General features: G+C 74.3%; 55 protein-coding genes and 1 pseudogene (2 of these 56 running past the window's edge). 49 read left to right on the forward strand and 7 right to left on the reverse strand.

The features are described from left to right. The 4 genes from KZX45_RS08785 to KZX45_RS08800 all read right to left on the reverse strand — a co-directional run. Positions 1-467, reverse strand: the 5' portion of a protein-coding gene (locus KZX45_RS08785) for a hypothetical protein (RefSeq protein WP_248257343.1). It extends 13 nt beyond the left edge of the window; 467 of the gene's 480 nt are visible here — the first part of the coding sequence; the start codon lies at positions 465-467; its stop codon lies beyond the left edge, outside the window. 152 nt (positions 468-619) lie between these two features. Continuing rightward, entirely contained in the window at positions 620-1441 is an 822-nt protein-coding gene (locus KZX45_RS08790) for an ABC transporter ATP-binding protein (RefSeq protein WP_248257344.1), read from the reverse strand. Continuing rightward, positions 1438-2505 carry a putative F420-0 ABC transporter permease subunit gene (locus KZX45_RS08795; RefSeq protein WP_248257345.1) on the reverse strand — a complete coding sequence of 356 codons (1068 nt, stop codon included), beginning with the start codon at positions 2503-2505 and terminating at the stop codon, positions 1438-1440. The genes KZX45_RS08790 and KZX45_RS08795 overlap by 4 nt, the downstream gene beginning before the upstream one ends. 95 nt (positions 2506-2600) lie before the next feature. Next, complete coding sequence (locus KZX45_RS08800; RefSeq protein WP_248257346.1) at positions 2601-3623, reverse strand: putative F420-0 ABC transporter substrate-binding protein; 1023 nt, start codon at positions 3621-3623, stop codon at positions 2601-2603. A 306-nt stretch (positions 3624-3929) separates the two neighbouring features. On the opposite strand from KZX45_RS08800, the gene KZX45_RS08805 reads away from it, so the two are divergent. From KZX45_RS08805 to KZX45_RS08845, 9 genes are all read left to right on the forward strand, one after another. Then, positions 3930-4778 carry a nitrilase-related carbon-nitrogen hydrolase gene (locus KZX45_RS08805; RefSeq protein ID WP_248257347.1) on the forward strand — a complete coding sequence of 283 codons (849 nt, stop codon included), beginning with the start codon at positions 3930-3932 and terminating at the stop codon, positions 4776-4778. Positions 4779-4798: 20 nt separating this feature from the next. Beyond that, the gene (gene hydA / locus KZX45_RS08810) at positions 4799-6217 is read left to right on the forward strand and encodes a dihydropyrimidinase (protein WP_248257348.1); all 1419 of its coding nucleotides are present in this window, start codon (positions 4799-4801) and stop codon (positions 6215-6217) included. 38 nt (positions 6218-6255) lie between these two features. Continuing rightward, complete coding sequence (locus KZX45_RS08815; protein ID WP_248257349.1) at positions 6256-7272, forward strand: TIGR03842 family LLM class F420-dependent oxidoreductase; 1017 nt, start codon at positions 6256-6258, stop codon at positions 7270-7272. Then, positions 7269-8276: an ABC transporter permease gene (locus KZX45_RS08820; RefSeq protein ID WP_248257350.1), complete on the forward strand. Its 1008-nt coding sequence runs from the start codon at positions 7269-7271 to the stop codon at positions 8274-8276. Before KZX45_RS08815 ends, KZX45_RS08820 begins: the two co-directional genes overlap by 4 nt. Next, a complete protein-coding gene (locus KZX45_RS08825; protein WP_248257351.1) occupies positions 8273-9148 on the forward strand; it encodes an ABC transporter ATP-binding protein in 876 nt (291 codons plus the stop codon). The genes KZX45_RS08820 and KZX45_RS08825 overlap by 4 nt, the downstream gene beginning before the upstream one ends. Then, positions 9145-9921, forward strand: coding sequence for an ABC transporter permease subunit (locus tag KZX45_RS08830; RefSeq protein WP_248257352.1), 777 nt, complete (start codon positions 9145-9147; stop codon positions 9919-9921). The genes KZX45_RS08825 and KZX45_RS08830 overlap by 4 nt, the downstream gene beginning before the upstream one ends. A gap of 61 nt (positions 9922-9982) precedes the next feature. After that, positions 9983-11176, forward strand: a complete 1194-nt coding sequence (locus KZX45_RS08835) for an ABC transporter substrate-binding protein (protein WP_248257353.1) — start codon at positions 9983-9985, stop codon at positions 11174-11176. Positions 11177-11370: 194 nt separating this feature from the next. Further along, on the forward strand, positions 11371-12855 hold the full coding sequence (locus KZX45_RS08840) for a CoA-acylating methylmalonate-semialdehyde dehydrogenase (protein ID WP_248257420.1): 1485 nt from the start codon (positions 11371-11373) through the stop codon (positions 12853-12855). A 16-nt stretch (positions 12856-12871) separates the two neighbouring features. Beyond that, positions 12872-14200 carry an aspartate aminotransferase family protein gene (locus tag KZX45_RS08845; RefSeq protein WP_248257354.1) on the forward strand — a complete coding sequence of 443 codons (1329 nt, stop codon included), beginning with the start codon at positions 12872-12874 and terminating at the stop codon, positions 14198-14200. A 37-nt stretch (positions 14201-14237) separates the two neighbouring features. Here KZX45_RS08845 and KZX45_RS08850 read toward each other — a convergent pair whose 3' ends face one another. Beyond that, complete coding sequence (locus tag KZX45_RS08850; RefSeq protein ID WP_248257355.1) at positions 14238-15494, reverse strand: endonuclease/exonuclease/phosphatase family protein; 1257 nt, start codon at positions 15492-15494, stop codon at positions 14238-14240. 68 nt (positions 15495-15562) lie between these two features. After that, a complete protein-coding gene (proC, locus tag KZX45_RS08855; RefSeq protein WP_248257356.1) occupies positions 15563-16378 on the reverse strand; it encodes a pyrroline-5-carboxylate reductase in 816 nt (271 codons plus the stop codon). 225 nt (positions 16379-16603) lie between these two features. Between proC and KZX45_RS08860 the strand changes: the two genes are divergently transcribed. The 34 genes and pseudogenes from KZX45_RS08860 to KZX45_RS09025 all read left to right on the forward strand — a co-directional run bounded on the left by KZX45_RS08860 (position 16604) and on the right by KZX45_RS09025 (position 51282). Further along, positions 16604-16984: an antibiotic biosynthesis monooxygenase gene (locus tag KZX45_RS08860; RefSeq protein WP_248257357.1), complete on the forward strand. Its 381-nt coding sequence runs from the start codon at positions 16604-16606 to the stop codon at positions 16982-16984. Between the two features lie 323 nt (positions 16985-17307). Beyond that, positions 17308-20580, forward strand: coding sequence for an isoleucine--tRNA ligase (ileS, locus tag KZX45_RS08865; protein ID WP_248257358.1), 3273 nt, complete (start codon positions 17308-17310; stop codon positions 20578-20580). Further along, a complete protein-coding gene (locus KZX45_RS08870; RefSeq protein WP_248257359.1) occupies positions 20577-22211 on the forward strand; it encodes a folylpolyglutamate synthase/dihydrofolate synthase family protein in 1635 nt (544 codons plus the stop codon). The genes ileS and KZX45_RS08870 overlap by 4 nt, the downstream gene beginning before the upstream one ends. A 95-nt stretch (positions 22212-22306) precedes the next feature. Then, positions 22307-23308, forward strand: coding sequence for a dihydroxyacetone kinase subunit DhaK (gene dhaK, locus KZX45_RS08875; RefSeq protein WP_248257360.1), 1002 nt, complete (start codon positions 22307-22309; stop codon positions 23306-23308). Between the two features lie 17 nt (positions 23309-23325). Then, a complete protein-coding gene (gene dhaL / locus KZX45_RS08880; protein ID WP_248257361.1) occupies positions 23326-23964 on the forward strand; it encodes a dihydroxyacetone kinase subunit DhaL in 639 nt (212 codons plus the stop codon). After that, positions 23961-24734, forward strand: a complete 774-nt coding sequence (gene dhaM, locus KZX45_RS08885; RefSeq protein ID WP_248257362.1) for a dihydroxyacetone kinase phosphoryl donor subunit DhaM — start codon at positions 23961-23963, stop codon at positions 24732-24734. The genes dhaL and dhaM overlap by 4 nt, the downstream gene beginning before the upstream one ends. 9 nt (positions 24735-24743) lie before the next feature. Beyond that, on the forward strand, positions 24744-25271 hold the full coding sequence (locus KZX45_RS08890) for a DUF4233 domain-containing protein (RefSeq protein ID WP_248257363.1): 528 nt from the start codon (positions 24744-24746) through the stop codon (positions 25269-25271). Between the two features lie 11 nt (positions 25272-25282). Further along, positions 25283-25714 (forward strand): nucleoside-diphosphate kinase, encoded by a 432-nt coding sequence (ndk, locus tag KZX45_RS08895; protein WP_248257364.1) that lies wholly within the window; start codon positions 25283-25285, stop codon positions 25712-25714. A gap of 93 nt (positions 25715-25807) precedes the next feature. Further along, a complete protein-coding gene (gene smc / locus KZX45_RS08900; protein ID WP_248257365.1) occupies positions 25808-29380 on the forward strand; it encodes a chromosome segregation protein SMC in 3573 nt (1190 codons plus the stop codon). Positions 29381-29456: 76 nt separating this feature from the next. Then, the gene (locus KZX45_RS08905; RefSeq protein WP_248257366.1) at positions 29457-29768 is read left to right on the forward strand and encodes a hypothetical protein; all 312 of its coding nucleotides are present in this window, start codon (positions 29457-29459) and stop codon (positions 29766-29768) included. Between the two features lie 49 nt (positions 29769-29817). Then, a complete protein-coding gene (gene ftsY / locus KZX45_RS08910; RefSeq protein WP_248257367.1) occupies positions 29818-30996 on the forward strand; it encodes a signal recognition particle-docking protein FtsY in 1179 nt (392 codons plus the stop codon). A gap of 187 nt (positions 30997-31183) precedes the next feature. Continuing rightward, positions 31184-32503: an ammonium transporter gene (locus KZX45_RS08915; protein WP_248257368.1), complete on the forward strand. Its 1320-nt coding sequence runs from the start codon at positions 31184-31186 to the stop codon at positions 32501-32503. Next, entirely contained in the window at positions 32500-32838 is a 339-nt protein-coding gene (locus KZX45_RS08920) for a P-II family nitrogen regulator (protein WP_248257369.1), read from the forward strand. Before KZX45_RS08915 ends, KZX45_RS08920 begins: the two co-directional genes overlap by 4 nt. 5 nt (positions 32839-32843) lie before the next feature. Next, complete coding sequence (locus KZX45_RS08925) at positions 32844-34664, forward strand: HD domain-containing protein (protein ID WP_248257370.1); 1821 nt, start codon at positions 32844-32846, stop codon at positions 34662-34664. Between the two features lie 37 nt (positions 34665-34701). Next, entirely contained in the window at positions 34702-36264 is a 1563-nt protein-coding gene (ffh, locus tag KZX45_RS08930) for a signal recognition particle protein (protein WP_248257371.1), read from the forward strand. Positions 36265-36378: 114 nt separating this feature from the next. Further along, the gene (locus KZX45_RS08935) at positions 36379-37473 is read left to right on the forward strand and encodes an amidohydrolase family protein (protein ID WP_248257372.1); all 1095 of its coding nucleotides are present in this window, start codon (positions 36379-36381) and stop codon (positions 37471-37473) included. Between the two features lie 189 nt (positions 37474-37662). Then, entirely contained in the window at positions 37663-38022 is a 360-nt protein-coding gene (locus tag KZX45_RS08940; RefSeq protein ID WP_248257373.1) for a GntR family transcriptional regulator, read from the forward strand. Then, positions 38019-38894 carry an ATP-binding cassette domain-containing protein gene (locus KZX45_RS08945; RefSeq protein ID WP_248257374.1) on the forward strand — a complete coding sequence of 292 codons (876 nt, stop codon included), beginning with the start codon at positions 38019-38021 and terminating at the stop codon, positions 38892-38894. The genes KZX45_RS08940 and KZX45_RS08945 overlap by 4 nt, the downstream gene beginning before the upstream one ends. Then, entirely contained in the window at positions 38891-39694 is an 804-nt protein-coding gene (locus KZX45_RS08950; RefSeq protein WP_248257375.1) for a hypothetical protein, read from the forward strand. Before KZX45_RS08945 ends, KZX45_RS08950 begins: the two co-directional genes overlap by 4 nt. Before the next feature lie 2 nt (positions 39695-39696). After that, a complete protein-coding gene (locus KZX45_RS08955) occupies positions 39697-40623 on the forward strand; it encodes an ABC transporter ATP-binding protein (protein WP_248257376.1) in 927 nt (308 codons plus the stop codon). Next, on the forward strand, positions 40620-41435 hold the full coding sequence (locus KZX45_RS08960) for an ABC transporter permease (protein ID WP_248257377.1): 816 nt from the start codon (positions 40620-40622) through the stop codon (positions 41433-41435). Before KZX45_RS08955 ends, KZX45_RS08960 begins: the two co-directional genes overlap by 4 nt. 230 nt (positions 41436-41665) lie before the next feature. Beyond that, positions 41666-42127 carry a 30S ribosomal protein S16 gene (rpsP, locus tag KZX45_RS08965; RefSeq protein WP_248257378.1) on the forward strand — a complete coding sequence of 154 codons (462 nt, stop codon included), beginning with the start codon at positions 41666-41668 and terminating at the stop codon, positions 42125-42127. Positions 42128-42131: 4 nt separating this feature from the next. Next, positions 42132-42371, forward strand: coding sequence for an RNA-binding protein (locus KZX45_RS08970; RefSeq protein ID WP_248257379.1), 240 nt, complete (start codon positions 42132-42134; stop codon positions 42369-42371). A gap of 81 nt (positions 42372-42452) precedes the next feature. Next, complete coding sequence (gene rimM, locus KZX45_RS08975; RefSeq protein WP_248257380.1) at positions 42453-43031, forward strand: ribosome maturation factor RimM; 579 nt, start codon at positions 42453-42455, stop codon at positions 43029-43031. Position 43032: 1 nt separating this feature from the next. Then, positions 43033-43815: pseudogene (trmD, locus tag KZX45_RS08980) on the forward strand (tRNA (guanosine(37)-N1)-methyltransferase TrmD); the annotation flags it as partial. Between the two features lie 102 nt (positions 43816-43917). Beyond that, positions 43918-44430, forward strand: a complete 513-nt coding sequence (locus KZX45_RS08985; protein WP_248257421.1) for a GNAT family N-acetyltransferase — start codon at positions 43918-43920, stop codon at positions 44428-44430. A 172-nt stretch (positions 44431-44602) separates the two neighbouring features. Next, positions 44603-44959 carry a 50S ribosomal protein L19 gene (rplS, locus tag KZX45_RS08990; RefSeq protein WP_248257381.1) on the forward strand — a complete coding sequence of 119 codons (357 nt, stop codon included), beginning with the start codon at positions 44603-44605 and terminating at the stop codon, positions 44957-44959. 130 nt (positions 44960-45089) lie between these two features. After that, on the forward strand, positions 45090-45911 hold the full coding sequence (lepB, locus tag KZX45_RS08995) for a signal peptidase I (RefSeq protein ID WP_248257382.1): 822 nt from the start codon (positions 45090-45092) through the stop codon (positions 45909-45911). Continuing rightward, a complete protein-coding gene (locus KZX45_RS09000) occupies positions 45908-46825 on the forward strand; it encodes a ribonuclease HII (RefSeq protein WP_248257383.1) in 918 nt (305 codons plus the stop codon). The genes lepB and KZX45_RS09000 overlap by 4 nt, the downstream gene beginning before the upstream one ends. 7 nt (positions 46826-46832) lie before the next feature. Beyond that, the gene (locus KZX45_RS09005) at positions 46833-47135 is read left to right on the forward strand and encodes a DUF2469 domain-containing protein (RefSeq protein WP_248257384.1); all 303 of its coding nucleotides are present in this window, start codon (positions 46833-46835) and stop codon (positions 47133-47135) included. A 181-nt stretch (positions 47136-47316) separates the two neighbouring features. Then, a complete protein-coding gene (locus KZX45_RS09010; RefSeq protein ID WP_248257385.1) occupies positions 47317-47679 on the forward strand; it encodes a YraN family protein in 363 nt (120 codons plus the stop codon). Continuing rightward, complete coding sequence (locus KZX45_RS09015; RefSeq protein ID WP_248257386.1) at positions 47680-49233, forward strand: YifB family Mg chelatase-like AAA ATPase; 1554 nt, start codon at positions 47680-47682, stop codon at positions 49231-49233. After that, the gene (gene dprA / locus KZX45_RS09020; protein ID WP_248257387.1) at positions 49226-50359 is read left to right on the forward strand and encodes a DNA-processing protein DprA; all 1134 of its coding nucleotides are present in this window, start codon (positions 49226-49228) and stop codon (positions 50357-50359) included. The genes KZX45_RS09015 and dprA overlap by 8 nt, the downstream gene beginning before the upstream one ends. A 20-nt stretch (positions 50360-50379) precedes the next feature. Then, complete coding sequence (locus KZX45_RS09025; protein ID WP_248257388.1) at positions 50380-51282, forward strand: tyrosine recombinase XerC; 903 nt, start codon at positions 50380-50382, stop codon at positions 51280-51282. A 12-nt stretch (positions 51283-51294) separates the two neighbouring features. Here the strand turns inward: KZX45_RS09025 and KZX45_RS09030 are convergent, their stop codons facing one another. Further along, entirely contained in the window at positions 51295-52038 is a 744-nt protein-coding gene (locus tag KZX45_RS09030) for a M23 family metallopeptidase (protein ID WP_248257389.1), read from the reverse strand. 506 nt (positions 52039-52544) lie between these two features. Between KZX45_RS09030 and rpsB the strand changes: the two genes are divergently transcribed. The 6 genes from rpsB to rlmN form a co-directional block, all read left to right on the forward strand. After that, positions 52545-53546, forward strand: a complete 1002-nt coding sequence (rpsB, locus tag KZX45_RS09035) for a 30S ribosomal protein S2 (RefSeq protein ID WP_248257390.1) — start codon at positions 52545-52547, stop codon at positions 53544-53546. A gap of 31 nt (positions 53547-53577) precedes the next feature. Continuing rightward, positions 53578-54417 carry a translation elongation factor Ts gene (tsf, locus tag KZX45_RS09040; protein ID WP_248257391.1) on the forward strand — a complete coding sequence of 280 codons (840 nt, stop codon included), beginning with the start codon at positions 53578-53580 and terminating at the stop codon, positions 54415-54417. 117 nt (positions 54418-54534) lie between these two features. Further along, positions 54535-55281, forward strand: coding sequence for a UMP kinase (gene pyrH / locus KZX45_RS09045; RefSeq protein ID WP_248257392.1), 747 nt, complete (start codon positions 54535-54537; stop codon positions 55279-55281). Between the two features lie 4 nt (positions 55282-55285). Then, positions 55286-55843, forward strand: a complete 558-nt coding sequence (gene frr / locus KZX45_RS09050; RefSeq protein ID WP_248257393.1) for a ribosome recycling factor — start codon at positions 55286-55288, stop codon at positions 55841-55843. 13 nt (positions 55844-55856) lie between these two features. Next, a complete protein-coding gene (locus tag KZX45_RS09055) occupies positions 55857-56789 on the forward strand; it encodes a phosphatidate cytidylyltransferase (protein WP_248257394.1) in 933 nt (310 codons plus the stop codon). A 33-nt stretch (positions 56790-56822) separates the two neighbouring features. After that, positions 56823-57203, forward strand: partial view of a 23S rRNA (adenine(2503)-C(2))-methyltransferase RlmN gene (gene rlmN / locus KZX45_RS09060; protein ID WP_248257395.1) — the 5' end (the start) only. 831 nt of this gene lie beyond the right edge of the window; 381 of the gene's 1212 nt are visible here — the first part of the coding sequence; it begins with the start codon at positions 56823-56825; its stop codon lies off the right edge, out of view.

Consider the following 57203-nt stretch of genomic DNA (forward strand, 5'->3'; position numbering starts at 1 on the left):
CCCCCGAACGGGACGACGGTCCGGTCGCCCACCGTGAAGCGCGGAGGGCCGTCGTCGTCCAGGTCGTAGTGGGCGGTGCGCCAGCTGATCACGGCGCGGACCGGTTCGCGCCCGCCACCGAGGTCGGACACGCGTCTCTCCAGCCACGCCACCGTCCCGGGGAGGTCCCGTCGCGGGCTGTCCGGCCGGAAGGCCGTCGAGAAGATCCGCGTGGGCGAGGACTTGGCCTGCGCCATGACCTCGAGGTGGGTGAATGTCGCGGAGCCGCCGTCGGTGTAGACGACCGTGACGGTCGGCTCGTCCGAGTCGACGGTGCCGGCGACCGGGCCGATCCCGCCGAACCCGGGCTGGAAGAGGCCGGGATACGGCTCCCGCCACATCTCGTCCACCGCCACCTGAGCGACAAATCCAGTCAGGACCAGGATGAAAATGCCCCGGACCGCACGAGAATTCCGAGTCGTCCTCATCGCGCCAACGTAGCGTCCGGCGTGGTCGGCGGGAGGTGGATCGGACGCACTTTATCGCCCGTCGGGGAAACGGTTTTATACGGGTGCCAGCTTTATGAATGTCTCTCCAGAATTCCCGCTGCCGCCGCCGCCGCAGCAGCCGGCCCGGGCGGTCAGCCGCGTCCGAGCGACGCGCTCGTCGATCGCTCCGGCTCGTGCTCGGCACCGCCCCTGCGGTCCATCACCAGGAGATCGTGGCCGCCGGCGCGCACGCGCTCGGCGGCGACCCCGTACACCGTGCTCACGAGCTCACCGGAGAGCACCTCCGCGGGCCTGCCGGCCGCGACCACCGCGCCGCACGACATCACGACCACCTGGTCGGCATGACGAAGGGCGTGGTTCAGGTCGTGCAGCGCCGCCAGCACCGCCACCCCGTCGCCGGCGAGCGTCCGCGCCAGCGCGAGCACGTCGAGCTGGGCGGCGACGTCGAGGTGGTTGGTGGGCTCGTCGAGCAGGAGCACCCCGGGCTGCTGCGCCAGCGCGCGCGCCAGGTGCACGCGCTGACGCTCGCCGCCGGACAGCGTGGAGAAGTCCCGGGCGGCGAGCTCCGACGCACCGGCGCGCTCGAGCGCCGCACCCGCGATCTCGAGGTCGGAGGCCGAGTCCGCGCCCCACCGCGGGCGGTGGGGCGTCCTACCGAGCAGCACCACGTCGAGAACCTGCCGGGACACCGGCGCCGAGGAGTCCTGCTCCACGAGCGCCATCCGCCGGGCGCGCTCACGGCGCGTGAGCCGGCCGAGGTCGGCGCCGTCGAGCATGACGGAGCCGCCCGCCGGCAGCGCGCCCACGAGGACGCGCAGCAGCGTCGACTTCCCGGCGCCGTTGGGTCCCACCACGACGGTCACGGCCCCCGCGGGGACGTGCACGTCGACCCCGTCGAGGATCGTCACGCCGTCGACGCTCACGCGCATCCCGGCGACCGTCAGGCTGCTCACGAGGCCGCCCGCCGGCGCAGGAGGACGGCGAAGACCGGGGCCCCGATCACGGCGGTGAGGATGCCGACCGGCAGCTCCCGGGGCTCGAAGAGGCTGCGGGCGGCGGTGTCCGCGAGCAGCAGGAACGTGGCGCCCGCGAGAGCGGCGACGGGGAGGACCCGGTGGTGCCGGTCGCCGACGACCAGCCGCACGGCGTGGGGCACCACGAGACCGACGAAACCGATCGCGCCGGCCACGGACACCAGCAGCCCGGTCAGGAGCGCCGCAGCCCCGAGCAGCACCCAGCGCGTGCGGGTGACGGCCACGCCGAGCGAGGCCGCGGAGACGTCGCCGAACGTGAAGGCGTCGAGCGCCCGTGCCCTGCCGGCGAGGAACGTGCCGACGACGGCGGTCGCGCCGAGGGCGGTGAGCGCCTCCGGCCACGTCGCCCCGCCGAGCGAGCCCATGAGCCAGGTGAGGATCTCCCGGTAGGAGTCGCCGGTCGAGGACCAGAAGATGACGAAGCTGACGACGGCGGAGCCGGCCTGGGCCACGGCCACGCCGGCCAGCACGGTGCGCACGGGGCTCAGTCCGCCGCCGCGTCCGGTCGCCAGCCCGAGCGTGAGCACCAGCGCCGCCATGGCACCGGCGAAGGCTGCGACGGGCAGCGCGGCGGCCAGCCCGAGCACGAGCACGAGCACGGCGCCCACGGACGCCCCGGAGGAGACGCCCAGGAGGTAGGGGTCGGCCAGCGGGTTGCGGGTCAGGGCCTGCATCACGCCGCCGCACAGGGCCAGCCCGGCCCCGACGGCGGCGGCCGCGACCACGCGGGGCGCCCGCCCGGACCAGATGATGGCGTCCTGGATCTCGGTCAGCGGGTTGACGGGGCACCAGCCGGCCCCCGGCGTCCCGAGGCGGCCGCACAGATGGTGCCAGGCGGAGGTCCACACCTGCGCCGTCGAGATGTCCGCCTGCCCCAGCGTCAGCGCCCAGCCGGCGACGACGACCAGGACGGCGGCGAGCACCACCAGCACCAGCCCCAGGGGCGCGCGGGACCGTCCCGCGGGCCGTTGAGGCTGCGGCATGCGGCCGGAGGGGCGCGCCGGAGGGCCGACCGGGCCGGCCGAGCCACCCGGCGCGGCGGGCCGGGTCGCTGCCCGGTCTGCCGGTCGGGTGGCGGTCAGCGGGCCACCTCCAGCTCGGCCAGCTGCGCGGCCAGGTCGGTCACGGCCGGCACGTTGCGCATGCCGGCCTCGGTCGCGGGGAACGGCACGACCAGGTACCGCTCCTCCTGCACGGCCGGCAGCGTGGCCGTGACCGGGTTCCGCTCCAGGGCCTCCTTCTTGTGCTCGGCAGTGTTCCACGCGGCGTCGACCAGCACGACGACGTCCGGGTTCGCCTCCGCCACCGCCTCCCAGCCGAGCGAGGTCCAGGTGTCCTGCACGCCGGCCGCGACGTTCTCCAGCCCGACCGCGTCCATGATCATCTGCGGCGCCCCGATGCCCGCCCCCACGTACGGCACGTCCTCGCCCGAGGAGTACCACAGCGCGGTGAGCCCCGCCCCGGACGGGACGACCGCGTCGAGCTCGGCACGCTGCGCGGCCACCAGCTCCGCCGCGGCCTCGTCCTCGCCGAGCATGCGCCCGACCTCGGTGATCTCCTCCAGGACGAGGTCGAAGGTGAGCCGCTCCGGGCGGTGCTCCGCCCCCTTGCACGCCGAGGGGGAGACGTACGTGGCGACGCCGAGGTCCTGGTACGTCTGCCGCTCGCCCGCGCCGTCGGCGCTGAGGTTGGACTCCCAGCCCGCGTAGACCAGGTCCGGCTCCAGCTCCAGGACGGCCTCCTGAGCAGGGTTCTTCTCCGCCAGCACGGGCACGTCGGCCGCCGCCGGCGCCAGCTCCGCCGGCACGTCGCCGTCCGCGAAGGCGGTGCCCACCAGCCGGTCGCCGGCCCCCAGGGCCAGCACCATCTCGGTCGCCGAGGACTTGATGGTCACGATCCGCTCGGGCGGCTCCTCGAGCGTCGCGTCCACGCCGCACGAGGACACAGCGAGGGGGAAGGCACCCGCGGGGGAGGCGGAGGCGGCGGAGGACGACGGCGCAGCCTCGCCGGGGCCGGCGACGCCCGGGTCGGCAGCGCCCGGGCCGGTGGCGCCCGAGCCGGCGCAGCCGGACAGGAGCGCGGCGACGGCGAGGCCGGCCACGGGCGGAAGGGTGCGGCGCCGGGAGAGGCGGCGGGGAGCAGCGGGCACGGGAGGGTCTCCGGGAGATCGTCGGTCTGGTCGCCGCAGTCACCGCGCTGCGCTCGGCGGACCGTGACCCACGTCCAGGCCAACGCTCAGAGTCAGTGCCGACCCGAGGTCCGACGCCATCGTAGCCCCGCCCACCTGCACATCTGCGCAATCGCCCCCGGCCGGGCCCGGGGCAGGGCACGATGTCACCTAGCGAGCCCCCGGCAGCGCCGCCGGGGGAGGCGAGGACCGCACCAGTCACACCCGCTGGAGGATTCGATGACCGTTCGGAAGATCGCCCTGACCCAGACGCCGTGGACCGGGGACAAGGAGTCGATGATCGCCCTGCACGAGGACTGGACCCGTCAGGCGGCGGCCCAGGGGGCCGAGGCGATCTGCTACCAGGAGCTCTTCTACGGCCCCTACTTCGGCATCACGCAGGACACGAAGTACTACGCCTACGCCGAACCGGTCCCGGGGGCGACGACCGAGCGCTTCGCGGCCCTGGCGAAGGAGCTGGGCATGGTGATCGTGCTCCCGATCTACGAGCAGGACGCGCCGGGCATCTACTACAATACCGCCGTCGTCATCGACGCGGACGGCTCGGTCCTGGGCAGGTACCGCAAGCACCACATCCCGCACCTGCCGAAGTTCCAGGAGAAGTTCTACTTCCGCCCGGGGAACCTCGGCTACCCCGTCTTCGACACCGCTATCGGCAAGGTCGGCGTGTACATCTGCTACGACCGGCACTTCCCGGAGGGCTGGCGCGAGCTGGGCCTGAACGGCGCCGAGATCGTCTTCAACCCCAACGCCACCGCGCCGGGCATCTCCAACCGGAACTGGGAGCTCGAGCAGCCCGCGGCGGCACTCGCCAACGAGTACTTCATCGCGGCCGCCAACCGGGTCGGCGCCGAGACGAACGAGTACGGCGACGAGGCGGTGACCTTCTACGGCAGCTCGTACGTGGTGGGGCCGGACGGGATGTTCGTGGGGGAGTGGGCCTCGAGCACCGAGGCCGAGATGAAGGTCTGGGAGATCGACCTCGACCTCATCAAGGTGGTGCGCGACCGCTGGCAGTTCTACCGCGACCGCCGGCCCGACTCCTACGCCGCCGTGACGGCCCCCTGACCGGCGAAGGAGCGCGCGCCGTGAAGACCCTCGTCACCGGCGGCACCGTGGTCAGCTCCACGGGCCGCTCGCAGGCCGACGTCCTCATCGACGGCGAGACCGTCGCCGCCGTCCTCCCGCCCGGTTCCACCCTCCTCGGGTTCGACGTCGCCGCGAACGTCGACACCGTGATCGACGCGACCGGCAAGTACGTCATCCCCGGCGGTATCGACGCCCACACCCACATGGAGATGCCGTTCGGCGGCACCCAGGCCTCCGACACCTTCGAGACCGGGACGACGGCGGCGGCGTGGGGCGGGACGACGACGATCGTCGACTTCGTGGTCCAGTACCCCGGCCAGGACCCGCAGGAGCAGTACCAGCTCTGGCACGAGAAGGCCGACGGCAGCTGCGCCGTCGACTACGGCTTCCACCAGATCCTGTCCGACGTCCAGGACTCCACGCTCACCGCCATGGACGCCCTGCTGAAGGAGGGCGTCACCAGCTTCAAGCTCTTCACCGCCTACAAGGGCGTCTTCCTCTCCGACGACGGCCAGATCCTCAAGGCCATGCAGCGCGCCGCCCACAACGGCGCCATGATCATGGGCCACGCGGAGAACGGCTCGGTCATCGACGTCCTCGTCCAGCAGGCGCTCGCCCGCGGCGAGACGGACCCGATCCACCACGGCCTCACCCGCCCGTGGCAGGCCGAGGAGGAGGCCACCCACCGACTGATCATGCTGGCCGACCTGACGGGCGCGCCGCTGTACGTCGTCCACGTCTCCGCCCGGCAGGCGGCCGACCAGATCGCGGCGGCCCGGGCCCGGGGGCAGAACGTCTTCGGCGAGACCTGCCCGCAGTACCTCTACCTCTCCCTCGAGGAGCAGCTCGGGGCGCCGGGTTTCGAGGGGGCCAAGTGGGTGTGCTCGACGCCGCTGCGCTCGCGCGCCGAGGGCCACCAGAACCACCTGTGGCACTCGCTGCGCACCAACCACCTCCAGGTGGTCTCGACCGACCACTGCCCCTTCTGCATGAAGGACCAGAAGGAGATGGGGATCGGTGACTTCTCCAAGATCCCCAACGGCATCGGAGGGGTGGAGCACCGCCTGGACCTGCTCTACCAGGGTGTGGTCACGGGGGAGATCACCCTCGAGCGGTGGGTGGAGCTGTGCAGCGTCACCCCGGCGCGGATGTTCGGCCTGTACGGGAGGAAGGGCGTCATCGCCCCCGGGGCCGACGGCGACGTCGTCGTCTACGACCCGAACGGACACACCAGCATCGGGCTCGGCAAGACCCACCACATGAACATGGACTACTCCGCCTACGAGGGCTTCGAGGTCGACGGCCACGTCGACACCGTCATCTCCCGCGGGGAGGTGATCGTCGACGGCGGTCAGTTCCACGGTCGGGCCGGCCACGGCGAGTACCTCCGCCGCGGCCTCTCGCAGTACCTCGTCTGAGCGGCCGACCCCAGCAGTACCCGACGTGAGGAGGCGCCATGGACTTCGGTGTCGTGCTGCAGAACAACCCGCCGGCGGCCCGGGTGGTGGACCTCGCCCGCCTCGCGGAGACGCACGGCTTCTCCCACGTGTGGACGTTCGACTCCCACCTGCTCTGGCAGGAGCCGTTCGTCGTCTACAGCCAGATCCTGGCTCACACGCGCAAGGTGATCGTCGGGCCGATGGTCACCAACCCCATCACCCGCGACGTGACGGTGACGGCCTCGGCCTTCGCCACGCTCAACGAGATGTTCGGCAACCGCACGGTGTGCGGGATCGGCCGCGGCGACTCGGCGGTCCGCGTGCTCAACGGCCGCCCGGCCACGCTCGCGCAGCTGCGCGACGCGGTGCACGTCATCCGCGAGCTCGCGAACGCCCGGCCGGTGGAGATCAACGGTTCCACCGTGCGCTTCCCGTGGACGCTGACCTCGCGGCTCGAGGTCTGGGTGGCCGGGTACGGGCCCAAGACCCTCGCGCTGACCGGCGACGTCGCCGACGGGTTCATCCTCCAGCTCGCCGACCCCGACGTCACCGCCTGGACCATCCGGGTGGTGCGCGAGGCCGCCGAGAAGGCCGGCCGCGACCCGGACACCCTGCAGTTCTGCGTCGCGGCGCCGATGTACGTCGGCGAGGACCGCGCGCACATGCACGACCAGACCCGGTGGTTCGGCGGCATGGTCGGCAACCACGTCGCCGAGCTCGTCGCCCGGTACGGCCAGGACTCCACCCTGCCGCACGCCCTGACCGACTACATCGCCGGCCGCAAGGACTACGACTACAACGAGCACGGCCAGGCCGGGAACACCCACACCGACTTCGTGCCGGACGAGGTGGTCGAGCGGTTCTGCCTCCTCGGCACCTGGCAGGAGCACGTCGCCCGGCTCAAGGAGCTCGCCGGCCTGGGTGTCACCCAGTTCGCCGGCTACCTCATGCACGACAACAAGGAGGAGACCCTGCGCGAGTACGGCGAGCACGTGATCCCCGCGCTGCGGGAGCACGTGCTGGCGAAGGCATGAGCGACGACGTCGACGCCGGGATGACGGTCAGCGACATGGCGGCCGACGCCGCCGTGCTCGCCCCGAGCCTCGGCGCGGCGGGCGAGACCACGGCCGGCGGGCCGGCGGGGCGCAGGGCCGCCCTGCGCGGCCTGCCCACCTGGGCGCGGGCCGCGGTGTTCGGCGCCGCCGGGGTGGTGGTGCTCGCGGCGCTGTGGGAGCTGTACAAGTTCGTCGGGCCGCAGGACGGGGTCAGCCTGGGGGACAACCGGGTCCTGCCCCGCACCACGGACCTCGCGATGCCGCACGTGTGGGAGATGCTCGCCGAGCTCGGGCAGCCGCTCAGCTCCGCCACGAACGCCCCCGTGCTGTGGGTCGCGGTCCTCCGGGCCTGCACGGCCAGCGCGGTGATCGCCCTGGTGGGGTGGGTGACCGGGGTCGTCGTCGGGATGCTGCTGGCGCTCGCGATGCTCCGGGTGCGGATCGTCGAGTCCGCCGTCCTGCCGCTGGTGATCCTGAGCCAGACCGTCCCCCTCATCGCCCTGGCGCCGTTGGTGAGCAACTGGGGGAACCGCATCCGCGTCGGTCCGTGGGAGTGGCAGGAGTGGACGTCGGTGGCGGTGATCGCCGCCTACCTGGCGTTCTTCCCCGTCGCCGTCGGGGCGCTGCGCGGGTTGCAGTCCCCGGACGTCATCCACCGGGAGCTCATGCGCTCCTACGGCGCCGGCTGGTGGCAGACCCTCCTGCGCCTGCGCCTGCCGGCCAGCGTGCCCTACCTCCTGCCCGCCCTGCGCCTCGCGGGTGCGAACGCCGTGGTGGGCACCGTCGTCGGCGAGGTCTCCACCGGCCTGCCGGGCGGGGTGGGGCGCATGATCATCGAGTTCGCCAACTTCGCCTCCAGCGCCCCGGCCCGGCCCTGGGCCCCGCTCCTCGGCGCCGTCCTCCTGGGCCTGCTCACCGCCGGCCTGGTGGCCCTGATCGGCACGGGCCTGCACCGGTTCCGGCGCACGGAGGTGGCGGGATGAGCCGGCCGGCCGACGGCGGCGCGGCCCACGGCGGCGGGGCCGTGGGTGGCGGGGCCGTGGGCGCCCCCCGCGGCGCGGCCGTCGAGATTGCGTCGGTGGGCCGCGTCTTCGGGTCCGGCCGCGACGCCGTCAGCGCCCTCGAGGACATCGACCTCACCGTGGCTGACGGGGAGTTCGTCTCCCTCATCGGCCCCTCCGGGTGCGGCAAGAGCACGCTGCTGCGTCTCGTCGCCGACCTCGACCGGCCCACCTCCGGGCGGATCACCGTCTTCGGCCGCAGCGCCGAGCAGGCCCGGCTCGCCCACGACTACGGCATCGCGTTCCAGCAGGCCGGCCTGCTGCCGTGGCGCACGGTCCGCGGGAACGTCGAGCTGCCCCTGTCCCTGCACGGGGTCGGCCGGGCCGCCCGGGCGCGGCGCGCGGACGAGCTGCTCGCGATGGTCGGTCTGACCGACTTCGCCGACAGCTTCCCCGACCAGCTCTCCGGCGGCATGCAGCAGCGGGTGGCCATCGCCCGCGCGCTCGCGGAGGAGCCCAGCCTGCTGCTCATGGACGAGCCGTTCGGCGCGCTCGACGAGATGACCCGCGAGCGGCTCCAGACCGAGCTCGTGCGCATCTGCGCCGAGACGCGCGCCGCCGTCGTCTTCGTGACCCACTCGATCCCGGAGGCGGTCTACCTCTCCGACCGGGTGGTCGTCATGTCCCCGCGGCCGGGGCGCGTCCAGGACGTCGTGACCATCGGGCTCGAGCGTCGGCCGGGGGAGTCGGAGCAGCTGCGCGAGGAGGACGCCTACTTCGACGCCGTCCGCCGGGTGCGCGAGGCGCTCCACGCCGGCAGCGGGGTGCCGTCCCGCGGGGTGGAGAACCGGTGAACGCCCGGGCGGACCTCGCGCGGCCGGCCGCCCCTGTCGTGCTCGCGCTTGTGCTGGTCGGGCTCTGGCAGGCGGTGGTCGTCGTGGCCGGCGTCCCGGCCTTCCTCCTCCCGAGCCCGTCGCACATCGGCAGCGAGGTCGTCGCCATGTGGCCGACCCTCTCCGGCGCGCTGGTCGCCACCGGCCTCAACGCCTTCGTCGGTCTCGCGGTCGGGGCGCTCGGCGGGGTGCTCGGCGCCGTCGTCGCCAACGCGCTGCCCGTGGTCCGGCAGATGGTCTCCCCGCTGGTGGCCGGCCTCGCCGTCGTCCCGATCGTCGCGCTGGCGCCCGTCCTCTACACGATGCTCGGCGCCGACTCGGAGATGGCGCGTCGCGTGGTCTGCGGGATCACGGCGTTCGTCCCGGTGTTCATCACCACCCTGCGCGGCCTCCAGCAGGTCCGGCCGGTGCACCGCGACCTCATGCGCGTCTACGCCGCCTCGTCCCTGCAGGCGGCCCGGGCCGTGACCGTCCCGACCGCGCTGCCCTTCGTGTTCACCGGCCTGCGGCTCGCCTCGTCCCTGTCGGTCATCGCCGCCATCGTCGCGGAGTACTTCGGCGGTCCCCGCACCGGCATCGGCTCGTTCATCACGACGGCCGCCGCCGGCAGCAACTACGCCCGTGCCTGGGCCTTCGTGGTCGGGGGCATCGTCCTCGGCCTGGTCTTCTACGCCGTCTCGCTCGGGCTCGAGAGCCTCGTGCGACGGCGCACCGCACCCGGGCGGGGCGCATGAGCGCCGCGACGGGCGCCACCGCCCACCGCACCGTCGTCCGCCCACGCAGGAGGAAGACCTCATGAGCATCATCCGCCCCCGCGCCGCCACCGCGCGGACCACGATCACCGCCCGGACCCGCGCCGCCGCCGCCCTCGCCGCGGCCGGTGCCCTCACCCTCGCCGCCTGCTCGACGACGGACCCCGAGGCCCCCGCGACGGGCGGCGGCGGGGCCGACGGTGACGGCGGTCTCACCCCCGTCACGCTCCAGCTGCAGTGGCTCACGCAGGGCCAGTTCGCCGGCTACTACGCGGCGCTCGACCAGGGCTACTACGAGGACGCCGGGCTCGACGTCGAGATCGTCCAGGGCGGCGGCGACGTCGTGCCGCAGGACGCCCTCGCCGGCGGCCAGGCCGACTACGCGATCGCCTGGGTCCCCAAGGTGCTCGGCTCGATCGAGCAGGGCGCGGAGATCACCAACGTCGCCCAGATCTTCGAGCGGTCCGGCACGTTGCAGATCGCCTTCGCCGACTCGGGCATCGAGGAGGTGGCCGACCTCGAGGGCAAGAAGGTGGGCAGCTGGGGATTCGGCAACGAGTGGGAGCTCTTCGCCGGCCTGAACAAGGCCGGGGTGACCGACTTCGAGCTCGTCACGCAGGCCTTCGACATGAACGCCTTCCTCGCCGGGGACATCGATGCCGCGCAGGCCATGACCTACAACGAGTGGGCCCAGGTGCTCGAGGCGGAGAACCCCGAGACGGGCGAGCTCTACCAGCCCGAGGACTTCAACGTCATCGACTGGAACGACGTCGGCACCGCGATGCTGCAGGACGCGATCTGGGCGGACGCGCAGCGGCTGGCCGAGGACGAGGCGTACGCCGACACCACGGTCGCCTTCCTCAAGGCGTCCATCCAGGGCTGGGTCTTCGCCCGCGACAACCCGGAGGAGGCCGCCACCATCGTCACCGAGGCGGGCTCCACGCTGGGGAAGAGCCACCAGCTGTGGATGGTCAACGAGACGAACAAGCTCATCTGGCCGTCCACCTCCGGCGGGATCGGCACGATCGACCAGGAGGCCTGGGAGGCCACCGTCGAGATGGCCATGCAGACCTCCAACGAGACCGGCGCGACGATCATCACCGAGGAGCCGCCGGAGACGGCCTACACCAACGAGTACGTCGAGCGGGCCCTCGCGGAGCTGGCGGACGAGGGGGTGGACGTCGTCGGCGAGGACTTCGAGCCGATCGAGGTCGAGCTCCTGCCGGGAGGCAACTGAGCGGAGGAACCGGACGCGCAGGAACCGGGCGCGGAAGGAGCCGCCGCACCCGCGGCGGGCCGAACCCCTTCCGGTCCGCAGCCCGAGAGGGCAGGCTCATCACCACAGGGCACGCCCGGGCGGTGCCCGAGCTTCTCGACGAGGAGAGCACCATGACCAGCACCCAGACCACGTCCTCACCCATCACCACCTCGATGGTGGCCCACTGGGTGGACGGCCGGCCCTACTCGGGCACCTCGGACCGCTCCGGCGAGGTGTTCGACCCCGCCACCGGGGAGGTCGCGAGACGGGTCGCGTTCGCCGCGGCCGAGGACGTCGACGCGGCCGTCGCGTCGGCGAGGGCGGCGTTCCCCGCCTGGCGGGCGGCCTCGCTGGCGCGCCGCACCCAGGTCCTCTTCGCCTTCCGTGAGCTCCTCGCCGCGCGGCGCGAGGAGCTGGCGGCGATCCTCACCGCCGAGCACGGCAAGGTCCTCTCCGACGCCCTCGGCGAGGTCGCCCGCGGCCTGGAGGTGGTGGAGTTCGCCTGCGGGATCGCGCACCTGCTCAAGGGGTCGACGTCGGAGAACGTCTCCACCGGCGTCGACGTCTCCTCGGTCCGCCAGCCCCTGGGCCCGGTGGCGATCATCTCGCCGTTCAACTTCCCGGCCATGGTCCCGATGTGGTTCTACCCGATCGCGATCGCGGCCGGGAACACCGTGGTCCTCAAGCCCTCCGAGAAGGATCCCTCCGCCTCGCTGTGGATGGCCGAGCGCCTCGCCGAGGCCGGCCTGCCCGCCGGGGTCTTCAACGTGGTGCAGGGCGACAAGGTCGCCGTCGACGCCCTCCTGACCCACCCCGACATCACGGCGGTCTCCTTCGTCGGCTCGACCCCGGTCGCCCGGCACGTCTACGAGACCGCCACCTCCCACGGCAAGCGCGTCCAGGCGCTCGGCGGCGCGAAGAACCACATGGTCGTCCTGCCCGACGCCGACCTCGACCTGGCGGCGGACGCGGCCGTCAACGCGGGGTACGGCTCGGCGGGGGAGCGGTGCATGGCCATCTCGGCCCTGGTCGTGGTCGAGCCCGTGGCCGACGAGCTGGTGGCGAAGATCGCCGAGCGCTCCCGCGGTCTGAAGGTCGGCGACGGCCGCCGCGGCTGCGACATGGGGCCGCTCATCACCCGCGCCCACCGCGACCGCGTGGCCGGCTACATCGACGCCGGCCGGGCGGCGGGCGCCCAGGTCGTGGTGGACGGCCGCGGGGTGGAGCCCGACGGCGCAGCGGACGGGTTCTGGCTCGGCCCCACCCTGCTGGACCGCGTGACGCCGGGGATGAGCGTCTACACCGACGAGATCTTCGGCCCCGTCCTCTCCGTCGTCCGCGTCGGCAGCTACGAGGAGGCGCTGGAGATCATCAACGCCAACCCGTACGGCAACGGCACCGCGATCTTCACCAACGACGGCGGCGCCGCCCGCCGGTTCGGCAACGAGGTCGAGGTGGGCATGGTCGGGATCAACGTGCCGATCCCGGTGCCGGTGGGCTACTACTCCTTCGGCGGCTGGAAGAACTCCCTCTTCGGCGACTCCCACGCCTACGGCCCCGACGGCGTCCACTTCTACACCCGGACCAAGGCCATCACCACCCGGTGGCTGGACCCCAGCCACGGCGGCATCAACCTCGGCTTCCCCCAGCACTCCTGAGACGAAGGAACGCACCGTGACCGCACCGCAGGGCGTCCGGGCCGGACGCGCGCACGACCTCGACCGCGCACACGTCTTCCACTCCTGGTCGGCGCAGGCGGCGCTGGACCCGATGACCATCGTCACCGGCCACGGGTGCGAGGTGGTGGACGAGGAGGGCCGGTCCTACCTCGACTTCTCCTCCCAGCTGGTCAACCTCAACATCGGCCACCAGCACCCGAGGGTGGTCGCGGCGATCCGGGAGCAGGCGGAGCTGCTGGCGACCGTGGCGCCGGTCTACGCCAACCTCGCCCGCGGCGAGGCGGCCGAGCGGATCCTCTCCCACGCGCCGGAGGGGTTCACCAAGGTCTTCTTCACCAACGGCGGCGCGGACGCGAACGAGAACGCCATCCGGATGGCCCGGCTGCACACCGGCCGGGAGAAGGTGATCTCCTTCTACCGCTCGTACCACGGGAACACCGGCGCCGCGATCGTGGCGACCGGGGACTGGCGGCGCGTCCCCAACGAGTACGCGCGCGGGCACGTGCACGTCTTCGGCCCGTTCCTCTACCGCTCGGAGTTCTGGGCGACCACCGAGGCCCAGGAGTGCGAGCGGGCCCTGCGCCACCTGGAGCGGGTCATCCAGGCGGAGGGGCCGAGCTCGGTCGCGGCGATCCTCATCGAGACCGTGGTGGGCACCGGTGGGATCCTGGTGCCGCCGCCGGGCTACCTCGCCGGCGTACGCGCGATCGCCGACCGGTACGGGGTGGTGCTCATCCTGGACGAGGTCATGGCCGGCTTCGGGCGGACCGGCTCCTGGTTCGCCCTCGACCAGCACGACGTCGTGCCCCACCTCATCACCTTCGCCAAGGGGGTGAACTCGGGGTACGTCCCGGCCGGCGGGGTCATCATCAGCGCGGAGATCGCCGAGACCTTCGACGACCGGGTCTTCCCCGGGGGCCTGACCTACTCGGGCCACCCGCTCGCCATGGCCTCGATCGTCGCCGCGCTCGACGCGATGGCCGAGGAGGGCGTGGTCGACAACGCCGCCCGCATCGGCGCCGACGTGCTCGGCCCGGGTCTGCGGGCCCTGGCCGGCCGCCACCCGCTCGTGGGCGAGGTGCGCGGGACCGGGGTGTTCTGGGCGCTCGACCTGGTGCTGGACCGCGCGACCCGCGAGCCCGTCCCGGCCACGGAGGTCGTGGCGATGCGGGCGGCGCTCGCGGCCCGCGGGCTGCTGACCTTCGTGGCCGAGAACCGGATCCACGTCGTGCCGCCCTGCGTGGTCACCGACGCCGAGGTGGCGCGGGCGCTGGAGATCTACGACGAGGTGCTCGCCGAGGCCGAGGAGCGCCTGCTCGAGTGAGCTCCCGGAGCGACGCTCCGGGAACGGCGCGGCGGGGTCAGCGCAGGCCGGGCACCCACAGGTCCACCCACACCGGCCGGTGGTCCGACGTGGGGAAGGGGTAGACGCCCGTCAGCTCGGAGCCGGGCTGGTCGGCCATCGGCCAGAACACCCGCGAGTCGCGCAGGGGCAGGTTCTTGGACGGCAGGACGTAGTCCACGCGGAGGTTGCCGGGCGCGTCGTCGGCGAAGTCGGCCGTGTCGAGGGCCGGGTCTCCCTCGTGCCGGTCGTTCGCACCGTTCTGGACGGCGGCAGCCTCGACGGCGCCGTGGGACTCCGGCCGCGGGTCGCGCACCCGAGGGTGGTTCAGCAGCTGGTCGATCGCTCCGGGGTAGGAGTCGCCGTCGACGGGGTCGGAGTTCTGGTCTCCCACGATCACGAACCGGCTGCCGGGCCGCAGCCCGCCGGTGGTGCCCTCGTCGTCGTAGATGTAGGCGCTGTCGCGGCGACCGCCGACGTAGTCGGCCCAGAACCGGATCTCGTCGTGGTTGCGCAGGCCGTTGCGGTCCTCGGGCCCGTCGAACGTCGGCGGCGTGGGGTGCGAGGACAGCACGTGGACCGTGGTGGCGCCGACCTCGACGGGGACGTCCCAGTGGGACTTGCTGGACAGCCGCAGCTTCTCCAGCTCCTCGGGGCTGTACCAGTCGGCCGGGGCGTCGGTCGCGGGGTCGTCGGGGAGCAGGGCCCCGGGCATGTCCTTCCACAGGAACTCCTGGAAGGTGCGGGCCCGCTCGGTGTCGATCGGGTAGCGCGAGAGCACCACCATCCCGTACTGCCCGGGGAACGCGCCGAAGCCGAACGCGTCGTCCGCGGTCCCGGTGCGCCCGTCGTTGTTGAGGTCGGACCCGGAGTCCACGCCGGTGTTCACCGGCTGCGAGTACGCGTACGGGTACTCGATCGGCGCCTCGCCGTGCTGGCCCACCTCCAGGTACTGCTCGCGGAAGAGGTCGACCGCCTCGCCGTCGGCGTCGTGGTCGAACTCGTTGAGCAGGACGACGTCGGGGCGGACGGTCTGCAGCACCTGGGCGACGGCCCGGGCCTGGGCGTCGTCCCCGCCGTCGAGGTCGTCGACGAGCTCGCCCTCGGCGGGCCGGTTGAGGGAGACGTTGTAGGTCGCGACCCGCAGCTGGGGCCGCTCGGCCCGGGTGCTCGCACCGGGCCCGCCGTCGGCGGCCGCGGGCGCACCGAGCACCACCACGCCGGCCACGGCCGTAGCCGCGGCGGCGAGTCCGCCGGTGAACCGCGATGCACGCATGCGTCCACCGTAACAACGCCCTCGCCCGGCCGGAAGGGAATGTGGACCGCCGGGGACTGGTGGTGGGGTCAGCCGGCCGCGATCTGGGCGTCCCGGTCGACGGCGGCCTGGACGCCGCGCACGACGGCGGCGGAGAAGCCCGCGTCCTCGAGCGCCACCGTGCCGGCGATCGTGGTGCCCCCGGGGGAGGAGACCATGTCGGCCAGCTGCGTCGGCGTCACCCCCTTCTCCAGCAGGGTGCGGGCCGTCCCGAGCACCGTCTGCGCCGCGATGCGCGTCGCCTGGGCCTTGGGCATGCCGTTGCGCACGGCCGCCCGGGCGAGGGCCTCGACGAAGTAGGCCGTGTAGGCCGGCGCGGAGCCGGCGATCGCGGCGTAGGCCGGGAAGAGCCGCTCGGGGAGCACGAGCGCGGACCCGACCGTCTCGAAGAGGCCGACGACGGCGTCCACCTGGTCCTCGGTGGCCGCCGCGTTGCCGCACACCGCGGCCATGCCCGCCCCGACCATGGCGTTGACGTTGGGCATGACCCGCACCACGCTCTGCCCGGGCACGAGCATCTCGCCGAGCGTGTCCAGGGTGAGGCCGGCCGCGAGGGAGACCACCAGGGAGTCCTGCTCCGCGAGGGTGTCGGCGAGGGGCTCGAGCACCTCGGCGAACAGGTGCGGCTTGACGGCGACCACCACGACCCCGCCGTGGCCGGTGCGCTCGACCAGCTCGAGGTTGTCGGTCAGGGCGTCCACGCCGGTCTCCCGGGCCAGCGCCTGGGCGGAGCGGCCGTGCGCGCTGGTCACCGCAAGGTCCTCCGCCGGCACCGTCCCCTCGGCCACGATGCCGCGCACGATCGCGCCGGCCATGTTCCCCGCACCGATGAACCCGACCCGCATGTCCCGCTCCTCCGCCTCGCCGACGTCTCCGACCGAAAGGGCCAGTATGTCGTTCCGCGCAGCGTCGTCGCGCCCTCGACCGCAGCTGTCGCAGCCACCACGCCCCGACGCCCCTCGCCGGTGCACGCGCAGGCTTTCGTCGCACTCCTGACGGTCGTAACATGGAGGAGCCCCCGGCAGGCAGACTCACACAGGCCTCCGCGGCGGCACACGGTGGGAGCGAGCATGGCCGGGTCGGTGGTCTACGTCGACCACTCCGAGATCGTCGAGGGGAAGGTCGAGGAGCTCAAGACTGCGCTCCGTGAGCTGGCAGAGCTCGTCGAGGCCGAGGAGCCGGGGCTCGTCTCCTACCAGGTCTTCCTCGACGAGGACGAACGCCATGTCAGCGTCCTCCACGTCCACCACGACGCGGACTCGTTGGCCCGCCACGCGGCGGTGGCCGGTCCGTCCTTCGCGTCCTTCGTCGGTCTGGTCGAGCTGCGTCGCATCGACCTCTACGGCGACGTCGGACCGGAGCTCGTGGAACGCATGCGTGACAAGGCCAGGCTGCTGGGAACAGGGACGGTCGAGGTCCACCCGTTCCACGCCGGGTTCGCGAGGCTGTAGGCGGCGCGAGCGCCCAGACCTCCTTTTCGGGTACCTGCCGAGAACCGCGTTAGACTGCCGACCACAGGCGTCGACCCGGCCATCACCGGCGAGCCTCCGGAAGAACAGGGCCGGTCCCGGACGCGCGTGCGGTCGGCGCCGGCCCCCAGTAGAACCGGACGGGAGGGCCCGTCACAGCCTGCTCGAGCGGTCACGTCCGCCGCCACGGCGGAGGGCGGGGCAAGCGAGGTGGTACCGCGGCAGCGAGGTGCCCGGCGAGGAGCCGGTCAGCGTCGCCGTCGTCCTCGCGGTTGTCTGTCCACCGCTTGACCGAGGAGCACCCGTTGGCCGATCAGCCCCGCCGCTACCCCCTGCACCGCCCGGGCACCGAGGTGGTCGCCTCCCCGAGCTTCCCCGCGCTGGAGCGGGAGGTGCTGGCCTACTGGGAGGACGACGGCACCTTCCAGGCGTCGATCGAGAACCGCCCCGCCGGCGAGAACGGCGGATGCGAGTTCGTCTTCTACGACGGCCCGCCCTTCGCCAACGGCCTGCCCCACTACGGGCACCTGCTCACCGGGTACGTCAAGGACGTCGTGGGGCGCTACCAGACCCAGGCCGGCCACCGCGTGGAGCGCCGCTTCGGCTGGGACACCCACGGCCTGCCGGCCGAGCTCGAGGCGGAGCGGCAGCTCGGCATCAAGGACAAGTCCGAGATCGAGGAGATGGGCATCGAGGCCTTCAACAAGGCCTGCCGCGACTCCGTGCTGCGCTACACCGACGAGTGGCGCGAGTACGTCACCCGCCAGGCCCGCTGGGTCGACTTCGAGAACGACTACAAGACGCTCGACGTCACCTTCATGGAGTCGGTGATCTGGGCGTTCAAGCAGCTCTACGACAAGGGCCTGGCCTACGAGGGCTACCGCGTCCTGCCCTACTGCTGGCACGACCAGACGCCGCTGTCCAACCACGAGCTGAAGATGGACGACGACGTCTACCAGAACCGTCAGGACCCCTCCGTCACCGTGGGGCTGCGGCTGGAGTCCGGCGAGCTCGCCCTGATCTGGACCACGACGCCCTGGACCCTGCCCTCCAACCTCGCCGTCGCCGTCGGCCCGGAGATCGACTACGTCACCGTCCGCCCCGCCGAGGGACCGCTGGCGGGGGAGCGCGTCATCCTCGCCGCCGCGCGGCTCGCCGCCTACGCGCGCGAGCTGGGCGAGGAGCCCGAGGTGCTCGCCACGACGAGGGGCAGCGACCTGGTCGGCCTGCGCTACGCCCCGGTCTTCGACTACTTCGTCGACCACGAGGCCCCGGGCCCGAACGCCTGGACCGTGCTCGGCGCCGACTACGTCACCATCGAGGACGGCACCGGCCTGGTCCATCAGGCGCCCGCCTTCGGCGAGGACGACATGGCTACCTGCGCCGCCGCCGGCATCGGCACCGTCGTGCCGGTCGACGACGGCGGCAGGTTCACCGCCGAGGTGGCGGACTACGCCGGCCAGCAGGTCTTCGAGGCGAACCGGGCGATCATCGCCGACCTCAAGAAGGGCACCGGCCCCCTGGCCCGCCGCCCCGAGGCCGAGCGTGCCGTCCTGGTCCGCCAGGAGACCTACGACCACCCGTACCCGCACTGCTGGCGCTGCCGGAACCCGCTGATCTACAAGGCGGTCTCGAGCTGGTTCGTCCGGGTGACCGAGTTCCGCGATCGCATGGTGCAGCTCAACCAGGAGATCACCTGGGTGCCCGAGCACATCAAGGACGGCCAGTTCGGGCACTGGCTCGCCGGCGCCCGCGACTGGTCCATCTCCCGCAACCGGTACTGGGGCACCCCGATCCCGGTGTGGGTCTCCGACGACCCCGCCCACCCGCGCATCGACGTCTACGGCTCGCTCGCCGAGCTCGAGCGGGACTTCGGGCGCCTGCCCCTGGACCGCGACGGCGAGCCGAACCTGCACCGGCCCTTCATCGACGAGCTGACCCGGCCCAACCCTGACGACCCGACGGGGGCGTCCACGATGCGCCGCATCCCCGACGTGCTCGACGTGTGGTTCGACTCCGGCTCGATGCCCTACGCCCAGGTGCACTACCCGTTCGAGAACCGCGACTGGTTCGAGGACCACTACCCGGGCGACTTCATCGTCGAGTACATCGGCCAGACGCGCGGCTGGTTCTACACCCTGCACGTCCTGGCCACCGCCCTGTTCGACCGGCCCGCGTTCCGCACGTCCGTCTCGCACGGCATCGTGCTCGGCTCGGACGGGCGCAAGATGAGCAAGTCCCTGCGCAACTACCCCGACGTCACCGAGGTCCTCGACCGCGACGGCTCCGACGCCATGCGCTGGTTCCTCATGGCCTCCCCGGTGCTGCGCGGCGGCAACCTCATGGTGACCGAGGAGGGCATCCGCGAGAACGTCCGCCAGGTCCTCCTGCCGCTGTGGAACACCTGGTACTTCTTCGCCCTCTACGCCGGCACGCTGGACGACGGCGCCGGGTACCTCGCGAGCCCGGTCGACGTCGACGACCCCGCCGCCGTGGCGTCGCTCGACGTCATGGACCGCTACCTCCTGGCCCGCACCCGCGACCTCGCCGCGACCGTGCGCGCCCAGCTGGACGTCTACGACATCCCCGGCGCCGCCCAGTCGGTGCGCGAGCACCTCGACGTGCTGACCAACTGGTACGTGCGCACCTCTCGGCAGCGGTTCTGGGACGAGGACCGGGGCGCGTTCGACACCCTGTGCACGGCCCTGGAGGTCCTCACCCGGGTCATGGCCCCGCTCGCGCCGCTGGTCACCGAGGAGATCTGGCGCGGCCTGACCGGCGGGCGCAGCGTCCACCTCACCGACTGGCCCGAGCTGCCCGAGACCGTGGCCGACCCCGGGCTGGTCGCCGCCATGGACGCCGTGCGGGACGCGGTCTCCACCACGCACGCGCTGCGCAAGGCCGCGAAGATCCGGGTGCGTCAGCCGCTGCGCACGCTCACCGTCGTCGTCGACGACCCAGACGCCCTGCGGCCCTTCGCCGGCCTGGTCGCCTCCGAGGTCAACGTCAAGGACGTCGTGCTGATCAGCCCCGCCGAGTCCGACCTGCGCCTGACCAGCGAGCTGAAGGTCCTCCCGCGCGAGCTCGACCCCGCCAAGCGACGCCACACCCAGCAGATCTTCGCGGCCGCCCGCGAGGGTCGCTGGACCGCGCCCGGGGCGGACGGCGTGATCGCCCTCGAGGGAGTCGAGATCGACGGCGCCCCGCTCACCCTGGTCGCCGGGGAGTACGAGCTCACCACCCGCATCGACCTCGGCGACCACGCCGGCGCCGACGCCGCGGCCGACGTGCTCGCGGACGGCGGTTTCGTGGTGCTGGACACCGCCGTCGACGACGAGCTCGCCGCCGAGGGCTACGCCCGCGACCTGGTCCGCCAGGTCCAGGACGAGCGCAAGGCCGCCGGCCTGTACGTGGCCGACCGCATCGCCCTGTCGCTCACCGTCCCCGCGGACAAGATCGGCTGGGTCGAGACCCACCGCGACCTCATCACCCACGAGACCCTGGCCCTGCAGCTCGACGTCGCCGCCGGCGACGGCGGGTCGCCGCGGGTCGCCGTCACGAAGCTGGAGGCACGATGACCGCTGGAACCGGGGGCACCGGGGGGACCGAGGGCCGGCGCAGCCCCGAGGACGCCGAGCGCGAGTCCCAGGAGCGCATCGCGGCCTTCATGGCCGAGGCCGAGGAGCCGGCCGACGCCCGCCGGCGCGCCGACGCCGAGGCCGAGGAGGACGAGCACGACGCCGGGCTGCGGGCCCTGCTGCGCTCGTCCCTGATCGCCGGGCCCGACCCGGACGTGGCCGAGGAGGTCCTCGCCGAGGGGGAGGACACCTCCCGCGAGGCGACGGACGCCGCCGCCGTGGCGCACGCCCGCGCCGAGGAGGAGGTCCGGCACATCTACGAGGCGATCCTCGCCCGGGCGCCGGAGCACGACGTCCAGCCCAGCCTGGACCGCGTGCGCGACGTCCTCGACCTTCTCGGCGACCCCCAGCGCGCCTACCCGGTCATCCACCTCACCGGCACCAACGGCAAGACCTCCACCGCCCGGATGATCGAGCGGCTCCTGCGCGAGAAGGGCCTGCGCACCGGCCGCTTCACCTCTCCCCACCTGCACACCGTGCGCGAGCGCATCGCCCTGGACGGCGAGCCCATCGCCCCCGACGCGTTCGTCGCCACCTGGGAGGACGTCGCCCCCTACGTCGCCATGGTGGACGAGCGCTCGCAGGCCGCGGGCGGACCCCGGCTGAGCTTCTTCGAGGTCTTCACCGTCATGGCCTACGCCGCGTTCGCCGACGCCCCGGTGGACGTCGCCGTCGTCGAGGTCGGCATGGGCGGGCGCTGGGACGCCACCAACGTCGCCGACGGCACCGTGGAGGTCCTCACCCGCGTCGAGCGCGACCACGAGCGCTGGCTGGGCCACGAGCTCACCCAGATCGCGGAGGAGAAGGTCGGCATCATCACCGACGGCTCCACGGTGGTCACCGCCGAGCAGCACGACGACGTCGAGTCCGTGGTCCTCCACGCGGCGGCCGCCCACGGGGCGCGGCTGCTGCGGGCCGGGACCGACCTCGGCGTCGTCGACCGGCAGGTCGGCGTCGGCGGGCAGATGGTCAGTCTCCGCACGCCCGGCGGCGTCTACACCGACGTCTTCCTGCCCCTGCACGGCGCGCACCAGGCCGACAACGCCGCGCTCGCGCTGGCCGCGGTGGAGGCGTTCTTCGGGGGCGGCGCGCTCGAGGCCGGCATCGTCGAGCAGGGCTTCGCGGGCGTCGACTCGCCCGGGCGCCTCGAGGTCGTCCGCCGCAGCCCCACGGTCCTCGTCGACGCCGCGCACAACCCGGCCGGGATCGAGGCCCTGCGCGCGGCCGTGGAGGAGGCGTTCGACTTCACCCACCTGGTCGGCATCGTCGGCGTGATGGCCGACAAGGACGCGGAGGGCATCCTCGCGGGCCTCGAGCCGCTGCTCGCCGAGGTCGTGGTGACCCGCGCCCGCACCGACCGCGCCATGGACGTCGACGAGCTCGCCGAGGTGGCCCGCGACGTCTTCGGCGAGGAGCGGGTGCACGTGGCCGAGCGGCTCGACGACGCCATCGACACCGCCGCCGGGCTCGCCGAGGCGGACTCGGACGAGGTCGTCACCTCCACCGGGATCCTCGTGGCCGGGTCGGTGCTCCTCGCCGCGGACGCCCGGGCCCTCATGGGGAGGGCCTGAGCCGGCCAACTGACTGCCGTTCCCGACGCCGAGGGGCCAAGATGGGGACGTGGTCCGGCATCGGACCGTTCCCGGCTATTCGAAGGAGCACGTCGGTGAAGAAGCTCATCAACGATCCGCAGAACGTCGTGAGGGAGTCCCTGCGCGGCTTCGGTCTCGCCCACCCCGACCTCGTCAAGGTCAACGAGGACCCGCTGTTCGTCAGCCGCGCCGGGGGAGCGGTCCAGGGCAAGGTCGGGCTCGTCTCGGGCGGCGGCAGCGGCCACGAGCCGCTGCACGCGGGGTACGTCGGGCTGGGCATGCTCGACGCCGCCGTCCCGGGCGCCGTCTTCACCTCCCCGACCCCCGAGCCGATCTTCGAGGCCACGAGGGCGGCCGACGGCGGGGCGGGCGTCCTGCACATCGTGAAGAACTACACCGGGGACGTGCTCAACTTCGAGACCGCGGCCGAGCTCGCGGAGGCGGAGGACATCCAGGTCCGCTCCGTCGTCGTCAACGACGACGTCGCCGTGGAGGACTCCCTGTACACCGCCGGGCGCCGCGGCGTGGGCGGCACCGTGCTGGTCGAGAAGATCGCCGGCGCCGCCGCCGAGCGCGGCGACGACCTCGACAAGGTCGTCGCGGTGGCCGAGAAGGTCAACGCCGAGGTCCGGTCGATGGGCGTGGCGCTGAGCGCCTGCACCGTCCCGCACGCCGGGAAGCCGTCCTTCGACCTCACCGAGGACGAGATCGAGATCGGCATCGGCATCCACGGCGAGCCGGGCCGGCACAAGATCCCCATGGCGAGCGCGAACGAGATCACCGAGCGCCTGCTCAACCCCGTGCTCGAGGACCTCAAGGTCGCCTCGGGGGACAAGGTCCTGCTGTTCGTCAACGGCATGGGCGGCACCCCGCTGTCCGAGCTCTACCTCGTGTACAACCACGCCCGCGAGGTCCTCGACGGCAAGGGCGTGGAGGTGACACGCTCACTGGTCGGCAACTACATCACGGCCCTGGAGATGCAGGGCGCGTCCATCACCGTCCTGCGCCTCGACGACGAGCTCACCGAGCTGTGGGACGCACCGGTCAACACCCCCGCGCTGCGGCGCGGGGTGTAGGAGGAGGAAGAGAACGCATGACTGCCACCACCCTCGGCGCCGACTGGGCCCTCGACTGGATGGAGCGCGCCCGGGCGGTCGTCTCCGCGAACCGCATCGAGCTCATCGAGCTGGACCGGGCCATCGGCGACGGCGACCACGGCGAGAACATGGACCGCGGCTTCACCGCCGTCGGCGCGAAGCTCGCCGAGGCCACCCCGTCGGCGCCGGGGGAGGTGCTCAAGACCGTGGCGACCACCCTGATGTCCACCGTCGGCGGCGCCGCCGGCCCGCTGTACGGCACCGCCTTCCTGCGCGGGGCCAAGGCGGCCGACGGCGCGCTGGACGCCGCGGGGGTGGCCGCCGTCCTCGAGGCCGCGGTGGAGGGCATCCAGGCCCGCGGCAAGGCCGAGGCGGGGGAGAAGACCATGGTCGACGCCTGGCTGCCCGCCGCGCAGGCCGCCCGCTCCGCCGCAGAGGGCGGCTCCGGCCCCGTCGAGGCCCTGCGGGCCGCCGCCGACGCCGCGGCCGCCGGCGCCGAGGCCACCGAGCCGATGGTGGCCCGCAAGGGCCGGGCGTCCTACCTCGGGGACCGCTCCGCCGGGCACCGCGACCCCGGCGCGCAGTCCTCCGCCCTGCTCCTGGCCGCGGCGGCCGAGGCGGCCGAGGCGCTGTGAGCGCTGCGCCGGCGACCGCCCTGGTGATCGTCTCGCACTCCGCCCGGCTGGCCGAGGGCGTGGTCGAGGTGGCCGCGCAGATGGCCCCCGACGTCGCGCTGCGCGCCGCCGGCGGGACGGACGAGGGCGGGATCGGCACGAGCTTCGACGCGGTCTCCTCCGCCGTCGCCGAGCTCCTCGGGTCCGACGGGGTCGCCGGCGTCACCGTGCTCACCGACCTCGGCTCGGCCACCATGACCGCCGAGGCGGTCCTCGAGAGCCTCGAGGACGACGACGCCGCCCGGGTCACCCTCGCCGACGGCCCGCTCGTCGAGGGGGCCGTGGCCGGTGCGGTGGCCGCCCAGGGCGGCGCCGACCATGCCGCCGTCGCCCGCGTCGTGGCCGAGGCCGCCGGGAGCTTCGGCGGCGCGGCCGAGGTCGCGGCGCCCGTCGAGGGCGTCGTGGCGGCGGCCGGGGCGGCGGCCGAGGGCGACGGCGGTGAAGCCGGCGGGGACGGGGCCGGCGCGCTCAGCCGCACCCTCACCCTCACCAACGAGGTCGGCCTCCACGCCCGGCCCGCCGCCCTGCTCGCCCGGCTCGTCGCCGGGTACGACGCGACGGTGGCCGTCAACGGCGTCGACGGCGCCAGCGTGCTCGCGCTGATGGGCCTGGGCCTGGAGAAGGGCGACGAGATGCTGGTCACGGCCTCCGGGCCGCAGGCCGCCGAGGCGCTGGACGGCGTGACCGCGGCCGTCGCCGAGGGGTTCGGCGAGGGGCCCGGCGCTCGGTAGCCTGGCCGGGTGAGCACCCCGCACGAGACCGCCCCCGACGCCGACGCGCCGCAGACGCCCGAGCCGCTCCGCCGGCCCGGCTCCGCGCGTCAGATGTTCGCCATGTCGGTGCTCGTCAGCGAGATCCTGGTGGTGCTCTTCGCCACGCTCGTCGCGCACGGCCTCGAGGTCGCCGACCGCGGGCTCGTCTGGGGCGTCGGCGGCGCCGCGATGCTCGCGTGCGCCGCGGCGGCCGGCCTGCTCCGGCGCGGGCGCGCCGGCTACGTCCTCGGCACGGTGGTGCAGGTCCTCCTCATCGTCTCCGGCCTCGTCGTGGCGACGATGTACGTGATCGGCGGCCTCTTCGCCGTCCTGTGGGTCGTCTCCCTCCGGGTGGGCGGGCGCATCGACACCGAGCGCCAGGAGCGCTACCGCGCCGAGGTCGCCCACCGGGCCGCCGGCGGTCCCGGCCGCGGCCCCCTGGGCGGTCCCGCGGACGGTCCGGCGGACCGCCCCGCGGACGGCCCCGCGGACGGGGCGACCGCCGGGGACCGGTAACGTGCCTCCCCGTGAGCACTACCGAGCCTGAGCGCACCCTCGTCCTGATCAAGCCCGACGGCGTCGCCCGTCACCTCACCGGCGAGGTGCTTCGCCGGGTCGAGGCCAAGGGGTACACCTTCGTCGCGCTCGAGCGGCGCACCGTCGACGCCGACCTGCTGCGCGAGCACTACGCCGAGCACGAGGGCAAGCCGTTCTTCCAGCCACTCGTCGACTTCATGGCCTCCGGCCCGGTCGTCGCCGCGGTCGTCGAGGGGCACCGCGTCATCGAGGGCTTCCGCGCCCTCGCCGGCGCCACCGACCCCACCACCGCGGCCCCGGGCACCATCCGCGGCGACCTCGGGCGGGACTGGGGCACCGACGTCGTGCAGAACATCGTCCACGGCTCCGACTCCCCGGAGTCCGCCGCCCGCGAGATCGGCCTGTGGTTCCCCGCACTCTGACCGGCGGCGGGCGCCCCGGGCGGCGGGAAAGGACGCGCCGCCCGGTCCACAGGCTCCCGGCGACGCCGGGCCGATGGCAATAGGCTGCCGCGCGTGCACCTGAAGACGCTGACGCTGCGAGGGTTCAAGTCCTTCGCGTCCGCGACCACGCTGCACCTCGAGCCCGGGATCACCTGCGTGGTGGGCCCGAACGGCTCGGGCAAGTCCAACGTCGTCGACGCCCTCGCCTGGGTCATGGGCGAGCAGGGCGCGAAGACGCTGCGCGGCGGCTCGATGTCCGACGTCATCTTCGCCGGAACCTCCTCCCGCGCCCCGCTGGGCCGCGCGGAGGTCTCCCTCACCATCGACAACACCGACGGGCTGCTGCCGATCGAGTACACCGAGGTGACGATCTCGCGCACCCTCTTCCGCTCCGGCGGCTCCGAGTACGCGATCAACGGCACCCCCTGCCGCCTCCTCGACATCCAGGAGCTGCTCTCCGACACCGGCCTGGGCCGGGAGATGCACGTCATCGTGGGGCAGGGGCGCCTCGACTCCGTCCTGCAGGCCACGCCGGAGGACCGCCGCGGCTTCATCGAGGAGGCCGCCGGCGTCCTCAAGCACCGCCGCCGCAAGGAGAAGGCGCTGCGCAAGCTCGAGGCGATGGCCGCGAACCTCGCCCGGGTGACCGACCTCTCCGCCGAGATCCGCCGCCAGCTCGGGCCGCTCGCCAGGCAGGCCGACGTCGCCCGGCGGGCCCAGGTGGTCCAGGCCGACCTGCGCGACGCACGGGCCCGGCTCCTGGCGGACGACCTCGTCCAGCTCACCGCCACCCTCGCCCAGGAGGTGGCCGACGAGACCGCGCTGCGCGAGCGGCGCGAGGCGGTCGAGGCCGCCCAGGAGGAGGCGCGCGGGCGGCTGACCGCGCTCGAGCAGGCCGCCGCGGCCGCCGCGCCCCGCCTCGGGCAGGCCACCGACGTCTGGTACCGGCTCTCCGGCCTGCGCGAGCGCCTGCGGTCCCTGGAGAGCGTCGCGACCGAGCGCTGCCGCCTGCTCGGCTCCCCGACGGCGGAGCCCGTCCGGGGCGGCCGGGACCCCGACGAGCTCGAGACGAAGGCCGCCGCGGTGCGCGAGCAGGAGGACGCCCTGCGCACCGAGCTCGACGCCGCCCGGGCGACCCTCGAGGCCGCCGTCGCCGAGCGCACCCGGGCGGAGGAGACCGAGCGCGACTCCGAGCGGGCCCTGGCCGCCGTCCACCGCGGCGTGGCCGACCGCCGCGAGGGGCTGGCCCGGCTGACCGGCCAGGTGGGCGCCCGGCGCTCCCGGCTGGAGGCCGCCGAGGCCGAGCTGGGCCGGCTGCGCGAGTCCCTCGCCGCCGCTCAGGAGCGGGCGAGCACGGCCCAGGCCGAGTTCACCGCGCTCGAGCAGCAGGTGGCCGGCGCCGAGGAGGGCGAGGAGAACCTCGACGAGGCGCACGAGGCCGCCACCGCCGCGCTCGAGGACGCCGAGCGCGACGTGGCCGAGCTCGTCGAGGCCGAGCGTGCGGCGCAGGCCGACCGCGCCACCTGGACCGCCCGCCGCGAGACCCTCGAGCTCTCGCTGCGCCGCAAGGACGGCACCGGCGCGCTGCTCGCCGCCGGGCTGGCCGGCGTGCTCGGCACCGTCCCCGAGCACCTGAGCGTCGAGCCCGGCTGGGAGAACGCCGTCGCCGCGGCGCTCGGCGCCTCCGCGGACGCCGCCGTGGTGGAGTCCGTCGACGTCGCCGTGGACGCCGTGCGCCAGGTCCGGGAGAGCGACGCCGGGCAGGTGCGGCTCGTCGTCGCCGGCGGCGCCCAGGACGACGGCGGCGGCAGGCCGTCCGCGCCCGCCGGGTCCCGCTGGGCGCTGGACCTGCTCACCTCCGCCCGCGACGAGCTGCGGCCCGCGCTGGGGCGACTGCTCGCCGACGTCGTGGCCGTCGAGGACCTCGCCGAGGCCCGCGCCGTCCTCACCGCCCAGCCCGCCCTGACCGCCGTCACCCGCGCCGGTGACGTGCTCTCCGGCGTCGTCGCCCACGGCGGCGCGCCCGGCGCCCCCAGCGTCCTGGAGCTGCACGCCGCGCACGAGGAGGCGGCCGCCGAGGTCGAGTCCGCCACCGCCCGGCACGAGCAGGCCCGGTTCGCGCTCGGACCCGCGCGGGAGCGGGTGGAGACCGCCCGGGCGCAGGTCCGGGCGACGCTGGACGACCTCCACGCCTCCGACGCCCGCCTCGCGGCCGTCGCCGAGCAGCTCGGCCGGCTCGGCTCCACCCTGCGCAACGCCCAGGCGGAGGCCGAGCGGGCGCGCCCCGCGATCGAGCGGGCCGAGGCCGAGATCGCCGAGCACGCGAGCGAGCTGCAGGCACTGGCCGAGCGGCTCGAGATCGCCCGCCGCGAGCCGGCCCAGGCCGAGGAGGACCTCGCCGGCGCCACCGAGACCCGCGACCGGGCCACCGAGGTGGCCCGCGCCGCTCGCACCCGCGAGACGGACGCGCGCCTCGCCCTGCGCACCCTGGAGGAGCAGGCGAAGGGCCTCGCCGGCCGCGCCGCGTCCCTCGCCGCCGCCGCCCGGGAGGAGCGCGCCGCCCGGCGCCGGGCCGCCGAGCGGGAGGCCCGGCGCGCCGCGCAGGCCGCCGTCGCCGCCGAGGTCCGCGACGGCGCCGCCCGCGCGGCCGCCGCGATCGACCGGTCCGTCGCCGCCGCGGCGGCGGAGCGGGAGCGGGCGGAGGAGGAGCGCACCGAACGCGAGCGCGCCATCGCCGGCGTCCGGGCCGAGCTGGAGGAGATCGGCACCGAGCTCGCCGCCCTCACCGACGTCGCGCACCGGGACGAGGTGGCCCGCGCCGAGCAGCGCCTGCGCATCACCCAGCTCGAGGAGAAGGCCGTCGCCGAGCTCGGCCTCGACCCCCAGGTGCTCGTCGACGAGTTCGGCCCCGACCGGCCGGTCCCCTCGACGGCGCCCGTGCCGGACGGCGAGGAGGCACCGCAGGCTCGCCCGTACGTGCGCGAGGAGCAGGAGAAGCGGCTGCGCACCGCCGAGCGTGACCTCGCCCGCCTCGGCAAGGTCAATCCGCTCGCCCTGGAGGAGCACGCGGCGCTGGCCGAGCGGCACAAGTTCCTCACCGACCAGCTCGCCGACCTGAAGAAGTCGCGCGCCGACCTGATGGAGATCGTCCGGGAGGTCGACGAGCGGGTCGAGCGGGTCTTCTCCGAGGCGTTCGCGGACACCGCCCGGCAGTTCGAGCAGGTCTTCCCCCGGCTGTTCCCGGGCGGCGAGGGCCGTCTCGTCCTGACCGACCCCGGGAACATGCTCACCACCGGCATCGAGATCGAGGCCCGGCCGGCCGGCAAGAAGGTCAAGCGGCTCTCCCTGCTCTCCGGCGGCGAGCGCTCCCTGACGGCGGTGGCCCTGCTCGTCTCGATCTTCAAGGCCCGCCCCAGCCCGTTCTACGTGATGGACGAGGTCGAGGCGGCGCTCGACGACGTCAACCTCGGCCGGCTCCTGGAGATCTTCACCGAGCTGCGCGACAGCTCCCAGCTCATCGTGATCACCCACCAGAAGCGCACCATGGAGGTCGCCGACGCGCTCTACGGGGTGACCATGCGGGGCGACGGCGTGACCACCGTCATCTCCCAGCGGCTGGAGCGGGAGCCGGAGCCGGCCGCGTGAGGAACGTCACCGGCAAGACGCCGCGCGGGGCCGCCCGAGGCGCTGTGCGCCACGGTCGCGCCTGCATACTGGAAGCATGACCGGAGCTTTCGTCGGAGGCCTTCTCGCCGTCCTGTGCGCGCTGCTCGTGCTGCTCGCGCTGCTCGCCGCGCGCCGGCCCGAGAACGGGTGGTCCGCGTGGCTGCGGGAGGCCGTCGACGCCTGGCGCTCCGACGAGCTCAGGCGGGAGCACCTCAAGGTGCGCAGGTCGGACGTGCGGGACACGCCCGTGGACGACATCTTCAGCCTCGGCGCGCCGGAGGACGTCCCGGCGTACGCGCGCCCCGAGGAGCTCGTCGCCCGCCTCGGCGAGGTCCGGGGCCGGGCGAGGAACCTGACGCGCCGCTGACCCGCCCCGCCGGTCGCAGCGGCGCGGCCCGGTGGGCCAGACTGGGTCCGTGACCGACCTGACCTGGATCCTCATCGCCGTCGCCGCCGTCGTCGTCATCGCCCTGGTGATCGGCGCCACGGCGCTGACCAGCGGGCGCCGTCGTCGCGGCCCCTCAGCCACCCTCCCGCCCGCGGACGTCAGCCCCTACGACGTCGACCAGCCCCCGGCCGCGGGCGCCACCGCCACGGCCACCGCCCCGCCACCGACAGAGACGGAGGCGGCCCCGCCCGCCCCCACCCTCGAGCGGCCCGAGCCCGTCGCCGGCCGCATGCAGCGCCTGCGCGCGCGCCTCGCCGGCTCGGGACGGATGGGCCAGACCCTGCTGTCCATCCTCTCCCGCGGCGACCTCACCGAGAGCGACTGGGAAGAGATTGAGGAGACCCTGCTCCTCGCCGACGTCGGCATCGGCCCGACGACCGAGCTGATGGACACCCTCCGCACCCGCACCAAGGTGCTCGGCACCACCGACGCGGAGACCGTCCGGGGCGTGCTGCGCGAGGAGCTCGTCAAGCTCGTCGACCCGGACATGGACCGCTCGCTGCACCTCGGGCCGGTCGTCGGCGACGACGGCGAGCTGCACCCCGCCACCATCCTCGTCGTCGGGGTCAACGGCACCGGCAAGACCACCACCGTCGGCAAGCTCGCCCGCGTGCTCGTCGCCGAGGACCACGACGTCGTCCTCGGTGCGGCCGACACCTTCCGTGCCGCCGCGGCGGACCAGCTGAGCACCTGGGGCGCCCGCGTCGGCGTCGAGGTGGTCCGGTCCGACCGCGAGGGCGCCGACCCGGCCGCCGTCGCGTTCGACGCCGTCAAGCACGGCCGCGAGGTCGGTGCCGACGTCGTCATGGTGGACACCGCCGGCCGCCTGCAGAACAAGGCCGGCCTGATGGACGAGCTCGGCAAGATCAAGCGCGTGATGTCCCGGCAGGCACCGGTGCGCGAGGTGCTCCTCGTCCTCGACGCCACCACCGGCCAGAACGGCATGCGCCAGGCTCAGGTCTTCTCCGAGGTCGTCGACGTCACCGGGATCGTCCTGACCAAGCTCGACGGCACCGCCAAGGGCGGGATCGTCGTCGCCGTCCAGCGCGAGCTCGGGGTCCCGGTGAAGTTCGTCGGGCTCGGCGAGGGGCCGGACGACCTCGCCCCGTTCGACGCCGAGGAGTTCGTGGACGCGCTGCTGTCCTGACGTCCGGCCCGCGGAAGGCCCGTGCGCCCCCGCCGTCCCGGTCCGTGAGACGGCGGGGGCGCCGCAACAAGAACGTCACCCGCGCGGGCGATCTGTCACACGCCGGAAACACGCGCGGGCGTCGGACGTAACGCGCGCGCAGGACCGTGGTACCCGGCCAGCCGATCGAGCTGGCGAGGGAGGAACCATGGAGCTGGATACCGGAGCGACCGCGTGGATGCTGATCTCAGCGTCCCTCGTCCTCCTCATGACCCCCGGGCTGGCGCTGTTCTACGGCGGCATGACCCGGTCGAAGTCCGTGCTGAACATGATGATGATGTCCTTCGGGGCCATGGCCGTCATCGCCGTCGTCTACGTCCTGTGGGGCTGGTCGATGTCCTACGGCGGCTCCGTCGGCGGGATCTTCGGCAACCCGTTCGAGCAGTTCGGGCTCGCGGGCGCCATCTACGACGGCGAGGGCGCCTTCCTGATCGACGACTACGGCGTCCCGGGCATCGTGGGGGTCGCCTTCCAGTCGACCTTCGCCATCATCACCACCGCGCTGATCTCCGGCGCCATCGCCGACCGCACCCGGTTCTCGACCTGGATGGTCTTCGTCGCCCTGTGGGTCACGCTGTCCTACTTCCCCATGGCGCACATGGTCTGGGGCGGCGGCCTGCTCAGCGGTGACGGCCCGTTCGCGTCCATCGCGGCGCCGATCGACTTCGCGGGCGGCACCGTGGTGCACATCAACGCCGGCGTGGCCGGCCTGGTCCTGGCGCTGATCATCGGCCGCCGCAAGGGCTTCGGCGCCGTGCCGATGAAGCCCCACAGCCTCCCGCTGACCATGCTGGGCGCCGCGCTGCTGTGGTTCGGCTGGTTCGGGTTCAACGCCGGCTCGGCCTTCACGGCCGACGGCGTCGCCGGACTGGCGTGGGTCAACACCACCACCGCCACGGCCGCGGCCGTTCTGGGCTGGCTCGCGACGGAGAAGCTGCGCGACGGCCACGCGACCTCGCTGGGGGCCGCCTCGGGTGTCGTCGCCGGCCTGGTGGCCATCACCCCGGCCGCCGGCGCGCTGAGCCCGGTCGGCTCGATCCTGCTCGGCGCGGTCGCCGGCGCCCTGTGCGCCCTCGCGGTCGGGCTGAAGTACCGGCTCGGCTACGACGACTCGCTCGACGTGGTCGGCGTCCACCTCGTCGGCGGCCTCGTCGGCACCGTCGGCATCGGCTTCCTGGCCACCGAGACGGGCCTGCTCTACGGCGGCGGCGCGAGCCAGCTGGCCGTGCAGGTGATCATCGCCGTCGTCGCCATGATCTTCTCGGGCGTCGTCACCGCCGTGATCGGGCTCGCGCTGAAGGCTGTCATGGGCTGGCGCGTGAGCGAAGATGTGGAGGTGAACGGCATCGACCAGGCCGAGCACGGTGAGTCCGCCTACGAGGCTCTCGGGGTGGGACGATTCAGCACGGACACCGGCGCAGGTGCACCCGCACCGGTGCGGCGGTCCACGACGGAGGCACACGCATGAAGCTCGTGACAGCGATCGTCCAGCCGCACCGGCTCGACGACGTCAAGAAGGCCCTCGAGGCTGCCGGGGTCCACGGCATGACCGTCTCGGAGGCGAACGGCTACGGCCGCCAGCACGGCCATACGGAGGTCTACCGGGGCGCCGAGTACACGATCGAGCTGGTGCCGAAGGTCCGGGTGGAGGTCGTCGTCGACGACTACGACGCGCCCGCGGTGGTGGACGCCGTCGTCGGGGCGGCCCAGTCCGGGCGGATCGGCGACGGCAAGGTCTGGACCGTCCCGGTCGAGGACGTCGTCCGGGTCCGCACGGGCGAGCGCGGCGCCGACGCCCTGTAGGGCGGGTGGCGATCTCCACGGACCGACGGCCGGGCCCGGCGCGGCCTCCCCTGCCGGGGGAGCTGCGCCGGGCCCGGCTCGCGGTCCCCGCCCCGGCTCCCGGCCGCTCCGACGCCGGGACCGCCTACCGGCGCCGGCTGGCGGACCTCACGGACGCGGCTCTCGCCGAGCTGTGGCGCCACGCCGCGGCGACCACCGGGCTGGACCTCGGCCACGGGGTGGCCCTGGCCGCCGTCGGCAGCCTCGGCCGTCGCGACGGCGGGCCGACCGCGGACCTCGACCTCGTCCTCGTCCACGACGGACGCCTCGCGGCCGCCGACCTCGCCCGGCTCGCCGACGCGCTGTGGTACCCGCTCTGGGACGCCCGGCTCGACCTGGACCACGCGGTCCGCACCCTCGACGAGTGCCGACGGGTGGCGTCGGCCGACCTGCCCGCCGCCGTCGGCCTGCTGCACCTGCGCACCGTCGCCGGCGACCCGGCCGTGGGGGAGCGCGCCCAGGAGGCCGTCCTCGCCGACTGGCGCTCCGGCGCGCGGCGCCGCCTGCCGGACCTGCTCGACTCGGTGGCCGGGCGCGGGGAGCGGTTCGGGGAGCTCGCCTACCTCCTCGAGCCCGACCTCAAGGAGGCGCGCGGCGGGCTGCGCGACGCCGTCGTCGTCGACGCCCTGGTTGCGAGCTGGCTCGCCGAGCGCCCGCGCGGGCGGCTCGACGTCGCACGGGCCCACACCCACCTGCTCGACGTCCGCGACGCCCTCGCCCTCGCCACCGGCAGGGCGACGAACCGGCTGGTGCTCCCCGAGCAGGATGAGGTCGCCCGCCGGTGCGGGTTCGCCGGGGGCGACGGCGACGCCGCCGACGCCCTGCTCGCCTCGGTCGCCGGCGCGGCGCGCGTCATCACCGCCGCGCTCGACACCACGGTGCGCCGGGCCCGCCAGAACAACGAGGCGCGCCGGCCGCGGCTGCTGCGACCGGTCCTCGTCCGCGGGCGGGCCGCCCCGCCGCGCCTGCCCGTCGTCGCCCCCGGCCTGGTGGAGCACGAGGGCGAGATCGTCCTCGCGGCCGGCGCCGACCCCGCCGCCGACCCGCAGCTGGCCCTGCGCGCCGCGGCCGCGGCGGCGCGCACCGGCCTGCCCCTCTCGCCGGCGATGCTCGACTCCCTGGGCCGCACGGCCCCGCCGCCCGAGCCCTGGCCCCGCGAGGCGCTCGCGCTGCTCCTCGAGCTGCTCGCCGCCGGCCCCGCGCAGGTCCCGGTGTGGGAGGCGCTCGACCTCGCCGGGGTCGTGACCGTCTGGTTCCCAGAGTGGGCGGCCGTGCGCAACCGGCCCCAGCGCAACGCGCTGCACCGGTTCACCGTCGACCGCCACCTCGTCGAGACCGTGGCCGGTGTGCCCGCCACGGCCGGCGTGACGCTGCCCGCCGGCCTGCCGGTCGCGGCGGACGAGCGCGTGCTGCTGCTGGCCGCCCTCCTCCACGACATCGGCAAGACCCCCGGGGCGCACGACCACGCGGGGCGGGGGGCCGCCCTCGTCCCGGGCATCCTCGACCGGCTCGGGCTCCCGCCGGGGGAGCGCGACGACGTCGTCCTCCTCGTCCGCGAGCACCTCCTGCTGCCCGCGGTGGCCACCACGCGCGACGCGGCGGACCCGGCGGTGGTGGCCGAGGTGGCCGACGCCGTCGCCCGGCGGCCCGACCTCCTCCTCCTGCTGCGCCGGCTCACGGAGGCCGACGCGCGCGCCGCGGGGCCCCAGGCGTGGACCGCCTGGCGGGCGCAGCTGGTGACCACGCTCACGGACCGCGTGGCGGCGGGGCTGCGGGCGTTACCCTGATCGTCAGCCACGTCCGCCCGAAACCACGAGGTACGACTTGTTCGCGAACCTGTCCGACCGGCTCACCGCCTCCTTCAAGCAGCTGCGTGGGAAGGGCCGTCTGTCCGAGGCCGACATCGACGCCACCGTCTCGGAGATCCGCCGCGCCCTCCTCGAGGCGGACGTCGCGCTGCCCGTGGTGCGCTCCTTCACCGCCGCCGTGCGCGAGCGGGCGAAGTCCGCGGAGGTCTCCGCCGCGCTCAACCCCGCCCAGCAGGTCATCAAGATCGTCAACGCCGAGCTGGTCGAGATCCTCGGCGGCGAGGCCCGCGACCTGCGCTTCGCCAAGCACCCGCCGACGGTGATCATGCTCGCCGGCCTCCAGGGCGCCGGAAAGACCACGCTCGCCGGGAAGCTGGGCCGGTGGCTGAAGCAGCAGGGCCACACCCCGCTGCTCGTCGCCTCCGACCTCCAGCGCCCCAACGCCGTCACCCAGCTGCAGGTGGTCGGCGAGCGCGCCGGCGTGCCCGTGTGGGCCCCCGAGCCGGGCAACGGCGTCGGCGATCCGGTCGCGGTGGCCCGCTCGGGCCTGCAGCACGCGCGGGACCGGCAGTACTCCGTCGTCGTGGTCGACACCGCCGGCCGTCTCGGCGTGGACGCCGAGATGATGCAGCAGGCGATCGACATCCGCGACGCCACCGACCCGGACGAGATCCTCTTCGTCCTCGACGCGATGATCGGTCAGGACGCGGTCACCACGGCGAACGCGTTCGCCGAGGGCGTCGGCTTCACCGGCGTCGTCCTGTCCAAGCTCGACGGCGACGCCCGCGGTGGAGCGGCGCTGTCCGTGCGCGGGGTGACCGGCAAGCCGGTCCTGTTCGCCTCCACCGGCGAGAAGCTCGAGGACTTCGAGCGGTTCCACGCCGACCGGATGGCGTCGCGCATCCTCGACATGGGCGACATCCTCACGCTCATCGAGCAGGCCGAGCGGACCTTCGACGCCGCCGAGGCCGAGGAGATGGCCGCCAAGCTCGCCGGCGACGGCGACTTCACCCTCCAGGACTTCCTCGGCCAGCTCGCCCAGCTGAAGAAGATGGGCTCGATGAAGAAGATGCTCGGCATGCTGCCGGGCATGGGCCAGATGCGCGAGCAGCTGGAGAACTTCGACGAGCGCGAGGTCGACCGCGTCGAGGCGATCGTCCACTCGATGACCCCCGCCGAGCGCGCCAACCCCAAGATCCTCAACGGCTCGCGCCGCCTGCGCATCGCGCGCGGCTCGGGCACCACCGTCGCCGAGGTCAACTCGCTCATGGAGCGGTTCGACCAGGCCAAGACGATGATGCGGCAGATGGCCCGGTCCGGCGGAAAGGGCGTGCCCGGGATGGGCATGATGCCCGGCGGCGGCAAGAAGTCGAAGGGCCGCATGGCGCCGCCGCCGAAGAAGGGCAAGAAGGGCAGGTCCGGCAACCCCGCGAAGCGCCGCCAGCAGGAGCTGGAGGCCGCGCAGCGGGCGACCGAGCAGGTGAGCGCGCCGTCGGGCTCCGCGTTCGGGCTCGGCGCTGGCAGCGCGCCGAAGCAGGAGATGCCCGACCTCGAGGAGCTCCAGAAGTACCTCCGCTGACCCCCAGGTGGGCGCGATGTCACTTCCTCGGCGAGATGTCACGAGTTCGCTCGACGGCGACCGTGCGACGTCGGCACCGCTCTCCGGGCGAGGTCCCGTGAGAGCCTGTCGCCCATGAGCGAGGTCCTGCACCTGACCGGCACGATCGTCGTCGACGACTCCACCGAGCTGGACGAGGCGTGGGTCGTCGACGGGCGCCTGACCTTGCGACGGCCGGAGAACGCCGACCGTGCCCGGACCCTCACCGGCTGGGTCCTCCCCGGTCTGGTCGACGTCCACTGCCACATCGGGCTGGGCGCCGACGGCGTGGTCAGCGTCGAGGACGCCATCCTGCAGGGCAAGACCGACCGCGACGCGGGCACGCTCCTGGTCCGCGATGCCGGCTCGCCCATGGACAACCGGTGGGTGCAGGAGCGGGAGGACCTGCCGCGCCTCATCCGGGCCGGCCACCACCTGGCGCGCCCCAAGCGGTACCTCCGCAACTACGGCCTCGAGCTTGACGACGTCGCACTGCTCCCCGAGGCGGTCGCCGAGCAGGCGCGGTTCGGCGACGGGTGGGTCAAGATCGTCGCCGACTGGATCGACCGGACCCTCGCCGAGGACGCCGACCTCACCCCGCTCTGGCCCGCCGACGTGCTGAAGGACGCGGTCGCCGCCGCGCACGAGAACGGCGCCCGGGTCACCGCGCACACGTTCTCCCACGAGGCGATCGACCCGCTGCTCGACGCCGGCATCGACGGCATCGAGCACGGCACCGGCATGGACGCCGACCAGATCGCCGAGGCCGCCCGGCGCCGGATCCCGGTGACGCCGACCCTTCTCCAGGTCGGCAGGTTCGCCGACATCGCGGACCAGGCGGGAGGCAAGTACCCGGTCTACGCGGAGCGCATGCGCCGGATGCACGCCCGGCGCCACGAGCACGTGCGCGACCTGCACGATGCGGGCGTCCCCCTGCTCATGGGCTCCGACGCCGGCGGTACGATCGCCCACGGCTCGCTGCCGGCCGAGCTCGCGGAGGTCGCTCGCGCGGGCGTGCCCGCGGCCGACGTCGTCGCCGCCGCGAGCTGGCGCGGGCGCGAGATCCTCGGCGTGGCCGGGATCGCGGAGGGGGCGAGCGCCGACGTCGTCGTCTACGACGCCGACCCGCGGGCGGACGTCGACGTGCTGGCTCGGCCGTCCGCCGTCGTCCTTCGCGGGAAGCGGTACTGACCGCAGATTCGCGGCACCCCTGCGGGGGAAGCTCGTGTCGTCTCGCCGAGTTCGTGACGTCTCGTCGAGGAGTTGACGTCTCGCGAGTTAAGGGGCCGGCGAGCTGGGGAGCTGCGGCAAAAGGTCTTGCCCCCGCCGTGGTTCTGTGGTTCATTGGTCGAGTAATGAACCACCGAACCGGGGTGACGGATGTTCGACGGGCCCGAACCGATCTACGTGCAGATCGCCGAGCAGCTGCGCCGCCAGGTGCTCGACGGCACCCTGTCGGCCGGTGACCAGGTGATGTCCACGACCCAGTACGCCACCACGTACCGCATCAACCCGGCGACGGCCGCCAAGGCCTTCGCCCAGCTGGTCGACGAGGGCGTCATCTACAAGCAGCGAGGAGTGGGGATGTTCGTCGCGGACGGCGCCCGGGAGCGCCTGCGGGAGCGGCGCCGGGGCGCGTTCTTCACCGACCGGGTCGACGCCGTCGTCGCCGAGGCCCGGGCCCTGGGCATCAGCTCCGACGACCTGGTCGCCTACATCAGGACGGGGGAGCGGCCATGACCGGCCTGAGCGTGGAGGTCGACGACCTCAGCGTCCACCACGGCGACGTCCGGGCGGTCGACCACGCCACGTTCACGCTCCCCGCCGGCTCGGTCACGGGACTGCTCGGGCGGAACGGCTCCGGCAAGTCGACCCTCCTCTCGACCCTGGCCTCGATGCGGCGCCCGACCGCGGGCCGGGTCCTCGTCGACGGCGAGGACCCGTTCGAGAACGAGGCGCTCATGGAGCGCGTGTGCCTCGTGCGCGAGTCCGGGGACCTCATGCCGGACGAGCGGATCGTCACCAACCTGGCCTACGTCGCCACGGCCCGGCCGACCTGGGACGACGACCTCGCCGGCCGCCTCCTGGACGCCTTCGAGCTCGACCCGCGGTCCAAACCGCGCCAGCTCTCCCGCGGCGCACGCTCGGCACTCGGCGTCGTCGTCGGGATCGCCTCGCGGGCGCCGCTGACGATGCTCGACGAGGTCTACCTCGGGATGGACGCGCCGTCGCGCTACCGGTTCTACGAGCTGCTGCTCGAGGACTACGCGGAGCACCCTCGCACGATCGTGCTGTCCAGCCACCTGATCCGCGAGCTCGACCGGCTGCTCGAGCACGTCGTCGTCCTGCACGAGGGGCGGGCGGTGCTGACCGGCGGCGCCGACGAGCTGCGCGCCCGCGGGGCGACGCTGACGGGGCGCCCGCAGGACGTCGACGCCGCGGCCTCCGGCCTCATGGTGCTCTCCGAGCGCCACCTGGGCCCCACCAAGCAGACCACCGTCCTGGACGGGGTCGACGCCGCCCGTGCCGCCAGCCTGGAGCGCTCCGGGGTCGAGATCGGCCCGGTCGACCTGCAGGACCTCGTCGTCCACCTCACCGGGAGGAACTCGTGAGCCGCACGCGCGACGCCGCGCCCGTCACCGACCTCACGGGCCTGACCGGGGGCAGCCTGCGGTACGGCCGCCGCGTCCCCCACAGCCGTCCCCAGTGGTGGCGCGCCGCCTCCTGGATGGTGCGCATGCACGCCTACCTGGGCCTGTGGTTCTGGGCGATCGTCCTCGTCGTGGCGCTGACCGCCGCCGGGGTCGTGAGCCGGGTGGCGCAGATCGAGGTCTCGATCCTCCAGTTCGCCGCGCACGGGGCGCTCTGGTTCCCGTTCTCCCTCATGATCACGGTCGTGGCCGTCCAGCTGACCGCCCACGTCGGCAACGGCATGACCCGCGGTTCCTTCGTGCGGGCCGCCCTGCTCGCCGCGGCCGCGACCGGGCTCACGTACGGCTCGGTCCTGGCGGTCGGGCTGGCGGTCGAGGGCGCGATCTACGACGGCGTCGGCTGGCCGCACCTGCACGTCGCCACCACCGGTCCGGGCGCCGACGATGTGGTCGCCCCGTGGAGCCTCGGGCTGCCCACGTCCGCCTTCGTCTACGCGGTCCGCACCGCCGGGGGCGCGGTCGCCGGCCTGCTGGTGGGCATCACGTACTACCGCCTCGGCGGTCTGCGGGGCACGCTCCTGCTCCCGCTGACGGTACTGCCGGCGATCGTCGGCCAGGACGACCTGGCCGCCCGCGCGGCCGACGCCGTCGGCGTCTCCCTCCCGCTGTACACGCTCGCCACGCTGGCCGTCCTCGCGCTCGCAGCCTGGGCGTTCAGCCGGCTCACCCGCAACGCACCCGTCGCACACCCCCGGAGCTGACCATGGACCCCGTCATCACCGTGCAGCACCTGCGCAAGACGTTCGGCGCGACCGTCGCCGTCGAGGACGTCAGCCTGACCGTCGGCCGTGGCGAGATCGTCGGCATCCTCGGCCCCAACGGCGCGGGGAAGACGACGACGGTCGAGATCATCGCCGGACTCACGCGCCCCGACGGCGGCCGCGTCGAGATCCTCGGTCACGACCCGCAGCGCGACCCCGCGGCCGTCCGGCAGGTGCTGGGCGTCCAGCTCCAGGAGTCCCGGTTGCCGGCGAGGATCCGCGTCGAGGAGGCGCTGCGCCTGTACGCGTCCTTCTACCCCGAGCCGGCGGACGTCGACGAGCTCATCGTCCTGCTCGGGCGCGAGGACCGGCGCCGCACCGCCTTCGACGACCTCTCCGGCGGCCAGCAGCAGCGGCTGTCGATCGCGCTGGCGCTGGTCGGCCGCCCGCAGGTGGTCGTGCTGGACGAGCTGACCACCGGCCTGGACCCCCGCGGCCGCCGCGAGACCTGGGCGCTGGTCGAGCGCGTCCGGGACACGGGCGTCACCGTCCTGCTCGTCACCCACTTCATGGACGAGGCCGAGCACCTGTGCGACCGGGTCGTTGTGATCGACGCCGGACGGGTGGTGGCAGAGGGCACCCCGGCGGAGCTGACCGCCGCCGGCGCCGAGCCGTCCCTGCGCCTGCGGCTGCCCGCCGACGCCCCGGCCGGGATCGAGGACGCGCTCCGCTCGCTGCCGGAAGTCGCCGCCGTCGTCGCGGACGACGGCGCCCTCAGGGTCCGCGGCGACGGCCGCGTCCTGCCCGCCGTGGTGGCGGCCCTCGACGAGCGCGGCGTCGTCCCCACCGAGCTCACCACGCTCACCCGTTCGCTGGAGGACGTCTTCGTCGACGTCACCGGCGTCCACCTCGAGGAGGCCGCGGCATGACCACCCTCCCCCTGACCTCCGACGGTCCACGCGGGCGGGGCGGCGATCGCGCCTGGCCGCGCGGCCTGCCGGCCCTGGTGCGCAGCGAGCTCCGGCTGTTCCTGCGCGACCCCGGCACCGTCTTCTTCTCCCTGGTCCTCCCCGCGGTGCTGCTGCTCGGGGTCGGCCTCGCCCTGCCGGGCATGCGCGACCCCGTCACGGACGCCGGCCCGGTGTGGGACGGGCTCACCCCCATCGCCACGTTCGTGCCGGTGGTGCTGGCGACGGCCATCGCCGCACCCGCGCTGAGCACCATGCCGACGTTCGTCGCCGGCTACCGCGAGCGGGGGGTGCTGCGCCGCCTGTCCGCCACGCCGATGCGGCCGCAGGGCGTGCTGCTCGCCCAGGTGGCGGTCAACGTGGTCGCGTTCGTCGTGGCCGCCGCCCTGGGAGTCGCGGTGGCCGCCGTCGTCTTCGAGATCGTGGCGCCCCGGCAGGTGGGTCTGCTCGTGCTCGCTCTCGCCCTCGGGGCCGCGTCGACGTTCGGCGTCGGCCTGGTGATCGCCGCCGTGGCGCCGAAGGGCTCCACCGCCGGCGGGGTCGGGATGCTCGTGTACTTCCCGATGCTGTTCCTCGCGGGCCTGTGGACCCCCGGCCCGGTCATGCCCGACGCCGTCGCCGCGGTCGGCCGGTTCACCCCGCTCGGCGCCGCCGGGCAGGCCATGGGCGAGGCCTGGTTCGGCACCGGCCTCCCGGCGCTGCAGCTCGCGGTCATGGTCGCCTGGGTCCTGGTCCTCTACCCGCTCTCGGCCAGGCTGTTCCGCTGGTCCTGACGCCGACGGCGCCCCCAGGGCGTCCGGCGCGGCCGGCGTGGCGAAGGGCACGCCGGTGCGGGGGGCCGCGGGGTTGGGCGGGTCCTGAAGTTCTGGCAGAATGACCCGCTGTACTCAGCCCGTCCGGCCCCTCTCACCGGGTGAGGCTGTGTCCTGCGACCAGACGGTCCGCCGAATCCCACCGGCAGCCCGCGCGGTCCACCCCTTACGAAACCAGGAGTGACCACCTAGTGGCAGTCAAGATCCGTCTCAAGCGTCTGGGCAAGATCCACGCGCCGTACTACCGCGTCGTCGTCATGGACTCGCGGACCCGCCGTGACGGCCGGGCGATCGAGGAGATCGGGAAGTACCACCCGACCGAGGAGCCCTCGCTCATCGACATCGACTCCGAGCGGGCGCAGTACTGGCTCTCCGTGGGCGCCCAGCCCACCGAGCAGGTCGCCGCGCTCCTCAAGGTCACCGGCGACTGGCAGAAGTTCAAGGGCCTGCCGGGCGCCGAGGGCACCCTGCGCACCAAGGACTCGTCCGCGTCGGGCGCGGAGGCGCGCGCCGCTGCCGTCAAGGCCGCCGAGGACGAGGCCGAGAAGCGCAAGGCCAAGGCCGCCGAGGCCAAGGCTGAGAAGGACGCCGGCGCGTCCGAGGCGCAGCCCGAGGAGGCGGCGGAGGAGTCCGCCCCCGCCGAGGACGCCTGATCCCGTGCTGGCCGACGCTCTCGAGCACCTCGTGCGTGGCATCGTCGACCACCCGGACGACGTGCAGGTGACCGCCCGTTCCCTGCGCCGCGGGGAGCTGCTCGAGGTTCGTGTCCACCCCGAGGACCTCGGCCGCGTGATCGGCCGGTCCGGGCGCACCGCCCGGGCCCTGCGCACCGTCATCGGAGCGCTCTCCACGTCCGGCCCCGTGCGGGTCGACGTGGTGGACACCGACCGCCGCTGAGCAGCCACGCGCAGACCCGGTCCGCCCCGGCGGACCGGGTCTGCGCGCATCCACCGCCCGACCGAACCTGAGGAGCACGACGTGCTGCTGACCGTCGCCGTCATCGGCGCCCCGCACGGGCTGCGTGGCGAGGTGCGCCTGGACCTGCGCACGGACGACCCGGAACGGCGCCTCGCCGTCGGTAACGTCCTCGAGACCGAGCCCGCCGACGCCGGGCCGCTCACCGTGACGCGCGCCCGCACCGCCCCCGACGGCGCCACCTTCGTCATCTTCGACGAGGCGCGGGACCGCACCGCGGCCGAGGCGCTGCGCGGCGTCCGCCTGGTCGTCGAGAGCGACGAGGACGAGGGCGACGACGACGAGGGCTGGTACCCCCACGAGCTGGTCGGCCTGCGGGCAATGCACGTCGACGGGCGCGAGCTCGGCACCGTCGCCGGGCTCGAGCACCTGCCCGCCCAGGACGTCCTGGTCGTCACCGAGCCGGACGGCAGCGAGGCGCGCGTGCCGTTCGTGGCCGAGCTCGTGCCCGACGTCGACCTCGGGGCCGGCACGGTCACGCTCGACCCGCCCCGCGGGATCTTCGCCGGCGACCCGGCCGAGTGGGAGGACGAGGACGAGGACGACAGCCCCGACGACGAGAGTGCGGGCACGCGGGCCTGACATGCGCATCGACGTCGTCACGATCTTCCCCGGCTACCTCGACGCCCTCGACCTGTCCCTCGTGGGCAAGGCCCGCCGCGACGGTCTCCTCGACCTGCGCGTGCACGACCTGCGCGACTGGACCACCGACCGGCACCGCACGGTCGACGACACCCCCTTCGGCGGCGGCGCCGGCATGGTGATGCGCCCCGACGTGTGGGGCCGGGCGCTGGACGACGTCCTCGGCCGCACCGACGGCCGCGCCCGGGCCGGCCGCCAGGTCCTGCTCGTGCCGACGCCCTCGGGCGAGCGCCTCACCCAGCGCACCGTCGAGGACCTCGCCACCGCCGACCAGCTCGTCCTCGCGTGCGGGCGCTACGAGGGCATCGACGCCCGGGTCGCCGAGCACTACGCCGACGCCGGCGTCGAGGTCCGCGAGTTCTCCCTGGGGGACTACGTGCTCAACGGCGGCGAGGTCGCCGCGCTCGTCGTCGTCGAGGCGGTCGCGCGCCTGCTGCCCGGGGTCGTCGGCAACCCCGAGTCCCTCGTCGAGGAGTCGCACGGCGCGGCCGGGCTGCTCGAGTACCCCGTGTACACCAAGCCGCCCGCCTGGGCCGGCCGGGAGGTCCCGGAGATCCTGCTCTCCGGGCACCACGGCAACATCGCCCGCTGGCGCCGCGACCTCGCCCTGGAGCGCACCGCCGAGCGCCGCCCGGACATGGTCACGACGCTGGACCCCGCGCGCCTCGACCGGCAGGACCGCGCCGTCCTGGCGCGCCACGGCTGGTTCGTCCCGGCCGACGGCGGAGCTCCCGTGCGCGTCGTCGTCCGCCCGGGCCGGCCCGAGGACGCCGCCGCCCTGGCCGACCTCGCCGCCGCGACCTTCCCGCTCGCGTGCCCGCCGCACATGGGCGAGGAGGACATCGCCGCCTTCGTGGCGACCCACCTCGGGCCCGAGCACTTCGCCGCCTACCTCGCCGACGATCAGCGCTACCGCGTGCTGGTGGCGGAGGGGCCGGCCGGTCCGGTGGGGTACACCCTCCTCGTGCTGCCCCTGACCGCGCAGGAGCCCCCGTACGCCGACGACGTCGCCGCGCTCGTGGCGACCCGGCCGGCCGCCGAGCTCAGCAAGTGCTACGTCCTGCCGGAGTTCCAGGGCTCCGGCGTGGCCGGCGCCCTGCTCGACGGGACGACGGCGCAGGCGGCCGCCCACCTGGTCGAGGACGTTCCGGTCGCGACGGTCTGGCTCGGCACCAACCGGGCCAACCGTCGCGCGCAGCGCCGGTACGCGCGCCACGGTTTCGTCACGCTGGGGACCCGCCGCTTCCGGGTGGGGGAGAGCCTCGAGGAGGACGTCGTGATGGCGGTCCCGCTCGCCGACGTGCCGCAGACCACACCGCCGCCCGTCCCCGCGGGTTAGCCGCGCCGGCGGACGCTGTGGCAGACTGGGACGGCCCTGCGTCCCGAACCAGCGCCGTCAGACCTGCCACAGGGGGTCCACGGCCCGCGGACGAGGGCGACCCGATGACGAAACGCGGCAAGCGCCGCCCGACATCGCGCGTGACCTGTGGCACGAGCGGGAAGAGATCACCATGCAGACCCTGGACATCGTCGACGGCGCCTCGCTGCGCGACGACATCCCCGCCTTCCGCGCCGGCGACACCCTCAAGGTGAACGTCAAGGTCGTCGAGGGCACCCGCTCCCGCATCCAGGTCTTCCAGGGTGTGGTGATCGCCCGCTCCGGCCACGGCGTGCGCGAGACGTTCAAGATCCGCAAGGTCAGCTTCGGCGTCGGCGTCGAGCGCACGTTCCCCGTGCACTCCCCGTCGATCGACTCGGTCGAGGTCGTCACCCGCGGTGACGTCCGCCGCGCGAAGCTGTACTACCTGCGCAACCTGCGCGGCAAGGCCGCGAAGATCAAGGAGAAGCGCGAGACCACCGCGCGCTGACGTCCTTCACGGTGCCCGGCACACCTCGCGGTGTGCCGGGCACCTGCACGTCCCGGCCTTGTAAGGTCGACCCAGGTCCCTCTGGGCCGGCAGCGTCCTGGCTGAGCAGGGCCAGAGGGGAGCGGATCGCTTGACCACCGACAGCACCGACGGCGGCGCCCACCGAGGCGACGGCGCCCCGGGTGAGTCCGGGGCCATGCCGCCGAGCTACCCGCCTCGGGCGGCCCCGCAGCGGGGTCGTGGGCGCCGGCCCGCGCCGGTGGGCGACGCTGGGACGGCGCGCCGCGGCGGGTGGTTCCGCGAGACGCTCACGGTGCTGGTCTCGGCGCTGGTGCTCTCGGTGCTGATCAAGACGTTCCTCGCGCAGGCGTTCTACATCCCGTCCGGCTCGATGGAGGACACGCTCGAGCTCGGCGACCGCGTCATGGTCAACAAGCTCGCCCCGGGGCCCTTCGAACTCGACCGCGGCGACGTCGTCGTCTTCGTCGACCCGAACGACTGGCTGGGCGAGCTCCCGCCGGACACGCGCCCGGCTTGGCAGCGCACCGCCACCGAGCTGCTCACCTGGATCGGGCTGCTGCCGCAGGACGCCGGCCACCACCTCATCAAGCGCATCGTCGGGGTCGGCGGCGACACCGTGGAGTGCTGCGACGCCGAGGGCCGGATCATGGTCAACGGCGAGCCGGTGGACGAGCCCTACCTCAAGGACGGCACGGCCCCGAGCGAGACCGACTTCGCCGTCACGGTGCCGGAGGACCACGTCTGGCTCATGGGCGACAACCGCTCCAACTCCGCCGACTCACGGGCCCACCTCGGGGACCCGGGCGGCGGAGCCGTGCCCGTGAAGAACATCGTGGGGCGCGCATTCGTGCTGCTGTGGCCTGCGGACCGCATCACGTTGCTGGACAATCCTGAGGAGACCTTCGCCGACGTCCCGGAGAAGGCGCCGTGACCGCCGCCAACACCCGCCGCCCCAAGCGGCTCAAACCCACCCGCGTCCTCGAGAGAGAGCTCCTCGCCGGGCTCGGCGACGGCGCGTTCGTCGCCGGGATGGACGAGGTCGGCCGCGGTGCGCTCGCCGGGCCGGTGAGCGTCGGGGTCGCCGTCGTCAGCGCCACCACGTCGCGCCGCATGCCCCCCGGGCTCGCCGACTCCAAGCTGCTCACCCCGCAGGCCCGCGAGGACCTCGTCGCCCCCGTGCGAGCCTGGTGCACCGCCTCGGCCGTGGCGCACGCCTCGGCGGCTGAGATCGACGAGCTCGGCATCATCGCCGCCCTCCGGCTCGCCGGGCGCCGGGCGCTCGCCGAGCTCGCCGGCGCCGGCGTGGTCCCGGGGATCGTCATCCTCGACGGCGTCCACGACTGGCTGGCCGAGCCCGCTCAGCTCGAGCTGTTCGCCCCGCAGCCGCCGGCCGTGCTCGTGCCCGGCACGGGGGAGGAGCTGCGCACGCCGCCCGTCCGCACCCAGGTCAAGGGAGACGCCCGGTGCGCCGTCGTCTCCGCCGCGAGCGTGCTGGCCAAGGTCGCCCGCGACGCGTTGATGGTCGGCCTGCACGAGGCGCACCCGCGGTACCACTGGGCCGGCAACAAGGGCTACAGCTCCCCGGAGCACGTGGCCGCGCTGAGCGAGCACGGGCCCTGTGAGCTGCACCGCCGCTCGTGGCGGCTGCCCGGCGTCGGAGGTCCGGACGTCGTTCACGGTGGCGGCGCCCCGCTCGCCGTGGCCCCCGGGGCGGCCGACGGCTGGAGCCCGGACGAGGCGGGAGACGGCTGGGGTGCGAGCCTCGACGAGGACGCCGACGGCTGGGGCACGACCGCCGACGACGCGGCGGCGGCTGGCGCGGGCGTGCTCGTGGGCGGGGCATGATGGTGCCGTGAGCGCCGAGGACCTGGAGAACTACGAGACCGAGCTCGAGCTGGACCTGTACCGGGAGTACCGCGACGTCGTGGGCCTGTTCAGCTACGTCGTGGAGACGGAGCGGCGGTTCTACCTCGCGAACAACGTCGACGTGCAGGTGCGCTCCGCGGGCGGCGAGGTCTTCTTCGAGCTCACCCTCAGCGACGCCTGGGTGTGGGACGTCTACCGCTCGGCCCGGTTCGTGAAGTCCGTGCGCGTGGTGACCTTCAAGGACGTCAACATCGAGGAGCTCGCCAAGCGGGAGCTCGAGCTGCCCTAGCGGCTCCAGCTCACGCCGCCGGGCCCCAGCCGCACCGCGGGCCCAACCGCACCGCGGGCCCAACCGCAGCTCGGCGCCCTTCCTCCACAGCCCGGGCGACCGCCGCGCCGTCCACAGCGGCCCGGCCGCCCTGCCCGCCGCCCCCGGCTCCCGCGGGACGGTTCGTGCGGAGGTGGTCGCGGTGCGGGCGAAGGACGCGGTGGGCCGGTACGGCGAGCGGGTCGCTGCCCGGTACCTGAGCGAGCACGGCATGGAGGTCCTCGAGCGGAACTGGCGGTGCCCGCACGGGGAGATCGACCTGGTCGCGCACGACCCGAAGCCCGACGAGCTCGTCTTCGTCGAGGTCAAGACGCGCCGCGGCACGGGCTACGGACACCCCGCCGAGGCGGTCACGCCGGTGAAGCTCGCCCGCCTGCGCCGGCTCGCCGGCGTCTGGCTCGGCAGCCACGGCGCGCGGGCGCACGGCATCCGGATCGACGTCGTCGCGATCCTCCTGCGGCCCGCCGACCTTCCCCTCGTCGAGCACCTGCGGGCGGTGGGCTGAGTGGGGCTCGGACGGACCTGGGCCGTCTCCCTCCTTGGCCTGACCGGGCACCTGGTGGAGGTCGAGGCGCACATGAGCGCCGGCCTGCCGGCGTTCACCCTCGTCGGCCTGCCGGACACGGCGGTGAACGAGGCCCGCGAGCGCGTCCGGTCCGCGGTCACCAGCTCGGGGGTGACGTGGCCCGCCCGCCGGACGACGGTGAACCTGTCGCCCGCCTCGCTGCCCAAGTCCGGCACCGGGCTGGATCTCGCCCTCGCCGTCGCCGTCCTCGTCGCCGCCGGGCTGCCCGGGCGCGAGGCGGCCGCCCGCACCGTGCACCTCGGCGAGCTCGGGCTCGACGGGCGGCTGCACCCGGTGCGTGGGGTGCTCCCCGCGGTGGCCGCCGCCGTCGCGGCGGGCCGGTCGGAGTTCGTCGTCCCGACGGCCAACGCCGCGGAGGCCGCGCTCGTCCCGGGCGCCCGGGTGCGGGCGGTGGGCCACCTCGCCGAGCTCGTCCTCGCCTACGGGGGCGACGCCGCCGTGCCCGACGGGGTGACCGCGGTCCCCGCGGCGCCCGTGCCGGCGGGGACGGCGACGGACGCCGCCCGGGCCGCGGACCTGGCCGACGTGCGCGGGCAGGACGACGCCCGGTTCGCGCTCGAGGTCGCGGCGGCGGGCGGGCACCACCTGTTCCTGCTCGGCGCGCCCGGTGCCGGCAAGACGATGCTGGCGGCCCGGCTGCCGGGCCTGCTCCCGGACCTCGGCGAGGCCGACGCCGTGGAGGTCACCGCGGTGCACTCCGTCGCCGGCACCCTGGACCCCGCCGCCGGCCTGGTCCGCCGTCCGCCCTTCGAGGACCCGCACCACACCGCGACCCCGGCCGCCGTGATCGGCGGCGGCAGCGGCTTCCCCCGGCCCGGCGCCGCCACCCGCGCGCACCGCGGCGTCCTGCTGCTGGACGAGGCGCCGGAGTTCTCCCCGCGCGTCCTGCAGACGCTGCGGCAGCCGCTCGAGCAGGGCGAGCTGGTGCTCCAGCGCGCCGCCGGCTCCGCCCGCTACCCCGCCCGGTTCCAGCTGGTCCTGGCCGCGAACCCGTGCCCGTGCGGCAAGGCCGTGGGCAAGGGGCTGTCCTGCACGTGCACCGCCCTCGAGCGCCGGCGCTACCTCGGACGGTTGTCGGGGCCCCTGCTGGACCGGATCGACATCCAGGTGGACGTGGCCCCCGTGACCCGGGCGTCGCTGTCGCTCGCGGCCGACCCGGAGCCGACGGCGGTGGTCGCGGAGCGGGTGGCGCTGGCTCGCGCCCGGCAGGCTGGCCGGCTGCGGGGGACGCCGTGGCGGACGAACGCCGAGGTCCCGGGCTCGTGGCTCCGGGGCGGCGACGGCGGTCTGCCCGCCGACGTGCGCGTGGCCCTGGAACGGGCGATGGACAGGGGCGCCCTCAGCATGCGCGGGATGGACCGCGTGCTGCGGCTCGCGTGGACCCTCGCCGACCTGGCCGACCGGGAGCGTCCCACCACCACCGACGTCGGCGCCGCGCTGGCGCTGCGCACCCGAGGAGGAACGGATGCCTGACCTGCCCTTCGACGCGACCGACCCCACGCTGGCGGCCGCCGCCTGGAGCAGGATCGCCGAGCCGCCGGACGCTGCCGCCGGCGCCCTGGTCGAGAGCCTCGGCGCGGTGGAGGCGCTCGGCTGGCTGACCTCCGTGGCCGCCGGTCGCACGGACGCCGGCGGCGAGGTGTGGGGGCGGGCGGTCGCCGGCTGGGCGCCGCGGCTGGAGAACCTCGACATCCGGCGCGAGCTCGACACCCTCCACCGGCTGGGCGGCCACCTCCTCCTCCCTGGTGAGCCCGGCTGGCCCGCCTCCCTGGACGACCTCGGCGCCGAGCGGCCCCTCGCACTGTGGGTGCGGGGTGCGGCCGTCACCGGCGCCCGTGCGGTGGCCGTCGTCGGGGCCCGGGCGGCCACCACCTACGGCCAGACCGTGGCCGCGGAGCTCGGGGCGGGCCTGGCGGAGGCCGGCGCGACGGTCGTCTCGGGCGGCGCCTACGGCATCGACGCCGCCGCCCATCGCGGCGCCCTCACCGTTGACGGCTCGACCACGGCGGTGCTCGCCGGCGGGGTCGACCGGCTCTACCCGGCCGGCAACACCACCCTCCTCAAGGCGGTCGCCGCCTCGGGAGCCGTCGTCTCGGAGGTGCCGCCGGGGTCGGTGCCGTCCCGCAACCGGTTCCTCGCCAGGAACCGGCTGATCGCGGCACTCGGCGCGGCCACCGTGGTGGTCGAGGCGGCCTGGCGCTCCGGCGCGCTGAGCACGGCCGCCCGCGCCGCGGACCTCTCGCGCCCGGTGGGGGCGGTGCCAGGGCCGGTGACGTCCATGGCCTCGGCCGGGTGCCACCGGCTGATGCGCGAGCAGGGCGCCGTGTGCGTCACCGACGCGGCGGAGGTGCTCGAGCTCGCCGGCGCGGCGGGGGAGCACCTCACCGCCGACCGGCCGGCCCCGCCGGGACTCCTCGACGGTCTGGACCCCGTGGCGCGCCGGGTGCTCGACGCGCTCCCGGCGCGCGGCTCCGCACCCGTGGCGAACGTCGCGCGGGCCGCCGGGCTACCGCCGGCGGAGGTCCGCGCGGCGCTGGGCCACCTCGAGCTCGAGGGCCGCGCGCGGCGCACCGGCTCCGCGTGGGCACGACCACGGTGAGGGCGCGTACTTTTGGGCTCGTGGAGGCGACGGGGACGGTGCTCGAGGGGTTCGGCAGACACCTGAGCCTGCAGCGCAACCTCAGCGCACACACCGTCCGCGCCTACCTCGGCGACGTCACCTCCCTCCTCGAGCACCTCCACGAGCGAGGGACCGACCTGGCCGACCTGGACCTCACCGCCCTGCGGTCGTGGCTCGTCGGGCAGCAGCGGCGCGGCATGTCCCGCGCGACGCTCGCCCGCCGGGTCGCGGCGGTCCGGACGTTCTGCACCTGGGCCACCCGGGCCGGTCATCTGCGCTCCGACGTCGGGGCCCGGCTGCGCAGCCCGCGGCCGGACCGGCACCTGCCGGCGATCCTGGGTGTCGAGGACGCCGCGGGGCTGCTGCGTACGGCCGAGGAGCTGGCCGGCGACGACGACCCGGTGCGGCTGCGGGACTGGGCCGCCCTCGAGCTGCTCTACGCCACCGGGGTACGGGTCAGCGAGCTCGTCGGTACCGACGTCACGGACGTCGACCTCGCCGAGCGCACCGTGCGGGTGACCGGCAAGGGCGACAAGGAGCGTGTGGTGCCCTTCGGTGTTCCCGCGGGGCGCGCCGTCGCCGCCTGGCTGGACCGCGGACGGCCCCGTCTCACCGGGCGGGCCAGCGGCAAGGCCCTCTTCCTCGGTGCGCGGGGCGCGCGCCTCGACCCGCGCACGGTGCGCGGCGTGCTGCACCGGCTCACCGCGGCGGCCGGCGTGCACGACCTCGCCCCCCACGGCCTGCGGCACAGCGCGGCCACGCACCTGCTCGCCGGCGGCTCGGACCTGCGCACCGTCCAGGAGGTGCTGGGGCACAGCTCGCTCGCGACGACGCAGCGCTACACCCACGTGACCCCGGAGCGGCTGCGCGCCGCCTACACCCAGGCGCACCCGCGCGCCTGAACCACCGCGGCGTCATCCGTCGGCTTCCCCCGGGTCCGGGAGCAGCCGGATGACGACGTCCGCCCCGAGCAGCCGCAACGGGTCCACGTAGGTCTCGGGGCCGGTGCGGGCGCCCAGGTGCAGGCACGCGCCCGGCGGGAGGACGAGGCAGTGCAGGCCGTCGAGGTGGCCGATGGTCTCCCCGGCCGCGACTTGCTGGCCCGCCCGAACTAACGGGCGTACCGGCTCGTACGTCGTGCGGATCCCGTCCGGGTGCTCGATCGAGACCACGGGCCGGTCCACCACGGTGCCTGCGAAGACCACCACGCCGTCCGCGGCCGCCCCCACCGCAGACCCGACCTCGGACTCGAGGTCGACGCCGCGGTGCCCGGGTGCCCAGGGCGCGGACGGTTCGTCGAAGGGGCGGAGCACGTCGGTCGGTCCGCCGGTGGGCCACACGTAGGACGTGGCGCCGGGGGAGCGTGCCGGGCGGGGCGCCGGCCTGCCCGCCGGGGCGGACCTCTCGCGCGCCGGCCTCGCGGTAGCAGGGCCCGCGGTGGCAGGGCTCGCGAGGGCGGGGCCCGCGGTGGCCGCGGCCACCGCGTCCGGTCCGACCGCGGCGGGAGCCGCCTCGCCCGGACCTGCGCCGGAGGTCGCGGTCGCCCCGGCGGGCGCGCCGGCGTCGACGCTGGGCCGGACCACCCCGGCGGGCGGCTGCGCCGAGGCGGCCGCCGCCGTCGCCAGGCCGAGCGCTGCGAGAAGGGGGAGCAGGAGCACGCGTCGCCGGGACCTCCGGCGGCGCGAGGGCGTCGCCGGGAGCGGGCGGTGCGTCGTCGGAAGGGTGTCTCGGTCCGGTGCGGCAGCCATGGCGGCAGGCTTCCGCCACGGCCGCCCTCGGCGTGCGGCACCGGAGCGCGCCTGTGGACCGTCTGGCCGCGAGCCGGGCCTGTGGACGGGAGCGGCGTGACCGCCGCCGCAGGGACGGACGTGCGGAAACCGGCCGGTCATCGGCTAGCATGGACCCCGCAACCGGCACCTGTCGGTTGACATCGCGTGCCCGCACGTCGTCGCACCAGCCCGCCGCCAGGCGAGCCTCGGTCGACGAGGCGAGAGGAGCAGCGGTCCCGTTCGCGGGTCGCTCACTCGTCGCGGGCACCAGGGCTCCGCGACCACCCGGCCGCGGGCGACAACCGGAAAACGGGCCACGGCGCCGGCGGAAGCCGACGGACCGGGCCCACTTCGTGTGCGGGCCCCTCGCGGCCGGCACCAGGAAAGGACGTGGCATGGCCGTCGTCACCATGCGCCAGCTCCTCGAGAGCGGCGTGCACTTCGGGCACCAGACCCGCCGTTGGAACCCGAAGATGAAGCGCTTCATCTTCACCGAGCGCAACGGCATCTACATCATCGACCTCCAGCAGTCGCTGAAGGACATCGACCGCGCCTACGAGTTCGTCAAGGAGACCGTCGCCCACGGCGGCAACATCCTCTTCGTCGGCACGAAGAAGCAGGCCCAGGAGGCCATCGCCGAGCAGGCGCAGCGCGTGGGCATGCCCTACGTCAACCAGCGCTGGCTGGGCGGCATGCTGACCAACTTCGGCACCGTGCACAAGCGCCTGCAGCGCCTCAAGGAGCTCGAGCAGGTCGACTTCGACGACGTCGCCTCCTCCTCCTTCACCAAGAAGGAGCTGCTCATGCAGCGCCGCGAGAAGGAGAAGCTCGAGCGCACGCTCGGCGGTATCCGCGACATGGCCAAGATCCCTTCTGCCGTGTGGATCGTCGACACCAAGAAGGAGCACCTGGCCGTCGCCGAGGCCCGCAAGCTCAACATCCCGGTCGTCGCCATCCTCGACACCAACTGCGACCCCGACGAGGTCGACTACCGCATCCCGGGCAACGACGACGCCATCCGCGCCGTCTCCCTGCTGACGCGCGTGATCGCCGACGCCGCGGCCGAGGGCCTCGTCACCCGCCACGGCGGGGGCACCGCCGAGGCCGGCGCCGCCGAGGAGCCGCTGGCCGAGTGGGAGCGCGAGCTGCTCGAGTCGCACGAGGCGGAGCAGAGCACCCAGGCCTCCGTCGTCGCCGCCGACGCCCCGGACGCGGCCGTCGAGGCCGCGGAGCAGACCGCCGGCGCGACGCACGACGCCGAGCAGGTCGTCGAGGCGGCCGAGGCGGCCGAGGAGAGCGCCCCGGTGACCGACGCGGCCGGCCCGGACACCACGCAGGTGGCGGACAACTCCGCCGCCGCGCAGGACGCCCAGGCCGCCGAGTCCGAGCAGGCCTGACACACCACCGCTGATCTGGAGAGGATCGTCCATGGCGAACTACACCGCCGCTGACATCAAGGTTCTGCGCGAGAAGACCGGCGCGGGCATGCTCGACGTCAAGAAGGCCCTCGACGAGGCCGACGGCGACCAGGAGAAGGCGCTGGAGATCATCCGCGTCAAGGGTCTGAAGGGCGTGGCCAAGCGCGAGGGCCGCACCGTGGCCGAGGGCCTGGTCGCCGCCGAGGTCGTCACCGACGGCGCCGGCGAGACCGGCGTCATCGTCGAGGTCAACTCGGAGACGGACTTCGTCGCCAAGAACCAGACCTTCATCGACTTCGCGAACAGCGTCCTCGAGGCGGCGGTGTCCTCCGGCGCCGCCGACGTCGACTCGCTGCTGGCCGCGCAGCTCGACGGCGCCACGGTCGCGGACAAGGTGGACGGCATCGCCGCCACCATCGGCGAGAAGATCGTCGTGCGCCGCGTCGCCCGCGTCAGCGGCGACAAGGTCGCGCTGTACCTGCACCGCACCGCCAAGGACCTCCCGCCGTCGGTGGGTGTCCTGGTCGCCTCGGACGAGGCGGGCTCCGCCGTCGCCCGCGACGTCGCGATGCACATCGCGGCGTACTCCCCGACGTACCTCAGCCGCGACGAGGTCCCGGCCGACGTCGTCGAGAGCGAGCGTCGCATCGCCGAGGAGACCGCCCGCAACGAGGGCAAGCCCGAGGCCGCGCTGACGAAGATCGTCGAGGGCCGCATGAACGGGTACTTCAAGGAGAACGTGCTGCTCGACCAGGCGTTCGCCAAGGACCCGAAGAAGACGGTCGGCAAGGTCGTCGAGGAGGTCGGGGGCACGCTCACCGGCTTCGTCCGCTTCCGCGTCGGCAGCTGACGCACCACCCGGTGGCCCCGGTCCGTGAATCGGACCGGGGCCACCGTGCAACCCGGGCGCGTCCGGCGAGCGGCGCGCGCACCACCGCCAGTACCGTCACCCGCAGGAGGCTGACACATGACCGATGACGCGACCACGCACCAGCGACGGGTGCTCCTGAAGCTCTCCGGCGAGGTGTTCGGCGGGGGCAGCGTCGGCCTCGACCCCGTAGTCGTGGCGGACGTCGCGCGTCAGATCGCGGCCGCCGTGGCCGACGGCGTCCAGGTCGCCGTCGTCGTCGGCGGCGGGAACTTCTTCCGCGGCGCCGAGCTCTCCCAGAGCGGGATCGACCGCTCGCGCGCGGACTACATGGGCATGCTGGGCACCGTCATGAACGCCCTCGCCCTGCAGGACTTCCTCGAGCAGGCCGGCGTGCGCACGCGCGTGCAGACGGCCATCACGATGGGGCAGGTGGCCGAGCCGTACATCCCCCTGCGCGCCATCCGGCACATGGAGAAGGGGCGCGTCGTCGTCTTCGGCGCTGGCGCCGGGATGCCCTTCTTCTCGACCGACACGGTCGCCGCCCAGCGGGCGCTGGAGACCCACTGCGACGAGGTCCTCGTCGGCAAGAACGGGGTCGACGGCGTCTACACCGCGGACCCGCGCACCGACCCGTCCGCCACCAGGCTGGACCACCTGACCTACGACGACGCCATCCGGCAGGGCCTGCGGGTGGTCGACGCCGCCGCCTTCAGCCTCTGCATGGAGAACGACCTGACGATGCGCGTCTTCGGCATGGGCGAGCCCGGCAACGTCACCCGCGCCCTGCGTGGTGAGAAGATCGGAACGCTCGTGACCGCCAACCCCCACAACACCAAGGAGTGACGCCGTGATCGACGACGCCCTGCTCGAGGCCGAGGAGAAGATGGACAAGGCTGTGGAGGTGGCCCGCGAGGAGCTCAGCCACATCCGCAGCGGCCGGGCCAACGCCGGCATGTTCAACAGCATCCAGGTGGACTACTACGGTGCCCCGACGCCGCTGCAGCAGCTCGGGTCCCTGACGATCCCCGAGGCCCGCACGGTCCTCATCTCCCCGTACGACCGCTCCGCCTCGAGCGCGATCATCAAGGCGCTGCGCGAGTCCGACCTCGGCGTGAACCCCAGCGACGACGGCAACGTCATCCGCGTGGTGCTGCCGGCCCTGACGGAGGAGCGCCGCCGCGACTACGTCAAGCTCGCCAAGACCAAGGGCGAGGACGCGCGCATCTCCATCCGCGCGATCCGCCGCAAGGCCAAGGAGGAGCTCGACCGGATCAAGAAGGACGGCGAGGCGGGCGAGGACGAGGTCGACCGCGCCGAGAAGGAGCTCGAGGCTCTGACCAAGAAGCACGTCGAGGTCGTCGACCACGTGCTCGAGGGCAAGGAGCGCGAGCTCCTCGAGGTCTGAGCCACCTGCCGCGATGAACCGACCGGACGAGTCCTCAGAACCGCTCGCGAGCGCGGTGCGCCGGCTGCGCGAGGCGCGGCGCCGTGCCCGTACGGCGCTCGTCGAGCCGGCCCCGCCCCGCCCCCGCCCGCTGCCGCCGACCGGCCGCGCCGGCCGGAACCTCCCGGCCGCCATCGGGGTGGGGCTGGGCCTGCTGACGGTCGTCGCCCTGAGCCTGTTCGTGCGCCGCGAGGCGTTCGTGGTCCTGGTGGTCCTCGCCGTCTGCGGGGCCCTGTGGGAGCTCGCGGCGGCGGTGGGCCAGCGCCACATCCGCATCCCGGTGCTCCCGCTGTGGGTGGGGGCGGTCGGCATCCTCGTCTCCGCCTGGGTGGCGGGGCCGGAGGCGATGCTGATGGCCTTCACGCTCACCGCGGGCGGGGTCTTCGTCTGGCGGGTGCTCGACGGCGGGGGCATGGACGCCGTGCGCGACGCCTCGGCCGGCATCTTCGCGGCCGCCTACGTCCCGTACCTGGCGGGGTTCGCGGTCCTGCTCCTGCGCGAGCCCGACGGCCCGTTGCTCGTGGTCGCCTTCCTGCTGGTGACCATCGCCAACGACACCGGCGGCTACATCGCCGGGGTGCTGTTCGGCAGGACCCCGATGGCGCCGTCGATCAGTCCGAAGAAGTCCTGGGAGGGCCTGGCCGGGTCGTGGCTGCTCGCCACCGCCGTCGCGGTGGTGATGATCACCCCGGTGCTCGGCGGACCCTGGTGGGGCGGGCTGCTGCTCGGGACCGTCGCCGTCGCGGCCGCCACCACCGGCGACCTGGCGGAGTCCCTGCTCAAGCGCGACCTCGGGCTGAAGGACATGGGCTCGCTGCTGCCCGGCCACGGCGGGATCATGGACCGCCTCGACTCCCTCCTCGTCTGCGCCCCGGTGTCCTACCTGGTCCTGCGCGCGGTGCTCTGAGGATGGGCGCCGGATGAGAGGATTGTCGACGTCATGACGCAGCAGCCCCCCGCCCAGCCGCAGGTCCGCCCCGCCCACGAGGGCCCCGGGGACCGTCCCACCCTCACCTTCACCGCGCGCCGGCGCGGCAAGCCGCCGCGCCACCTCGCGGACCTGACGACGGCGGAACGCGCCGCCGCCGCCGTCGAGCTGGGGCTGCCCGCCTTCCGGGCCGACCAGGTCTCCCGGCACTACTTCGACCACCTGACCCGCGACCCGGCCGAGATGACGGACCTGCCCGCCGGAGCGCGCGAGCAGATCGCCGAGACCCTCGTGCCCGAGCTGGTCACCAACGTCCGCGACCTCACCGCGGACCAGGGGGCGACCGTGAAGTCGCTGTGGCGCCTCTTCGACGGCGCCATGGTCGAGTCCGTC

This window comes from Georgenia sp. EYE_87 (assembly GCF_023148685.1).
Lineage (GTDB): Bacteria > Actinomycetota > Actinomycetes > Actinomycetales > Actinomycetaceae > Georgenia.

Bases quoted from the DNA above. Each gene is read 5' to 3' on its own strand.
- KZX45_RS08805 (WP_248257347.1), top strand. From the start codon at position 3,930: ATGACCGTTCGGAAGATCGCCCTGACCCAGACGCCGTGGACCGGGGAC.
- KZX45_RS08870 (WP_248257359.1), top strand. From the start codon at position 20,577: ATGACCGCTGGAACCGGGGGCACCGGGGGGACCGAGGGCCGGCGCAGC.
- rplS (WP_248257381.1), top strand. From the start codon at position 44,603: ATGCAGACCCTGGACATCGTCGACGGCGCCTCGCTGCGCGACGACATC.
- KZX45_RS08815 (WP_248257349.1), top strand. From the start codon at position 6,256: ATGGACTTCGGTGTCGTGCTGCAGAACAACCCGCCGGCGGCCCGGGTG.
- KZX45_RS08850 (WP_248257355.1), bottom strand. From the start codon at position 15,494: ATGCGTGCATCGCGGTTCACCGGCGGACTCGCCGCCGCGGCTACGGCC.
- KZX45_RS08860 (WP_248257357.1), top strand. From the start codon at position 16,604: ATGGCCGGGTCGGTGGTCTACGTCGACCACTCCGAGATCGTCGAGGGG.
- KZX45_RS08820 (WP_248257350.1), top strand. From the start codon at position 7,269: ATGAGCGACGACGTCGACGCCGGGATGACGGTCAGCGACATGGCGGCC.
- KZX45_RS08940 (WP_248257373.1), top strand. From the start codon at position 37,663: ATGTTCGACGGGCCCGAACCGATCTACGTGCAGATCGCCGAGCAGCTG.
- KZX45_RS08960 (WP_248257377.1), top strand. From the start codon at position 40,620: ATGACCACCCTCCCCCTGACCTCCGACGGTCCACGCGGGCGGGGCGGC.
- KZX45_RS08920 (WP_248257369.1), top strand. From the start codon at position 32,500: ATGAAGCTCGTGACAGCGATCGTCCAGCCGCACCGGCTCGACGACGTC.
- KZX45_RS08945 (WP_248257374.1), top strand. From the start codon at position 38,019: ATGACCGGCCTGAGCGTGGAGGTCGACGACCTCAGCGTCCACCACGGC.
- dprA (WP_248257387.1), top strand. From the start codon at position 49,226: ATGCCTGACCTGCCCTTCGACGCGACCGACCCCACGCTGGCGGCCGCC.
- KZX45_RS08915 (WP_248257368.1), top strand. From the start codon at position 31,184: ATGGAGCTGGATACCGGAGCGACCGCGTGGATGCTGATCTCAGCGTCC.
- dhaL (WP_248257361.1), top strand. From the start codon at position 23,326: ATGACTGCCACCACCCTCGGCGCCGACTGGGCCCTCGACTGGATGGAG.
- KZX45_RS08905 (WP_248257366.1), top strand. From the start codon at position 29,457: ATGACCGGAGCTTTCGTCGGAGGCCTTCTCGCCGTCCTGTGCGCGCTG.
- pyrH (WP_248257392.1), top strand. From the start codon at position 54,535: ATGACCGATGACGCGACCACGCACCAGCGACGGGTGCTCCTGAAGCTC.
- tsf (WP_248257391.1), top strand. From the start codon at position 53,578: ATGGCGAACTACACCGCCGCTGACATCAAGGTTCTGCGCGAGAAGACC.
- KZX45_RS08955 (WP_248257376.1), top strand. From the start codon at position 39,697: ATGGACCCCGTCATCACCGTGCAGCACCTGCGCAAGACGTTCGGCGCG.
- KZX45_RS08795 (WP_248257345.1), bottom strand. From the start codon at position 2,505: ATGCCGCAGCCTCAACGGCCCGCGGGACGGTCCCGCGCGCCCCTGGGG.
- KZX45_RS08935 (WP_248257372.1), top strand. From the start codon at position 36,379: ATGAGCGAGGTCCTGCACCTGACCGGCACGATCGTCGTCGACGACTCC.
- KZX45_RS08840 (WP_248257420.1), top strand. From the start codon at position 11,371: ATGGTGGCCCACTGGGTGGACGGCCGGCCCTACTCGGGCACCTCGGAC.
- proC (WP_248257356.1), bottom strand. From the start codon at position 16,378: ATGCGGGTCGGGTTCATCGGTGCGGGGAACATGGCCGGCGCGATCGTG.
- KZX45_RS08985 (WP_248257421.1), top strand. From the start codon at position 43,918: ATGGGCGAGGAGGACATCGCCGCCTTCGTGGCGACCCACCTCGGGCCC.
- KZX45_RS09055 (WP_248257394.1), top strand. From the start codon at position 55,857: ATGAACCGACCGGACGAGTCCTCAGAACCGCTCGCGAGCGCGGTGCGC.
- KZX45_RS08825 (WP_248257351.1), top strand. From the start codon at position 8,273: ATGAGCCGGCCGGCCGACGGCGGCGCGGCCCACGGCGGCGGGGCCGTG.
- KZX45_RS08835 (WP_248257353.1), top strand. From the start codon at position 9,983: ATGAGCATCATCCGCCCCCGCGCCGCCACCGCGCGGACCACGATCACC.
- rpsB (WP_248257390.1), top strand. From the start codon at position 52,545: ATGGCCGTCGTCACCATGCGCCAGCTCCTCGAGAGCGGCGTGCACTTC.